Source organism: Trueperella pyogenes, assembly GCF_001070855.1.
GTDB lineage: Bacteria > Actinomycetota > Actinomycetes > Actinomycetales > Actinomycetaceae > Pauljensenia > Pauljensenia pyogenes_A.
Map to the genome: position 1 here is coordinate 1 of NZ_JVLH01000008.1, position 57,671 is coordinate 57,671.

Genomic DNA, 57,671 nt, shown 5'->3' on the forward strand with positions numbered 1-57,671 from the left:
CCCCGCGGCTTTCACCGCTTAAAAGCGCTTAGACTCAGTGCTTGGAGACACTCACAGCGAGCTTCTCCCCTGCCTCAACCGACACGGACAATGCCAGAGTTTCGGAAGCAATCATGTCCTTCCAGGTCTCGACATCGCTCACATGCTCAGCCGGAACCGTCAGCGTCAGGTCGATGCGGTCCGCAATGTGCAGGCCAGCATTCTTACGCTCATCTTGGACGGCGCGAACGACATCGCGAGCGTAGCCCTCGGCCTCGAGCTCAGAGGTCAGCTCCGTATCGAGCACCACGAAGGTGCCCGAGGGCAGAACATCAGCAACCTGTCCTTCAGCGGCGTCCACAGAAGTGGAAACGGAGAACATGTCACCGGTCAACACCAGCGGCTTCCCATCCAACTCAACGGAAGCGAAGCGGCACTCGCCGTCCACGACCTCCCACTCACCGGACTTCTGAGCCTTGAACAGCTGGCTCGTCAGCTTACGAACAGCCGGATCAAAGGCGCGCGGGTTGAGCGAAAGCTCAGTGCGCACGCTCAGGCCCGAAGTTTCGGGAGAAGCGAAAACAACGGACTTGACGTTGACTTCGGAGGCAATAAGATCCGCAAAGGGCTCCAGTTCCTTGTGGTGCTCAGAGACAACCTGCAAGGACGCCAAAGGCTGGCGAACACGCAGCTGGTGGGTCTTACGCAGAGCGTGAGCAGCGGAGACGACGGAACGAACCTCGTCCATGGCCTCGACAAGCGCAGAGTCGGCCACGACCTCGGAAATCACGGGGAAGTCGACCAAGTGCACGGACTCTCCGCCCGTCAGACCGCGCCAGATCTCCTCGGAAAGCAACGGCAGCAAGGGGGCTGCCAGCTCCATGAGGGTCACCAAAGCGGTGTAGAGAGCATCGAATGCTGCACTGTCCTCATCCCAGAAACGCTGGCGCTGAGTACGCACGTACCAGTTGGTCAGAACATCCAGGTAGTCACGGATCGCGTCACAGGCACCGGCAACGTCATAGGCGTCTAGGGCATCGCGAGTATCCTCAGCCAAGGATCGCGTGTGAGCGAGCAGGTAGCGATCCATCTGGGGCAGCGCACCGACAACTGCCTGGTCCGATAGGTCAAGGCGCTTGGCCTCGTAGCCCGCTCCCCCGTTGCAGGCACCGGCGTAGAGCGTGAAGAAGTAGTAGGTGTTCCAAATAGGCAGGAGCACCTGACGAACCGTGTCACGGATCGACTCTTCCTTGACCATGAGGTTTCCACCGCGCACGACCGGGCTGGACATGAGGAACCAACGCATGGCATCGGAACCATACTTGTTGAAGACCTCGGCCACATCCGGGTAGTTACGTAGGGACTTGCTCATCTTCAGGCCGTCGTCACCCAGAACAATGCCGTGGGAGACGCAGGAGCGGAAAGCCGGGCGATCGAAGAGCGCGGTCGCAAGGACGTGCAGCGTATAGAACCAGCCGCGCGTCTGACCGATGTACTCGACAATGAAGTCGCCCGGGTAGTGGTTCTCGAACCACTCCTGGTTCTCGAAGGGGTAGTGAACCTGCGCGAAGGGCATGGATCCCGACTCAAACCAGCAGTCGAAGACATCGGAAATACGGCGCATCGTCGACTTGCCCGTCGGATCATCCGGGTTCGGGCGAGTGAGCGAATCAATGAAGGGACGGTGGAAGTCCGTGACCTTCACGCCGAAATCGGCCTCCAACTCTGCAACCGAGCCATAAACATCGGTGCGCGGATAGGCCGGATCATCCGATACCCACACGGGGATCGGCGCACCCCAGAAGCGGTTACGCGAAATCGACCAGTCACGAGCGCCCTCCAGCCACTTGCCGAAGATACCGTCCTTAATGTGGGCAGGGGTCCACGTGATCTCTTGGTTGAGCTCCACCATGCGATTGCGGATCTCGGTCACGCGCACGAACCATGAGGACACGGCCTTGTACATGAGGGGCTTGCGGCAGCGCCAGCAGTGCGGGTAGGAGTGGACGTAGGACTTTTCGCGAACCAGCACGGCGCGGATTTCGGGCGCGCGGCGCGCGATTGGTCCGCCCTGCTCACGCAGGTCTGCCACGACGTAGCGGTTCGCATCGAAGATCTGCATGCCCTCGTAATCGGGGACCTCCGAGGTGAAAACACCGCCCTCATCAATGGGCAGCACCACGCCGATACCGTATTCCATACAGGTCCACATATCGTCTTCACCGAATGCGGGAGCCTGGTGGACGAGGCCGGTACCATCCGTAGTCGTCACGTAGTCAGCGGCAATGATCGACCAGCCGTTCGGGCCGGGGGCACCGCCCTCTGCACGACGCTCGGGAGTATCAAAGAAGTCGTAGATCGGGTGGTAGTGCAGACCGACCAGTTCCGAGCCCTTATAGGTGGCGACGACCTGCGGGTCTTCGCCCAGTTCCTTGGCATAAGCACTGATCAGGTCAGAGGCGATCAGAACACGCTCGCCGGCAAGGACGCCCTCATGATCTGGCGCAACCTGAACCAGGGCGTAGTCGATCTGCGGACCGACAGCGATGGCCGAGTTCGAAGGAAGAGTCCACGGCGTGGTCGTCCAGATCAGTGCCAATTCGGGACGCTCGGAATCTTCGCGCAGCTTCTTTTCCAAGCGCAGGCCGACAGTCACGGTGTTATCAGTGCGATCCTGATACACATCGTCATCCATCTTGAGCTCGTGGTTGCTCAAGGGAGTGCGGTCATGCCAGCAGTACGGCAACACGCGGTACCCCTGGTAGGCAAGGCCCTTGTCATAAAGCTGCTTGAATGCCCACAAGACCGATTCCGTGTAGGACATATCCAAGGTCTTGTAGTCGTTATCAAAATCGACCCAACGAGCCTGGCGAGTAACGTACTCTTCCCATTCCTTGGTGTAGCGAAGCACGGAAGAACGGCAAGCTGCATTGAAGGCCTCGATACCGATTCCACCGGGTCGCGTGATCTCGGTGACGTCTTCGATTCCCAGCTGACGCTGCGCTTCAAGCTCTGCGGGCAGACCGTGGGTATCCCAACCGAAACGGCGCTCAACGTGGTGTCCGAGCATGGTCTGGTAGCGACCGACAACGTCCTTGATGTAGCCGGTCAGAAGGTGACCGTAGTGCGGGAGGCCGTTTGCAAAAGGCGGGCCGTCGTAGAACACGAATTCGTTCTGACCACCCTTACCGGCGGGACGGCGGGTAATGGATTTACGGAAGGTGTCATCAGCGGCCCAGAAAGCCAGGGTCTGTCCTTCCATCTGAGGGAAGGACGGGCTTGGATCCACTTGCTCATCGCGATGGCGCGGGTAGAAGCCGTGCTTCGTCATGTTTCGTCCTTGTGTCGCAGGTCCACAGGGACGAGGATCAGCGTTGCCGATTCCCGCGGTACCACCCCGCTTGCTACGCGCTGCGTAGCCGCTCATTAACAGCTGTGACGGGCTTACCCGTTCGGTTCTACTGGGACGCTGTGAATTACCGCGCCCGTTCTTCCGAATGCTCCCCGGTGATTCCTACAGATGTAGCCGGATCAACACCTGTTCCAGTCTACGCAAGTCGTGCACACATGGCATGTTCATCTCGCTGTCGGCACAAAAATGAGATCAGCATCGCGATAGAGTTAACGATGTATGCACAGCCACGCAACAAGGAAGGAGGCACATGGACATTTCCCGACCTTCGACGGCCGTTACAGCGGTTGTATGCCTTGCTTTGGTGTGTGCCTACCGCTTTCAAGAGGCATTGACTGCTGCGGGGATCCCAATTTCCCGCATGATTGCAATCTTTTCGGGGATCACCCTTCAGTCTTTACCTTTCTTAGCCATCAGCTCCCTCATTGCCGCTGCGATTGAGGTGTTTCTTTCCCCTCGCCAGCTTGCGCGCCTCTTCCCACGAGGCCGCATTGCCGGTTGCGTCATTGCTTTCGCCTATTCCGCGCTTCTTCCCGTCTGCGATTGTTCAACCGTTCCTCTTGTACGTACCCTGCTGCGCAGAGGCGTTCCTCCGCGCACTGTTTTCATCATTCTTTTTGCGGCGCCATCCATCAACCCGCTTGTCTTGTTTTCAACGTGGTACGCCTTTGGCCCATCACTGAAAGCGGTATCGCTCCGCGTGACGGCAGCCGTCATCTGCACCATGACAATTGCTCTTTTACTCAGCATCCGTATGCCGTCTCTGACGGCGGTTTTGCGTCAGAGCGATTCGGACGACTCCTGTGAGTGTTCACATGGTTGCGGAGCCCACGCGGCGCACGCTACGCGAGGGCGCTTTTCTTCATTTTCTTCCGCGTCTGCCTCAGCCTTCCTGCGCGTCGTGCCCTATATGTTGATCGGAGCCGCGCTCTCCAGCCTCATCCAAGGGCTTCTCCCTGCTGGGTTTATCACGGGACATACTTCCTCATATGTCTCCATTGCCGTCGCAATGTTGATGGCTTTTGTTCTCTCTCAGTGTTCATCATCCGATGCGATCGTGGCGCGGAGCATGACAAGTTTGCTTCCCCCCGGCGCGCTCATGACATTCATGCTCATGGGCCCCATGCTTGATGTGAAGAACGTCTTCATGTTGTCAGCCGTTTTCTCGACGCGCTTTACTCTTCGTATCTGCGCAACCATCACCGCAGTTGTTGCGCTGGCCGGTCTTGTCTTGACCTGGTGGGGCTTGGGAGGTGCATTGTGAGAACACGCGCTTTGATCTTTGTCCTGGCTGCAGTGAGCTTAGGCTTCCTCTTCCTTTCGAGGCGATGGGTCTATTTCTTCCCGCCTCGTTTCCTTCCACTCATCATTTTCTTGTGTGTCGTCTTCGCCGTGTGGGCCGTTGTCGACCTTTTTGCACGTCGGCAGGAAAAACATACTCACCGAACACGCGCGAATGCGGTATATCTTCTCATCCCTGTCATTGCATGGTGCTTGCCTTTTTCTCTGGCCCCCTCGAGTTTCCTTGGGTCAACGAGCTCAGCGAGTGCTATTTCACCGACGCCCATCCCTTCATCTTCAGATGTTTCTTCCGCAGCACAGTTCCACGCCGACCGCGTGATCGACACGAACAATTACTACGAGAGCGTCATCGATATGGTGACCCACCCCGATCAGTGGGATGGCAAAACAATCGAGGTATCTGGCTTCGTTTTACCCAAAGACAAAGCCTCCTCGGAGGCAGGGATGCCGCCATTCGGTCCAGATGACAGCTTCGGCTTATCCCGGATGACCATGTGGTGCTGCGCAGCCGATGCTTACGCCTTGGGTTTTGCCGTGAATAACACAACCTCATTCGCGCCGCAGGCTGATCAATGGGTTCGCATCCAAGGAACCTTGGAAGTTCGTAATTCAAAAGCTCTCTATCTGAAAGCGACGAGCATTACTCCGATTAAACCGCCCGATACCCCCTTCGTCTACGAAAAGAAGTAGGGGTGCCCAGACGCCATGGCGGCGACGAGCACCCCTACCAGGAGTTCCTCATTACTTAGACGAGGAATCAGAATTCTGGGAGCCAGAGTTTTGAGAGGAATTCTCTGCTGCCTTCTTCTTTGCAGTTGAGTCCTCAGACCCCTTCTTCGAGGAGCCATTCTGAGCGCCGGGGCCACCCTGACCACCGGGCATACCTTGTCCGCCCGGGCCGCCCTGACCACCGGGCATACCTTGTCCGCCCGGGCCGCCCTGACCGCCAGGCATCCCCTGCTGACCATTCTGTCCCTGCTGACCGCCAGGCATACCTTGCCCACCGGGGCCGCCCTGACCTTGCTGACCGCCGGGACCACCCTGACCGCCAGGCATACCCTGCTGACCATTCTGACCACCGGGCATACCTTGTCCGCCCGGGCCGCCCTGGCCTTGCTGACCTCCCGGACCGCCTTGGCCCGGCTGTCCGGGCACCGCCTGCGATTGCTGCGTCGGAGCCGGAGAGGCCACCGAACTTGTTGCCCAACCTGCGCCAAAACCTGCAACCAAGAAAGCCGCTGCAGCACCGGCGGCTACTGCCTTCTTCTTCCACGAGGGCTTTGCTGAGGCCTCGCGAGAGACAACCTCATCAGCGGGAAGCCAAGCACCTTCATAGGTTCCATCTTCCTTCTGATAGGCCACGTTCACATAGGTCGTCTTGTCGGCATGAGCATCACGTGCCTGTGCATCCTGGGCCTGAGTCTCGATGACTCGAGTCTCGTCCAGGTGGTCCTTGTTCATATCTTCTGCACTCATGTGCGTTCCTTTCCTCTGGGGCATCCGCCCTGTTGTCTTGGTCTTCAAGGTATGGACCACCTCTATGTCTGTTTTATGTTGCACCTGAGGTTTTCCTGTGAGGAGGGAGAGATTTTTTATGACACAGCTCACAGAAATTAATTTTGTCCACGCCACCGCCCAAAATTCACTCGGCGATAGCGTGTAAGTGCCTCAAAGATGAGGCATCACGGATCAATCCGATGAGTTCATTCCTCTCCCCTTTTAGGACGGATCTCATGTCAACCTCACGTACGGCAGTTCCGTTGACCGAAGCCCAACGTCGGGCGCGGAAATACGCCACTTTCCTTGCACTCATTGCAACCTTGGGCCCCTTCTTCTACGGATTCGAAGGAATGGTCCTTAACGCCGCAATTAAAGCCGTCGGCACCACCTTCCACCTCGGCCCATTCCTGCAGGGCGTTGCCGGCGCAGCCGGTGTTATCGGCGGCCTTATTGGCGCACTTGGAGCGGGACGCATTTCCGACAAGATCGGGCGTAAAACAACCCTGATGTGGGTTGGTCCCTTCCTTCTCTTCGAAGCACTCCTTGGCCCCCTCTCCCCGCTTTTGGGAGGCTTTGGATACCCCTTCCTTCTCCTCACCCGCATTGTCGGCGGCATTGGTTTTGGCGCAGCAACCACCGTTGCACCCGGGTACGTCGCAGAAATTGCACCGGCTGACATCCGAGGCCGCCTGATTGGCTTCCGTCAGCTGGCCATCATCCTCGGTCTTTTCTTCGCCGGCCTCATCAATATGGGGGTCGTACGCCTGACCGGTGGCGCAGCCAAGCCCGCCTTCTGGGGACTGCAGACTTGGCAGGTGCTTTTCGCATGCCTCATCATCCCCGCTCTCCTCTTCGTCATCTTTACGGCACAGATTCCAGAGTCGCCTCGTTACCTGGTTTCGGTCGGAAAGACCGCAGAAGCTGGGGCTGTCCTTGCAAAGGTCAGCGGTGAAGACGATCCCGCAGCACGCGTCAAGGCAATCGCCGCTTCAATGGAAGAGACTGGCGGACGCAAGCTCAGCATTAGCGAAATCTTCTCCTCGAAGTGGCGCGGGCTGGTCCTGGTTGGCATGATGATCGCCGCATTCCAACAGCTCACGGGCATCAACGGCGTCTTCTTCTACTCAAACTCGCTCTTCGCAGCAGTTGGATTCAACGAATCGATGGCACTGCAACAGACCCTGCTCATCACGGGCTTTAAGATCGTCGGTGTTGTCTCCGGCATCCTTCTTGTCGACCATGTGGGACGCAAGCGGATGCTGATCTACGGAGGCACCCTGATCTTCGTATCCCTTGGAGTCGTTGCAACCGTCTTCACCCTGGCACCCGTTGTCGATGGAAAGCCCGACGTTGCAGACAACCCGGTCTTGGCATTCCTCGCCGTCGCAGCACTGTGCACCTTCCTGCTGGGCTTCACTTCCTCGTGGGGACCGATCTTCTCGATCGTCATGGGTGAAATGTTCCCCAATTCGATTCGCGGTGGCGCAATGTCCATGGCCTCGGGAGCAGACTTCTTCGTCAACTTCCTTGTCGTTTTGCTCTTCCCATTCCTGATCTCGTGGTCGCCGGCCGGCACTTACTGGATTTACTGCGCATTTGGTGTCTTGGCAGTCATCTTCACCGCAAAGTATCTGAAGGAGACCACTGGTACCGAACTCGAAGATATGGACAAACTCGCTGCTTCCAAGAAGTGAAAGGACCATCATGTCTGACACATACGAACGCTCCAGCGACATCCCGGATAATGTCCGCAATGTCCTAGTCATTATGACGGACCAGCATCGCACGGATACGATCGGCTGCCTAGGCAACCCTCACGCTCAAACCCCCGTCATTGACGAGATGGGACGCAACGGTTTCGCCTTCACCAACTGCTTTACTCCCACTGCGATCTGCACACCCGCACGCGCCTCACTGCTGACGGGAAAGCGCCCCGGAAAGCACCTGGTGCTGGCCAATCCTGAATGGAACATTGCCTACCAGACGATGATCCCTCTTGGTACTTGGACCTACACTCAGGCACTTCGGGATGCTGGCTACAACGTTGGCATCGTCGGAAAGTATCACTGCGGGGCGAACCTCCCCGACAAGTTCGGTGCCGACGACGACACCTATTGGGGCGCTGAAAACCCCGTTGCCAACGAAAAGTACGTCGCTTGGCTCAACGAACACGGCCTTCCACCAGTTCGCGCCCATGACTTCTGGCGAGGAAAGCTCCCAGGAGGCCGCGACGGACACATCATTGCAGCACGCCTCGAGCAACCAGAAGAAGCGACCTTCGAGCGTTTCTTGGCTGATCGCGCGATTGAGAAGCTTCGCGAATATGCAGCCGATTGGAAGGAAAACGGACAGCCTTTCAGCTTGGACGTCCACTTCTTTGGCCCGCATCTTCCCTACTTCCTCCCCGATGAATGGTTCGATTTGATCGATCCGAACGATGTCACCTTGCCCGAAAACTTCGGTGACTCACTCATCGGTAAGCCGCAGATCCAGCAGAACTACGCGACTTACTGGTCAACATCGTCCTTCGATAACGATCAGTGGAAGAAGCTCATCGCTGTCTACTGGGGATACGTGGCCATGATTGATTTCGAAATTGGTCGAATCATGGATGTGGCGCGCGAACTGGGAATTCTCGATGACACCGCAGTCTTCTTCTGCGCAGACCACGGGGAATTCACCGGCTCCCACCGGCTGAATGACAAGGGACCGATGATGTACGACGACATCTACAACGTCCCCTTCATCGCACATATCCCCGGTGTTTCCGCGGTCGGCCAATCCGATGCCTTCGTGTCTTTGATTGACCTTCCTGCAACTGTCCTCGACATCGCTGGACTTGACCCGGCATTGGTCGAAGACGGACGCTCGATCGTTGATCTCACGAGAGGCGAGGACGTGCCCGGTTGGCGTGAAGACATTGTCTGCGAATTCCACGGGCATCACTTCCCGCTGCAACAGCGAATGCTGCGCACAAAGGAATTCAAACTTGTCATCTCACCGGAGTCCATCAATGAGCTCTACGATTTGAGAGTTGATCCTGCAGAGATGAACAATGTATACACGGTGCCCGTCTACGACGACATTCGCCGTGAACTCGCAACGAACCTATACCTCCAACTCCGCGAGCGCGGAGACCACTCCTTCGCGAAGTGGATGGCGGCCATGACGGATTTTGATATTCCGCTGGTCAACACCGCTCGAAGCGATCTCGACGAGGTCATGGGTAAGTAACACACCATCCGGTGTGGGCCTTCCGGGGCGTGCGGGAGGCCCACACCACACAACATCGAAGGAGAGGACATGGACTACGATCTTCACGCCGCCGTGCCCTCTTTGGAAGACCAGATCACCAGTTATCTTGGTGAAAATCCCCCTTCCTCGCGCTCACAGCTGTGCGAAGCTCTTGACGTTTCGAGAACAACGCTCGGGCGCGCAATCAAAAAACTCATCGATGCTCACGCCGTCATCTCTTTCAAGGGCGATGACCGAACGGGGGCGGGTCGCCCAACGACTCTTTTCACATCGGCGCGCTTGTGCGCATACTCGGTTGGCATTGTGATCAGCCGAGCCTCTTTCGCTGGGGTTTTACTCAATCGAGGCGGCGATGTTCTCATTGCACAATCAGTACCCGCCTCACGTCCCATTAATTATCTTGAAGCACTTGACGCCATGGGAGCGATGCTCCTCGAGCGCGCACAGACGCGCGGCATCATCACTGACTACGTGAGTACCATCGGGATCGGTCTGCCCGTCCCCATGGGGTCAAATATTTCCCACTCACCCCATTCCCCCTACCCCAGCCGCAAAAGCGTTATCGATACCATTTCACGCCGCTGGAAAGGGAATATCCTCATTGATACAACTGCCCGCCTTTCTGCCCTGAGTGAGGCGTTATGGGGAGCGGGACAGGGGTATCCATCAATCCTCTACGTTCGACTTTCCAACGGTATCGGCGCCAGCCTGGTGATTTCCTATCGCCTATCGGGTGGAGACTTTGGCTTCACAGGGGAATTGGGGCATATGCGCGTTCCGAACGTGCACACCCCATGTACATGCGGGAAAGAGGGGTGTCTAGAAACCCTCGCCTCTATTCCCTCGCTCTGCGCCCAGTGCGATGTCTCTTCTTTGAGCGAATTGGCGACCAAAGTGAACAATCGGGATTCCCGAACACTAGAGATCCTCGAACACGCGATGGGTGCAGTCGGTGCCTGTTGTGCAAACGCTGCCCTGCTCATCAACCCTCGAGCGATCATTGTCGCCGGGGAACTTCCCGAGGCGATCCCCCAGGTCTCCGATATGATTGCTCACGGCCTCGAGAGCGAATTAATTCCCGCAATGAAGTGGCACATCGATGTCGTCCGCGCCGAGCTTGGCCCACTTGCTGGGGCCCAGGCCGCGGCCTACGCATCCCAAACCACGGCCTCGTCGATCAAGAAGGAAAGCGAAGGGACCCGATGACGCATTCCCCCGCCCTCACGCTTCCCTTCTCGGTTGTTGCCAAACCAACGGGAGCCGCCTGCAACCTTGACTGCCAGTACTGCTTCTTCCTTTCGAAGGAACTGCTTTACGATCAAAAACGACAGTCAATGAGCGAAGAAACTCTCGAGACGTACGTCAAGAATTTTCTATCAGCCAGCCTCGACGGAGAAGTCACCATGCTCTGGCAGGGAGGTGAGCCGACTTTGCGCGGCCTACCTTTTTTCGAGCACCTCATTGAGCTGTGCGAAAAGTATCGTCGTCCCACCCAAGAGGTCCGCCATGCCATCCAAACCAATGGGACACTCGTTACGCCATCATGGGCCAGTTTTTTCAAGGAACACAATTTCCTTGTCGGTATCTCTATCGATGGCCCGGCTCCTCTTCACGATGCCTATCGCCTGAACCGTGGCGGGCATGGAACGCACTCGATGGTGATTCGCGGGTGGGAACACCTGCGTAACGCCGATGTTGACACCAATATCTTGTGCACAGTCCACGCTGCTAACGAAAACCACGGCCTTGAGGTCTACCGCTATTTCCGAGATGAACTCGGAGCGCAGTACATGCAATTTATCCCCATCGTCGAACGCGTTCCTCGCGAGCACCTGCGCCAAGCCGAACTCGGGTGGAGAAGTGGAAGCTCGGCACTCCTCTACCGCCAAGACGGAGACTGCGTGACCTCACGTTCCACTTCACCGGAAGGGTACGGAAACTTCCTCTGCGCAATTTTTGATGAGTGGGTCTACTCTGACGTGGGCTCCGTCTTCGTACAAGATTTCGATTCCTCGATCTCTGCACTCTTTGGTTCAGCAAGCGTATGTGTCCACGCACCATCATGTGGGGCGAATATGGCGATGGAGTTTAACGGGGATGTCTACGCCTGCGATCACTGGGTTGAGCCCGAGTGGCTTGTCGGCAACATTGCGCAAACTGATTTCCCGACCCTTGCGACTTCGGAAAAGATGCGTGCTTTTGATACGAAGAAGCAAGATCTGGATGATGAATGCTGGAAGTGTCCCTTCCTGCGTTTATGCTGGGGTGGATGTCCAAAAGACCGTTTCATCGCGACCGATTCTGGGCCTTCGCACAATTACCTCTGCCAGGGATACCGGCATTTCTATTCCCATGCTCTCCCCTACTTCAAAGCGATGGCCTTCTTGATCTCGCGCGGCGCAAGCGCTGATCAAATCATGGATCCAAGCATTGCTCATTCACTAGGACTCACACCCCCGATCAAGGAGGATCACGGTGCTCATTGAGGCGGCAATCGTCGGCATCGGCATTGGCATTGTTGTTGGAGCGCTAGGGGCCGGTGGCGGAATTCTCTCTGTTCCCGTCTTGGTGTATCTCTTGGGTCAAAATCCGCATCAAGCTGCGACATTGTCGCTCATCATCGTCGGTGCGACCGCATGCGTTTCATTGGTGACCCGCGCGCCCAGCGGCCACGTTGATTGGAAGCACGGAAGCCTTTTTGCCTTCGCGGGGATTGTTGGCACCTGGGGTGGTTCTGCCCTTAATCCTTTGGTCTCAGCACGCACGCTCATGCTGGAGTTTTGTATTCTTCTGGCATTTGTCGCGGTATTCATGGTGCACAAACAGTTGCGTGCCCGCGCTGACGCTTCCCCTTCGTCGATTGACGAGGCCGCACCCGAGGATTCCCCACGCTCGCTTGCGTCGACGCTTAAGAAGGCAGCCCTCGTGCTTCTTCTCGCTAGCTTGACCGGTTTTCTCACCGGTTTCTTTGGTGTCGGCGGGGGTTTCGCTATCGTTCCTGTGCTTCACCTTGTTCTGCGCTACCCAATGAAAAAAGCATCCGCGACGTCCCTGCTGATCATGCTCATTACGGCAGTGTTCGGCTTGGCTTCGCGTGCACTGGGTGGAACCTTGGATATCAGTGCCGAGGCCGGGGTGATGGTTGCATGCTTCGCTGCGGCCTCGATGTGCGGAGGCGTTATCGGAGCACGCCTTACTCGAAGGGTAAGCTCGACCGCACTAGCCTGGGCATTCATTGTTCTTTTGCTCGCAGTTGCAAGCGTGAGCGCTTACGCCACGCTACGCGCATAACTAACAAATCAAAGAGAGCGACCGCGACCTGCAACGTCTGTTCTAGGCCTCGGGCGCACTTCGAGCCACAAGAGTATTCGTCGCCTGCGCAACCGGGCGAACGATCATCGAATCGATATTGACGTGACGTGGGCGCTCCAGGGTCCACACGATCGCCTCGGCGATGTCCTCGGCAATAAGCGGCTGGGCGACGCCATCGTAGACGCGGTCAGCAGCTTCTTGGGAACCCAGTCGGTTGAGAGAAAACTCTTTAGTCCGCACCATACCTGGGGCAATTTCGATCACACGCACGGGTTCGCCCACCAATTCTTGGCGCAAAGTATTCGCGATGACGCGTTCAGCATGCTTAGCTGCAACGTAGCCACCGCCTCCCGGATAGGTGTCGTGGGCGGCGGTCGAGGTCAGGAAGACAAGGTCGCCTCCCCGCTCGCGCATCGAGGGGAGAAATGCGCGCGTGCAATGCAAAGCCGTGAGGACATTGCACTCAAACATTGCGCTCCACCTTGCAGGATCTGCGTCAGCGACCCGATCAACACCGATAGCTCCACCGGCGTTATTCACCAGCGCATCAACGGGGCCGCCTTTCAAGACGTGCGCAGCCATCTCTTCCACCTGCGCATAGTCACTAAGGTCAGCTGCCCAATACTCGCAACCAATCTCATCGGCAAGGGCCTCTAGTCGCTCGCGGCGTCGAGCTACGGCAACGACCTGCCATCCATGTTCAGCCAGAAGACGGGCGGTTGCTTCCCCGATTCCACTGGAGGCTCCTGTGACAACAACACGGCGAGAGGTACTCATGGGGTAACAGTAATATCCCCGGGGGCGCATCGTCTGCGCGCCGCCCGGGGATACTCTTTAAATCTCAGCCTTCGGGAAGACCGTAGGCCTTGTGAAGCAGCCAAATCGGGTGAACAACATTCGCACCCGTTGCAGTACGGATCTGCCAACGGCAGGTTTCGGTATCGCACGCCGCAAGCTCGACATTGACCTGCTTAACGAAGTCAAACACGGGCTTTCCAACCGCCTGAGCGATCGCGTACTTTTCTTTCTTCATTCCGTAGGTTCCAGCAATGCCACAGCAGGGCTGTTGGGATTCCTTCACCGTTACACCGGGGATCAGGCTCATAAGCTCAACGGCAGGCATACCTAGACCTTGAGACTTGAGCTGGCAGGGTGCGTGGTACGGAATGGTGACATCGATGCGCTGCATATCCATGTCAAGCTCCCCACGATCGTAAAGATCAATAAGGAACTCGCAGATATCCCAGGTACGTGAGGCAACATCGCGGAGCTCGGGGGTATCCATTCCCAAAATATCGTGAGCTTCGTGACGGAGCATGCCACCACAGGAACCTGAGGAAGAAATGATCGGCGCATCGCGGTTTGCCTTGCGCAAGTCGTTCGTCAGGCGCGAGACATACTTTCGCGATTCGTCGTAGAGGCCATTGGACTGAAGAGCCAGACCACAGCAGCCGTGGTGCGGGACCAGAACTTCGTAGCCCAGGTGCTCTAGGACCAAGACGGAGTGGATGGAGGTTTCGACCTCAAAGTATTGGCCGGCGCATCCATGGAAGAAGATGACCTGTCCCTTTGTGCCTGACTCAGGAAGCGGGGTGTGCTTCTTGAACCAGCTTTCGAAAGTGCGTCCATATGCGCGAGGCATGGGAGCGTTGCGGTCAACACCGATGACCTTTTCCATCGCGACACGAATTGGCTTCACGTCCAGTGCCCAGTTTGCAATAGGCGCAAAAGGAGTCATGACGGAGCCGATCAGGCCGGTACGACCAATCAGCTGGTCACGAAGCGGGATCCCCTGCTTCTTCTTCATGTCGGTACGCGCATGGTGGATCATCTCAGTGACCTTCACGCCCTGCGGGCACACCAGCGAGCAGGTACCACATGAGGAGCAGTAGTCAATCGAGTGGTCGACAATGTGCCCATCTTTGCGATAGCGCTCAGATTGCGGTCCAGAGTACTTGGGGCCAGCGAAAAGATCTGTCACGCGCATGACCGGGCATTGCGTTTCGCAAATCGTGCACTTCACGCAGGCATCCAGGGTTGATCGAAGGCCAAATTCGCCTCCGTTAATCCCCAGAACGTCACTTTCTTCGACGCTGGGTGCCATTTCCAGGCTCATTGAAGTTCCTCCACAATCGAATCCGCTGCGCGCAGCGCACTTGCCAGTGCAATTCCGTCACCGGACTTTTCCTTCCAACGGGTTGCACCGCTCAGGTTTCCGCCGGCCGCGTACACATTGGCGTACACGGGGCCCGCGCCAGGAGTGCACACACGCATGTGCTCATCAACATCAAAGCCAACCTTGAAAAGAGGCTGTTCGCTTCCCCAAAAATCACCATTCAGCAAGGTGGTATCGACACCGGTCAGCGGAAGGCCCATTACGGTATCACTGACGTTACCGTAAGAATCAATCTCCAGAGCACCGGACTCAAAACCACCGGCTGCAAGGACCAGAGTCTTCGTTTCAATGGTGCGCGGGTGTCCAGCGGTTGAAATGGTCACGCTGCGCAGTCGGTCGCCATCGGCCTCGTAAGAAACCAACGACGATCCCAGCATGACACGGCAGTTCGCCTTCGCAATCTCAGTGAGCTCCTGATTGAGGCGCATCCCGGGAACCGACGGCGGTTGCAAAATGATCTCAAAGACGGGATGACCGAGCATCTCCTGGATGTCTTTCCAAGCAGTCGGATCATTAAGCCCTAATACGGCAGGAAGACCAACCGTTTCACCGGGGCGAACGATCTGCTTGAGCAGTTCAACCAAGCGAACGCGGTTTTCTTTCAGATCGAGCGCACGGGCAAAGTTGGTTCCCGTTATGTCGCGTTCTTCACCGCGGACGTCCAAATCAACGTACGCAGATCGCGCCGAAATCGGATTACCGTTTGCATCCTTTTGCAAGCGAAGATTCTCTGCTGCCAGTGCCGGGTAGAAGTCCTTGAGTCGGTTGAAACCGACAATCAGAAATTCCTGGCCAACCGGGATTCCAGCCTCCATCGAAGGCTGATACAACGCAGTGGGACGCAGTGCACCGAGTGCAGTTGGGATGCGAACGTTATGATCAAGCGATCCGACAAGGAGTTCAGGGCCAAGAAGTTCACGGATCCATTCGAAGGATTGCGCAACCGAATCCACGCCAAGTCGAGCATAGGGGTGCTCCGGACGTTCATTGGCCAGGTTCTCAATGGCCTCTAAGGGATGCTGAACGAACTCGGGGGCATACCCAAGGGCGTCGATTGTTCCCTGTCCCAGTTGAAGTCCACCAATTCCCTTGGTGACAAGAGTAACCTTCGCTCCGCGCTGTGCCAGTCGGATGCTGGCAGCAAGACCGGCAAGGCCCGCTCCGATAACGACTGCGTCACGCATGAGTATGACCTTCCTTCTCTTCCCCAGCTGTGGGGTTTTCTTCCTCGCCTTCAAGGGCATCCCAGTATTCACATTCACGCGGAACCGCCTCAGGGGTGGTCGGCAAATGTTCGACGTCAAGAGTTCCTTCGTGGATCCAGTTATCCAAGGCTGCCTGACGCGCCTGCTTTCCGAAGAGGATCGGCCACAAACCAATCCAACGGTTCTTCAGGAACAAACGAAGCAATTCGTTCGCGCGAGGGGCATCAATATCGCCGCGTTCATGTGCAATTCCTGCGCTGCGCTGCGAGCAGAAGCCACCTTGGCAGGGTCCCATTCCCAAGCGAATCTGACGACGGACGTCGTCAAGCTGGCCTCCGGGAAGCGCATCCATGGTGCGTTCAAGCATCTCGCGGGTGACAAGCTCGCACTCACAGATAATCTCTTCGCTGGAAGGTGACTTTCCGTGGTGTTCGACTTCGTCGAGGCGGTGGCCGATGTAGTAGTTCGACTTTCCTTCTGCCTCGGGAACAGCTTCTTCCGCTGTACGACAGGGGCGATCCTCGCCCATCTGCTGACACATGATGTCAACGATGCGTTCAGCCATGAGGCGGTAGGTCGTGAGCTTGCCGCCGGCAATAGTCAAGATGCCATCAACGCCGTCGCGGTTCAGGTGGTCGACAACGTGCATTCCACGTGCCATGTGGCGGGTATCCGACTCAGAGACACGACTGTCCTTAATCAGCGGCCGCGCGCCTGCCCATGCGTGAAGAGCACGCGATTGACGGAAGCCTGGAATCAATGCTTCACCGGCATCGAGCATTTGCTGAACCTGGTCGGCAAGAATCGGAAGCTTATCCGGATCTTCAGCCTTAAGGTCCGTCGTACCGATAATGCACACCGGGTGGACCGGAACCAGGATGTCGCCGTCTGCGGGCCAGATACAACGGTTAATAACTGTCTGTGAGAGGCGGTGATTCATTGCGATCATGATTCCCGCACCGGGGACAACCTCAACGCCGTGGCAGTCAGCAAGAGCAGCGATCTGTCCCGCCCAAGGACCACCGCAGTTCAAAACGAAGGAGCAATCGATGCGGATGTCTTCGCCGGTTCGTTCATCACGCGCAAAAACCGCTTCGATGCGATCATCTGAGCGCTGAATTCCGGTTGCTCGCGTGTAGGTAAGGATCTGAGCACCATAGGCAATAGCGGAGCGAGCTGCGCCCCATGTCATACGCCACCCGTCAACGGTTCCATCTTCAACCGCAAAAGCCCTCTTGAGGTGGGGGTCCAGTCGGGGTTCACGGCGCAGGGCCTCGGCGGGAGAAATCTCTTCGGCGGGAACGTGGGCTGCTCGTGCGCGCTCAAGGAAGAGATCTGCGTATTCCTCATCATCGGCGGATGTCGTGACGAAAAGGCCGCCTGTCCTTTCAACGGCATCGGCATTAATACGCGAGACAATTGCGTTCTCTTCGGCGCATTCGGTTGCTGATTCCGGATCGGATGCGATGTAGCGTCCACCGGAGTGGAGCAGGCCGTGGTAGCGACCTGAGGTTCCTTGAGCCATGTCAGCTCGGTCAAGAAGTATCGCGCGGAATCCGCGCATTGCAACATCGCGGACAACGCCGGCGCCGGTTGAGCCGCCGCCAATGACTACGACATCGGTCTCCATCGTCCTCATAGCGTTCGCTGTTCCTTAATTCTGTTTGAGCTTATGTACCACTTAAATCATTACTCTTTTCGAGTCTCTGCACATCCGCCCACACCGTTTTGCACATATGTGCAGATGGGGGTGCTTGCCATGTAATCATTCACAGGAAACTTAGGTATCCCTAAACATTAGGGGGTGCAATCGCACCCCTGGGCAACGTACAGTGTCCCTATGACTGAGACCCTAAGCTACCGTCCTCAAGACGATTTCTACCGCTTCATCAACGGCCAATGGCTTAGCAGCCACAAGATCCCTGCAGATCGCCCGATGGACGGCATCTTCAACCAGCTCCACGATCAATCTGAGCTGTGGGAAAAAGAGATTGCCGAGGACGCGAGCTTAGGCAAGATCCCAGGACACAATGCAGAACTCATTGCCCATCTCTATGGCACCTTTATGGATGAAGAAGCTGCCGAGACCGCAGGCTACTCCCCTATTGCAGGAAAGCTTGAACGCCTGCGCAGCGTGAGCACACACCTCGAACTCGCACGTCTGATGGGGACTTTCCGCTACGAAGGAATCGGCGGCCTCTTCGGGAGCTATGTCGGCACCGATGCCCACAACTCCAGCCAACACCAATTGGATATCTATCAAAGCGGTATTTCACTTCCCGACGAGGCCTACTACCGCGAGGAGCAGCATCGCCCGATCCTCGAGGCCTGGGAGGCCTACATTGCCACCCTCTTCACCCTTGTCGGAATTGATGAGGAGCAGGCAGCTAAACATGCACACGCGGTGAAAGAACTCGAAACACAGATTGCCTCCTTCCATCGCGATGCAGTCTCGAACCGCGACCCACTCTTGGCTGATCACCCCATGACATGGAAGGAACTGTGCAATTCCTATCCGTCATTCCCCTGGGAAGAATGGGCCACGTCCGCGCATCTTCCCACCGATAAGGTCGATACTCTAAACGTCTCCCAGCCAGACTTCCTTGAACATGCAACCGCGCTCTGGGCTCAAACGGATCTTGAAACACTGAAACTATGGATGGAGCATTCGCTCATCGACGAATACGCAATGCTGCTGTCGAGTGAGTTTATTGAGGCGTCTTTCAACTTCCATGGTCGAGCTCTTTCAGGAACCGAGGAACTTCGCCCTCGATGGAAGCGTGGTCTTTCCCTGGTATCTTCCCTCCTTGGCGAGGCGATGGGTGAAATTTGGGTGTCACGCCACTTCCCTCCCGAAAACAAGGCCATCATGGATGAGCTTGTTCATTCTCTTCTTGAGGCCTATCAGCAGGCCCTCTCCACATGTGACTGGATGGGTGAAGAAACGCGAGCAGCAGCTCTGAAGAAACTCTCAACTTTCACGCCGAAGATTGGCTACCCCGACCGTTGGATCGACTACTCGCCGCTGAAAGTGGAGTCTCTTTCCCTTGTAGATACTGTCGAGGCCGCAACTAGGTTCCACGTTCAACGCCGCTGGGATAAGTTGGGTGGCCCCGTCGATCGCAGTGAATGGCATATGACACCTCAAACGGTCAATGCCTACTACGACCCGACGATGAACGAAATTGTTTTCCCCGCGGCTATTCTTCAAGCACCCTTCTTTGATCCCAAGGCCGATGACGCATCGAATTTCGGCGCAATTGGTGCGATTATCGGTCATGAGATCGGCCATGGCTTCGATGACCAAGGTTCACGTTTCGATGCAGAGGGAAATCTGGAGAACTGGTGGACCGAGGAGGATCGCGCCCGTTTCGAAGAACGCACAAAGCGCCTGATCGAACAGTACGATGCTCTGACTCCACGCGATCTTGAGGGCGAGGAGCCGCCACTCCACGTCAATGGAGCATTGACTCTGGGCGAAAATATCGGAGATCTCGCAGGTCTTTCTATTGCTTGGCAGGCCTACGTCTCACGTTTGAAAGAAAAGGGAGAGACACCGCAAACTGCCCCCGCGATAGATGGACTAACGGCAGCTCAACGCTTCTTCACTTCTTGGGCACGCGGATGGAGGACCGCTATCCGTCGCGAATTCGCCAAACAGCTCCTGAGTATTGACCCGCACTCCCCCGCAGAATTCCGTTGCAATCAGGTTGTCGCGAACATGGATTCCTTTGCCGAGGCCTATGACCTGGCTCCCGATGATGCTCTGTGGATCGCCCCCAACGAACGCGTTCGTATTTGGTAGCCCGGACAACTGAGTTTCCATTTCGTCACAACAATGCAACAGATGGCGCGGCAAGGTTCGCACCATCGGCTTAAACATGCAAAAATGAACACGTTTACGCGCAGCATGCGCGTGTGAATCGTCAACACAATTGGAAGGTACGCAATGCCTGGCCTGAACCTGACGCGCGAAGAAGCACAGCAGCGCGCAGCAGTGATCTCAGTTGATCACTACGACGTCGAACTCGACCTCACTCGCGGAGACAAGGACTTCCTTTCTCGTACCACCGTTACCTTCAGTGCTAGTGAGGGTGAGGCGACCTTCGCTGATCTAGTCTCGAATAACATTCATTCGATCGTCCTCAACGGCGAAGCTTTGGACCCGGTGATTCACCAGGACAACCGTATTACCCTTCCTCCGCTTGCGGCCCACAACACCTTGACTGTCGAGGCTGACTGCCAGTACATGCACACCGGTGAAGGCCTTCACCGCTTCGTGGACCCCGCAGATTCACAGGCCTACTGCTACTCGCAGTTCGAGGTTCCCGATGCCCGCCGCGTCTTTACGACTTTCGAGCAGCCCGACCTCAAGGCGTCTTTTACTTTCACGGTCACCGTTCCTGCAGGCTGGAAGGTCTTCTCGAACTCGGCTACCCCCGAGCCTGAGGTTCACGAGGATCGCTGGACGTATCGTTTCGAAAAGACCGAGCGCATCTCCACCTACATCACTGCGATTATCGCTGGCCCCTACCAGGGCGTAACCGATTCCCTAGTCTCCAGCGATGGCCGCACGATTCCCCTCGGCGTATGGTGCCGCGCATCCCTCATCGACTCCTTGGATTCTGATCGCATCCTCGAAATCACCCGCCAGGGATTCTCCTTCTTCGAGGCCGCTTACGGAATTCCTTACCCCTTCAAGACCTACGACCAGATCTTCGTCCCCGAATACAACGCAGGTGCGATGGAGAACGCCGGCTGTGTCACTTTCCGCGACCAGTACATTTTCCGTACCCGCCCCACGACTGCTGACTTGGAAGCTCGTGCCAATACGATCCTCCACGAGCTGGCGCACATGTGGTTTGGCGATCTAGTCACCATGAAGTGGTGGAACGATCTGTGGCTCAATGAGTCTTTCGCTGAATTCATGAGTCACTTGGCTCTGGCTGAAGCAACCGAATACACAGAAGGTTGGACCGGCTTCATGCTCCGCAAGGACTGGGGCATGAACCAGGATCAGCTCCCCACCACCCACCCCATTACCGCTGAGATCCGTGATCTTGCCGACGTCGAGGTGAACTTCGACGGCATTACCTACGCAAAGGGAGCATCAGTTCTTCGCCAGCTGGTCAGCTATGTCGGCCGCGAGCACTTCTTCACAGGCCTGCATGAATACCTGACGAAGCACTCCTACCAGAACGCCACCTTGGCAGATCTTCTTGACGAACTTGAAAAAGCCTCGGGTCGCGACCTCAAGCAGTGGTCACGAGTCTGGTTGGAAGAAGCAGGCATCACTCTGCTTCGCCCCGAAATTGAGGTCGACGATAACGGGACAATCACCAAGCTCGCTGTGCTGCAGGAATCCTTCTCCGAGGGATCTTCTCTTCGTCCTCACCGCCTAATCGTTTCCGGCTACAGCGCAAACGAAGAGGGAGCAATCTCTCGCGTCTTCACTCAGGAACTCGATGTTGATGGCGCCTCGACCGTTGTCGAGGAAGCTCAGGGAATCGCACGCCCCGATCTCATCCTTATTAACGACCAAGATCTGGCGTACGCAAAGGTTCGCTTGGATCCGCAGTCTCTTGACTTCGCAATCCGTAATATCTCCCGCTTCGAGGATTCTTTGACTCGCGGTGTCATCATGGCCTCGGCTTGGGACATGACCCGCGATGGCGAGATGCCCGCACACGACTACCTCACGCTGTTGCTCACCGCTCTGCCTGTTGAGCGCAATGCGACCATGCTGCGTCTCTACCTGCGTCACCTTGACCAAGCACTGGAAACCTACGTCGCACCCTCAAAGCGTGCTGCTCTGCAAGAGCGCGTTGCTTCAGGCTTGCTCATCCTTGCGCGCACCGCGGCCGCTCACTCCGACGAACAGCAGCTTTTTGTACGCGAGCTTGCGCACTGCGCCGTTCTCCCCGAGCACTTCGAGGCCCTTCAGGGACTCTACGATGGGACCCAGACCCTAATGGGCTTGGATCTGGACGTCGACCTGCGCTGGGCTCTCCTCATTGCTCTGGTACGCGGAGGCGTTGCTGGCGAGGCCGAAATCGCAGCCCTTGAGACCGAGGACGACACAATGACAGGTCATCAGAAGGCCGCCGCTGCGCGAGCAGCCCTGCCCGATCAAGGTGTCAAGCAGCAGACGTGGGATGCCGTTCTTCGCGATCTTTCCATTCCCAATGACACCCGTTGGGCGATGGTCTCGGGCTTCTGGGCCCAGGCGCGAACGAACCCGGAAATGTATGTCCCGGTGGTTGCCGACTACTTCGATTCTCTTGAGCAGATCTGGAAGGATCACACCTTCCACATCGCTGAAGATATTGTCACCTTGATGTTCCCCAAGGCTCTTGCGGGATACGTCCAGGGCATCGATCCGATCGCCAAGGGAAACGAGTGGATCTCCAATCACCCGGCGGCATCAGCTGCTTTGGTTCGCCTGCTCCGCGAGCAGATTTCGACCACGGAGCGCATGTTGAACGCTCAGGCTGCAGACCTGAACTGATATTAGCGACATGAACGGAGGGGTTGGTTCACATGGAACCAACCCCTCCGTTTTTATACGAGTTTAGGCTTCAAGCTCATCATCGATCATTCCAGTTCCGGCACCAACGAAGGTCGCTACGCCCATGAGTAAACCGGTTACAGACATGGCAATCAACGGAATGGTCTGATTCCCAAGTGATTGAAGCAAAAGACCAAAACCAATCGGTCCAAGTGCAGCAATGATATAGCCGATAGGTTGAACCAAGGCCGACAGATCCGCAGTTACTGCAGCATCGCGAGAGCGTGCGGGAATGAGCGCTAAAATCAGCGGGAAGGTAAAACCTCCAATTGCTAAGAGCGATACCCAGATCAGCGCGTAGCTCCCGGGGAAGGCTGCAAGTCCAATCCAACCGCTGAAGGCGAGAAGGCCCAAGAATGCAGCGAGCCACGGAATATGCGTTCCAACGCTATCAATCATGAAGGGAATCACTAAGCCGCCAACAACCGCCCACAAATTCACCAGTGCTGCCATGAGAGATGCAAAGGATGCAGAGTACCCTGCGTTGATCAGAAGTTGAGGAAGGAAGGCAAATTGCACGTAGGCGTTAAGTGATTGCAGCCCAAATCCAAGAACCAGAGCAATGGCTGTTCGCGAGCGGTAGATTGGTAATCTCGAGGTAGACGCCCGCTGAGGCTCTTCCTGATTTTGAGGTTCATTGTCTAGGGGCGATTCATGCGCTCCCCGCGCCGCTATACCGTCAGGCCCATCCTTGCCTGCACGCACTGCAATCCTGATCCACACCAGGCCTGCCAAGAAAGCAAAGACAACCCAAGCCGCCAGAGAATACTGCCAATAACTGCCGTCTCTGCCAGCTAGAGGAACAGCAAGAGCTGAGCCAAAGGCGCCGCCGATCAAAAGGAGCGTCCCGTAGGCAGTAACAAGCAGTGTCCCTCTCCCGGCCTCGTGGTACTTAATCCACGCGGGAACCAAGACATTAGCCAGCGCGGGCCCAACCAGAGCAACAACACTGAGGACGCAGAAGAAAGTGAAGTTGCCAGCCCAGGGACGAAGAAGCAAACCAAGCCCGCTGATGAATGTCCCAAGCGTAAGGATCAGGCTCATCCCCCAGCGCTTCGACATGGGGACAGCCATCAGGCCAACACCTGCAAAAACCAAACACGGAAGAGCAGAAAGAACTCCCAGCGCACCCGCACCAGCGTGATAGGCCTGCGAAATATGCCCAAGCAACGGTCCAATTGATGTTGCCCCTGAACGCATGGTCATACTCATGACGACGATACCGAGGAAGGCAAGAGACGTCGAGACTGCGGCTCTGGAAAACGATTTTCGCTGATCACTCATCATCGCTGTGTGTTCTTCATTTCATTTTCTCCAGCATTTACGGAATTTTCCCAAATTGTGACCATACATTGAACTTCATTTTCATAAGGAGATTAGACTTGCAATCACTAGTCTGACCGACTGATGACCGCGCTAGCGGCCACAACGTCAGAACACGGAAAGGATTCACGTGTCTACGCCTACAACGAGCACCCGCTCGTCACTGAAGGAATTGACCTTCCGCGGCATTATTATCGGCGGAATTATCACCCTATTGTTTACCGCGGCAAACGTTTACCTCGGATTGAAAGTCGGATTAACCTTCGCAACCTCGATCCCTGCAGCCGTCATCTCGATGGCAATTCTACGGTTTTTTGCCGATCACACCATCCAAGAAAACAATATTGTCCAAACGATTGCATCTGCTGCAGGAACTCTTTCCGCAGTGATCTTCATCCTCCCCGGCTTGGTTATTGTCGGCTGGTGGAGCGGTTTCCCCTACTGGACGACAATGGCCGTCTGCGCAGTCGGTGGCCTTCTAGGCGTGATGTACTCGATCCCGCTGCGCCGCGCGCTGGTGACCGGATCTGATCTCCCCTACCCCGAAGGCGTCGCAGGAGCCGAAATCCTCAAAGTCGGCGACGCACACGAGAAGTCAGACGATAACACTCTTGGTCTACACGCAATTATCTGGGGCGCGATTTGCTCCGCAGTAATGTCTCTGCTGTCCTACATGAAGGTCGCAGCCTCATCACTTTCCGCAACATTTAAGCTCGGCGCCGGCGCAACCTCGATCGGAACTTCCCTATCGCTCGCCTTGATCGGTGTTGGACACCTTGTTGGATTGACTGTTGGCATCGCGATGCTCATCGGCATGTTCGTCTCCTACTTCATCCTGATTCCTTACTTCAGCGCTGGCCAGCTTGACGGATCGGCATTGTCTGACGTCGTCGGTACAGTCTTTTCCAGCCAAGTGCGTTACATCGGTGCCGGCGTTATGGCTGTTGCCGCAATCTGGACCCTGGTCAAGATCATTTCCCCGATCGTCAAGGGAATCCGCGATGCAATGCGTTCCTCTCACACCCGTCACGAAGGCGGAGAGGTTCCCCAGACCGAACGTGACATCCCGATCACGGTTGTCGCACTGGTCATTGTTCTGTCAATGATCCCCGTGGGCGGTCTGCTCTGGCTCTTTACAAACGGGACGGAAATCGCACACAACACAGCGATGCTCATCGCTGTTTCGGTGATCTTCACCCTTCTTGCAGGCCTTCTGGTTGCAGCGGTCTGTGGCTACATGGCCGGCCTCATCGGTTCGTCCAATAGCCCCGTATCCGGAGTGGGCATTTTGGTCGTCGTCCTCACCGCGCTGGCAATTGTTGCCGTTCACGGTCACGGATCTTCCGCCGCAGAGACAACGGCCCTGATCGCCTACACGCTCTTTACCGCAGCGATTGTCTTCTGTATTGCGACGATCTCGAATGATAACCTGCAGGACCTCAAGACCGGTCAGCTGGTAAACGCCACTCCGTGGAAGCAGCAGGTGGCTCTGGTCATCGGTGTTGTTTTTGGCGCGCTTATCATTCCTCCGGTTCTGAACCTTATGCAGAACGCCTTCGGCTTCCAGGGAGCTCCCAACGCCGGAGCTGACGCGCTTGCTGCTCCTCAGGCCTCGTTGATTTCCTCCCTCGCGAAGGGCGTCATCGGTGGAACTCAGGATTGGAACCTTCTGGGTCTGGGCGCCATCATCGGTGTTGCTGTCATCATCATCGACGAGGTTTTGAACCTCACGACAAAGCGCCGTTTTGCTCTGCCGCCTTTGGCAGTGGGCATGGGCATGTATCTGCCCGCCTCGCTGACCATTCTGATCCCGCTCGGTGGCATCATCGGCTTCTTCTACGATCGTTGGTCTGGCACTCGCAAGGATCCCGAGCGCGCTCGCCGTATGGGTACGCTCTTGGCGACCGGCCTGATCGTCGGCGAGAGCCTCTTTGGCGTGATCTACGCAGGCATTGTTGGCGCCACAGGAAGCGAAGAACCGCTTGCCGTTGTGGGCGATTCCTTCGCAACGCCAGCGACCTTCATTGGTGCGATCTTCTTCATCGGAAGCGTTGCCCTCCTCTACCGCTGGATTCGTGGACTGGTTGCGCGCACGGATAGTGCGCCTTCCCTTCCCGAGGCCGGAGCTGAGGAAGCCATCGACGTGCACTAAGCATCGCTTAGCCTAGAGTTGGAGGGGAGCCGGATCGAATCCGGTTCCCCTCCCGCTCTATCCGAACACGCTACTGCCTGCGATGACTTCTTATCATCACCCGCGTTCCTCCCCCTCATATCCACCCTTTTCGAAGGAGCTTCGGGCACCCCCAGCATCGAATGGCACACTCTTTCTGGCAGCAGCGCACCATTCGTCCTCACAGACACTGAATGCACTCCCACATCAGCATTTTTCTCCTACGAAGCCACAACGCCCTCACGCGATTCTGAAGGTTCTGCCATCTGCCGTCTCCGCATTCACTTTGAGCTGGATCACCATGGATTGTTGATAAAGCGACACCGATGGAAGTGTCGAAGAACTCGAAAAATACGCGATGGAACGAGGGATTGGTTTATTCATCTGGAAACATAAGGGAGACTTCACTCGCCCCGATGGAACGTAGTTCTCACAGGAAGAAGTTGATCAGCTAATGTCCTCGCTGGTTTCACGAGGAATAGCGGGACTCAAGATTGATTTTATGCAATCTGATCGCCTCGAGACTCTTACGCTATACGACCGGATTGCTCGAAGCGCTCTCAAGCATCGGCTCGTGGTGAATTTCCACGGGAGCACCAAACCTGGGGGAGAAAACCGAACATATCCGAACATCGTGACCAGCGAAGCGGTGCTCGGAAGCGAACAATACAAGTACGGTCGCCCACCCACAGTCCGTTTTCACGAGAAAAGATCCCTATTTGACCTCAGGAAGGCGCCCCAGAGTTCCTCCTTCAATGAAGTCTCCGGGCACCAGGATCGAGGCGTTGCGCGCCTCGGAACCGGCTAGGCGTTCCTGCGCGAGCAACGCGGTCTGCCTCGCCAATTCACGCACCGGTTGCGCAACCGTCGTCAGGTTCAAAAGCGGTGAAGAATACGGACCGGTCGCGTCAAAGCCCGTCACCGACATCTGCTCCGGGCAAGCAATCCCTCGCGACGCCAAGTGTTCCAAAATTTTCACCGCAATCAGATCACTTCCCGTAATGACCGCAGTACACCCGGCATCAATCGCCCGGTCAATGCCGTCGAAAAGATCCTCACCGTAGTCGCTGTGAGACGTCACGATATGTGGCTGGACGCCGTCGACAACCAGCTGGGTAATGAAGGTTGCGGTACGGGCATGCAGGGTGGCCGCGAGGGGGTGGCTGGTGGCGGTGACAGCAACTTTCCGGTGTCCATAGGCCACAACTTTTTGCGCCAGCATCGCTTCATACGCGGGATCGATGCGCACGGAATCAAATTCAGGGCGGGTTTCCCCACAGCCGATAGTAATGAGCGGGACGAAGGAAGCCGCATACTGCATGGCCTCGTTCGATACTCGACCAGAAGCAACGATAACCACGCCCACCCCGTGTCCCACGAGGTTGTTAATGGCCTGCATCTGGCCTTCTTCGCTGTCACCTCCGGCGGTAATCAGCAGTTCTAACCCGAGTTCGTCGGTGTGCGCTTGGAGTTCTTCTGCAACTTTCCCATAGAAGCTGTGTCCAACGTTGCGCACCAAAAGGCCGACAGTGGTGGTGCTGGAACTGGCGATCCCAGCAGCACCGAGGTTTCGCACATATCCGAGGCGGGCGGCAGCTTGGCGCACAGCGACGCGCGCTTGGGAACTGACGGCGGGATGCCCAGAAAGTGCGCGGCTGGCAGTCGCCTGCGACACTCCCGCTGCTTGAGCCACATCAATGATGCTGGCTCGTTTCTTTCTGGGCATCCTCGAACATCCGTCTTTCAGTGAGTGGTGGGGTATTCCCCGACGTCAGCGCGGGGTTCCGACCGTCCAAGTATATAGCGGACGGAAGGAAAAAATACCGGCCTCTTGGTCTTGATCGACTTCGACAAGAGCAATCTGTGAGCACTCCATCGAATTGTCGGTTTTCAGAGCGTGAAGAGCATCAGCAAGCGCCCGATCCTCTTCGCTACTCGTCCCCGCAACCGCATAGGACAGGCTGAAATGGGGGCCAAACGGCGGATCCGTGAGCGCCTCCCCCAGCCCCGCGTCAACGATGCTGTCACGCACAGCGTCGATCAGCCTCGTAAATGAGGGGTTCTCTGGGGAAATCACTTCCACTGCCCGTTCCTGGACGGCCGGCGGAGCGAAGGTCAACGTGAAGGGGTCGATCTGCGCCATGCGACGATCCATCTGCGAGCGCAGTTTCTCCCATTGGGCGTCACTGATCTCGTCTCGATACAGATCGAGGCGTTGCACCGTCACGTGGATGCACTCCGGCGGTTGGATACCGATCTGTGGGAGCGCTGACAGGGGTTTTTCCGCCTCACGCACCAAGTCCCACAGGGGGGAATCCTCGGGGGGCGCGAGGTAGAAGTGGAGCGCACCATTTCCTCGGCGCCACCGCGTATCCTCACGATCAAAAAAGCGTCGCATGGTTCCGACCTTTATTTCTCCGAGGAATCCGCGGGAATCACCCACAGGGACTCGCGCGAGATCACACAGGTAACCTTCTCTCCGGCAGCATGAAGTTCATTCATGCCGTGAGAACGGCCTTCGAGGGTGCCCGCCGCGGTGTCCAGGACGTAGGTGTTGATCGAGCCGTCGAAGGCTGCGGAGCGCACTGTGGCTTCCAGAACCACGTCGCTGCCCTCCCCTGCCTGCTCGTTCCCGGGTGCATCCAGGCCGACCGCGGTGTTTTCTGCTCGGACGACCAACTCCACGTGATCGCCAACACCAAGTCCGGGGACTCCCGCGGTGTCCAGATCACCCAACGGGGTGGCCACCAGGTAGCGGTCGCCTCGTACCTCACTGACCGTGCCGGCCACGAAGGATGCAGTTCCCATGAAAGAGGCCACGAAGCGGTTCACCGGGCGATGGTAGATTTCACGCGGCTCCCCGACCTGCTCGATGGTGCCCGCGCTCATCACCACGATCATGTCGGACATGGTGAGAGCCTCGGACTGGTCGTGGGTCACGAAGATCGCGGTAAGTCCCAGACGCTGTTGGAGTGCACGGATTTCGCTGCGCATGCGCAGACGCAGGCGTGCATCCAGGTTCGAGAGGGGTTCGTCGAAGAGGATGATCTTCGGTTCCATGACGAGTGCTCGCGCCAGGGCAACGCGCTGCTGCTGGCCTCCGGACAGCTGATGCGGGTAGCGGTGAGCGTACTGTTCGATCCCCATGAGCGCCAGACCGTCAGCGATCCGCTGCTCACGTTCTGCGGCGGGGAGCTTCTGGTAGTTCAGACCGAATCCCACGTTGTCTTTCACTGTCAGGTGTGGGAAGAGCGCGTAGGACTGGAACACCATCGACATGGGGCGCTTTTCGGGCGGGACAGACACCAGGGACTGGCCGTCCAGGGTGATTTCGCCTTCCGTGACGTCCTCAAATCCGGCGATCATACGCAGGGTCGTGGTCTTCCCACAGCCGGACGGTCCCAGGAAGGTCACGAATTTTCCGGCCTCAATGTCGAGGTTGATGCTGTCAACAGCTCGGTGCTGCCCCTGCTTGGCATCGTAGATTTTGGTGACAGAGCGCAGCTGGAGTGCGCCTGCCTGCGTGTGGTGTTCAGTCGTCATTTCACTACCGTCCTGGTGGAGCGATTCAGTCGGTTAACAAGAAGGTTGGCGATCATCAAGATGATGAGCACGAGGCCGATGAGGAGGGTGCAGTAGGCGAAGGCGTGGCCGAAACGCCCGGCATCAACCTCGTCCAAGATCTGGGAGGTCATCACCTTGGTTTGAGGCGTCGTAATGAAGATGATCGCGGTGATCATGGTCATGGACTTGGTGATGCCGTAGGTGACGGCGGTGACGATGCCGGAACGCACCAGCGGAAGTGTCACTTTCACCAGGGTGGACACCTGGCTGGCTCCCAGGGATCGCGCGGCTTCTTCCACCTGCGGGTTGATCTGTTTGAGCGCGGAAATACAGGCCTGCTGGCCGGTGGGGATGGCGCGCGCAATGTAGACCAGGATAATGGCGATGGCGCCGCTTCCGACGGCCAAGCCACCTGCCAGAGTGGGCAGAATCTGTTTGCCGAACAGCCACGTGGGGTTGGAGTAGGCCAGGGCGAATCCCAGACCGAGGACGGTGCCGGGGATTGCTATACCGAGCATGCCCCAGAAATCCAAGATTTTACCGATCTTCGGGAACTTGCGGACGACCAACCACGCAATAATCAGCGCCATGACGGCTGCGATCGGAGCGGCGACCAGGGTCATCGACAGCGTTGTGACAATTGCGGAGGATCCCAGGCGCTGGACGTACCAGAAGTGTTCCATCGTGAAGGTGTTGTCAACGCCGAGAATCTTGACGAAGCTTCCCACGAAGAGCGTCATGTAGACGACGATGACGAAGACGATCCACCCGTAGACGGGGATGAGCATGGGGATCTTGACGCTGGACGCAGTGACCTCTTTGAGGGAGCCCACGGGCTTACCGGTCACGGTGATCACAGACTTACGGTTCGACCAGTATTTCTGAACGGCGAACACCGTGAGTGCGGGCAGGAGCAGCACCAGGGCAACTCCTGCGGCACTTGCGATGTCACCGCTTCCTGCGACGGCAAAGTAAATCTGACTGGCCAGCACTCGGAAGTCACCGCCCAGTACCAGGGGGTTCGCCAGGTCAGCGATGCCTTCAACGAAAAGCACAAGGAAGGAGGCCAGCATTGCGGGAACCACCATGGGGATGGTGACTTTCACCAGGGTACTTAGCGGCTTCGCTCCGAGGGTGGCGGATGCTTCGAACAGGGAGTTGTCGAAGTTTTCCATCATGCCGCGGATATTAAGGTAGGCCACGGGCGCGAAGGTCAGGGAGAGCACGATGACCAGACCCACCAGGCCGTAGATGTTGTTCTCGATGCCGAAGATTCCGTAGGTGATGATGCCGCGCTTACCGAACAGGGTGATGATGGCGGTGGCCGTCGCAAAGGGCGGGGAAATCGTGGGCAGGAGGGTCACCCAGTGCAGGAGCTTCTTCCCGGGGAAGGTGAGGAACACTTGGGCGAATGCGGTGACGAATCCGATGAAGGTTCCGACAATTCCGACGCACAGTCCCAGCACCAGGGTGTTCACCAGGGTGTCGACGTTGGCGCCGAAGGATCGGGTGATAGCTGCCAGCCCGCGTTCGGACACGCCGATACCGATGAGTTTGGCAGCGGGGATTCCCAGGAGGAGAATCAGTCCGATAACGGTCACCGTGGTGATGAGGGCGACGAGGATGTCGAGCTGCCGACCTTTACGCAGCTGTGGAATGCTCATAGCTTGTCTCCAATGAAAACGGCAGGAGAGACGCACACGGGGTGCGCGAGTTCCTCAGTGGGTTCTCGCGCACCCCGTGGTCTCACTTGGCGGAGCTTGCTCCGGCGATCTCGCTTTCGAAGATGCCGATGTAGTTGGCGCGAGAGTCAGCTGCCTTGCGTACATCCCAGTCCACGTGCTTCACGACGTCCTGCTTGGGGACGTTCGGACCGACCTTGGCGTCGGGCAGGGTGGGTGCTGCGAAGGAGGGGACATCCGCGTAGAGATCCTGAGCCTTGGTGGTCAGCAGCCAGTCCATGTAGGCCTTGGCGCCTTCGGGGTTGCGTGCACCCGCGAGGACGGAGACTGCGCCCACTTCGTAGCCGGTACCTTCCGAGGGGTAGGTGGTGACCAGGTCGGAATATCCGGCCTTGTTGGCCTTTTCGCAGTCGGAGTCGAGGGCGATGGCAACGGCTACCTCACCGCGTCCGGCCTGTTCGGTACCGGTTGCTGCGGACTTGGAGAACTGCATGATGTTGGGAACCAGTTCCTTGAAGTAGGAAACGGTCTTCTCCTGGTCGCCGTTGTTCAGGGTGGCGACAGTGTACATGGCCATGTAGCCAACGCCTGCGGTGGCAGGGTGCGGCATGGCAATGCGTCCCTTGAATTCGGGCTTGAGCAGGTCCTGCCAGGATGTGGGAGCCTGTGCGCCGATGCGTTCGAGTTCCTTCTTGTTGGAGCAGAACGCAATGGAGTCGGTGTAGAAGCCGGACCAGATGCCTTCGGCGTTGTTGTACTGCGAGGGCAGTGCGGAGGCGTTCTTCGAGACGTACTTTTCGACCTTGCCCTTGTCGTTGGCAACGAGGTGGTTTTCGGCCTGGCCGCCGGACCAGACGTCGAATTCACCAGGATTGGTTTCGAGGCGGGCGAGGACTTCGCCGGCACCCAGGCGAACGTAGGTGGCCTTCTGACCGGTTTCCTTGGTGTAGGCGGTGACGATCGCCTGGCAGAAATCTTCCTGCTGGGAGCAGGCAATGTTCAGGGTATCTGCCGAGGCGGAGCCTCCCTGGGTGCTCTGGCCTTCGGGGGCAGAGCAGGCGGCGAGAGAGAGTGCCAGGAGTACCGCGGGGAGAGCAGCGTAGCGTGCGCGCATCATTGAGCCTTCCGTTGCAATAAGTTGTCTATGCACAGTTTGGAGTTGTGGATACGTTTCCACACCGGAAACAGTAGAGCATTTGCGGCAATCTCGTCAACAAATAGGGACTTGTCCCCCAAAGCTTCACCAAATCGTAATCTGCATACGTTTTCATACGGGAAGCAGATTTTCTGATGCCCTTTTCGGAAGAACTCTGGATTCATTCAGGACGCGTATATTCACGAGCGTATTCACACGCACATTGCGGCAATAAAAGAAAACGCCACAATCACTGAGATCCTCAGGATTGTGGCGGAGATTGTGGAGCTAAGGGGATTCGAACCCCTGACCTCTTCCATGCCATGGAAGCGCGCTACCAACTGCGCCATAGCCCCGTAGGTTCCGGCGATCTCTCACTCGGACCTGTTAAGAATAGCGGACGATACCCGCCAAGGCAAAATTAAGAAGCTGTGCGAGGAAACACATCTGCGCTCCTCTATGCCCCAAAGACCTCCGGGCGAGCCCCGACATTGTGCGAAGCCAGACGCCAACGGGCGGCACCCGAGGCACCAGAACCGCCACCACCGGCTAGGACAAGTTCTGACCAGTGAACATTGTCAACGCCGCGAATACAATCAAAGTGACGCGGATCCAAGCCAATCGTGGACATCACGCCGCGAGCGATCGCAGCACCATGGGAAACGGCCACCAAAGTACCCCCTTCGGGAACCTCTGCCGCATGCTCAAGCACGGCCTCGCGAACGCGATCACCCACTACTCCTCCGGGTTCAACACCAGCTCCAGCGCTTTCGCCCGTCTGACGCCACTCAAGCAGCCACTCGGGGTATTGCTCAGCAATTTGGTCGAAATCTAGGCCTTCAAAAACGCCGTAGGAACGCTCGAGAAGGCGCTTATCGACCGCAATTTCCCCCACTTCAACACCTAGGGTCTTCAGCTCCTCAGCCAATGCCTGAGCGGTATTAAAGGCGCGCTCCAAAGGTGAGGAGACAAGGCGAACAGCCGTTGCTGAAACATAATCGGCGTTCAGACCACCAATTCGACCTCCGCCAGCTAGCCGGCGAGCCAGAACCTTACCACCCTCGACGGCTTGCTCACGGCCAACCGAGTTCAATGGAATATCAATAATCCCCTGGAAACGATGCTGGACGTTGTAGTCGGTCTGTCCGTGACGAAGAAAAACAATCCGCCGCGCTCCAGCGATCTGGGAATACCCAGCCACGGCCTCGGCAGAAACAGAAGAAGTATCGATGCTCATTCGCCCATCTCCTCAATAACCTGCGAAGGAGTCATGACGCGACGCACACCTGCACCGGGCGCCACATCAGGAAGTTCAAGGCGAGTAATTGTCTGATCTGACCACAAACGCTCAAGAGCGTAAAACTCACGGTCTTCCTGGCTCATCACGTGAATAACAACATCGCCGTAATCGGCCAGCACCCAGGTACCTTCACTGCGGCCCTCGATGCGCTGAGGAACGATATGGTAATCGCGCCCGATCTCATCCATGATTTCTTCAGCGATTGCGCGCACCTGACGCGACGAAGGGGCAGAAACGAGAAGGAAAGACTCCGCGATCCCCAGACGCTGCGAAACGTCAATCAACACTGGATCTTGCGCGAGTTTATTGGCCGCACCACGCAGGGCACTGCTAATCAGGTCTTTGCTTTGAACGTCCACATTTTTCCTTTCGCCGTTTTCAGTCTGCCATTTTCTGGGCCTTGCGGCTACCGAGGGACACAATGGTCCAGCAACTGAACTACTGCACGAGGGCTACTGATACAGCCTGTATTTGTTGATGTATTGGACAACCCCATCGGGCACCAAATACCACACTGGCTTTCCGCGTTCGACACGCTTGCGACAATCGGTTGAAGAAATTGCCATTGCGGGCACCTCCAGTAGGGACACCGACGAAGCCGGAAGTTTCTTCGCGTCAAGCACGTGTCCCGGACGCGTCACCCCAATGAAGTGCGCAATTTCGAAGAGAAGATCAGCGTCTTTCCACTGGACGATCTGTGTGAGCGCATCCGCACCGGTGATGAAGTAGAAGTCAGCATCTGGGTAGATCTTTCGCAGATCGTGAAGAGTATCGATCGTGTAGGTTGTTCCGCCTCGGTCAATATCGACTCGCGAAACTGAAAATCGAGGGTTCGAGGCCGTCGCAATCACCGTCATCAAATACCGATGTTCCGCAGGAGTCACCTTGCGGCCCGCTTTGAAGGGCTGCATAGCCGTGGGGACGAAAATCACCTGATCGAGCTGGAAGACGTCCATGACTTCAGATGCCGCCACCAAGTGACCGTGGTGGATCGGATCGAAAGTTCCACCCATAATTCCGATCGAGCGACGTAGTTTTCCCGAGGCCGAGTCCAAAGTTGGCATGCTTCCCCTCCCTACTTTCGAACTGCTCCGTCACCTTCAATAACCCACTGGCTGGTTGTCAACTCAGCCAACCCCATGGGGCCGCGGGCATGCAATTTCTGCGTGGAAATACCGATTTCCGCACCCAATCCAAGTTGTCCACCATCAGTGAAGCGCGTCGAAGCGTTAACGGCAATAGCTGCGCTATCAATATTTGAGCGGAAATAGTTCGCAGCACTGATTGATGCCGTACAAATCGCTTCGGTGTGTCCTGAGGAATAGCGACGAATATGTTCAACCGCTTCCTCAATAGAGTCAACGACCTTCACTGCCAAATCCATTGACAGATATTCGGTACGCCAATCAGCTTCTGTCGCCTCGCTGATCAAGCTCTGATCAACGCTGCCCACATGTGCGGCGCATTCGCGCACAGCAGCATCGGCATGAATGCGTACTCCAAGGCGAGTAAGCTCTGCCAAAGCTTGAGGGAGGAAGCTGAGAACCATATTGCGGTGGACAAGAAGGGTTTCAGCGGCATTACAGACACCAACCCTTTGAGTTTTCGCATTGATAATGATTCGAACCGCCGCATCGACGTTTGCTCCCGAATCAACATAGACATGGCAGTTTCCCGTTCCCGTCTCGATAACAGGAACGGTTGATTCTTCCACGACTGCACGGATCAGGCCTTCACCTCCACGCGGAATCAACACATCAATGCCGCCGCGTGCACGCATCATGGCACGTGCCCCGTCCCTACCCCAGGGGTCAACTGTTTGGACAAGATCAGCTGAAAAACCAAGGGAATCAATGGCCTCACGAATAACCGCAACAAGAGTCTCGTTGGTATCCTGCGCTGCACTTCCGCCACGAAGGATCACTGCGTTGCCAGCCTTCAAACACAGGATCGAGGCGTCGACAGTGACATTCGGACGCGCCTCATAAATCATCCCAATGACGCCCATGGGAACTCGAAGCTGAGTAACACGAAGACCATCGTCGGTACGACCGCCACGGATCACGGTACCGACAGGGTCCTCAAGAGCAATGACGTCAAGTACAGCGCTAGAAATCGCGCGAATACGGGATTCATCAAGACGGAGGCGGTCAACCAGACCAGAAGCCATACCGCGTTTTTCGGCGCGCTGGCAATCCTGCGCATTCGCATGAAGGATCTGCTCACAGTGGTCGACAAGTGCGCGAGAAATCGCCAGAAGAATACCGTTTCGTTGCGCGGTAGTCGACGTTGCCAGCGCTCGCTGTGCCCGCTTCGCACGGTCAGTCAACTCAAAAATATCCAGATCATTACTCATGTTCTACTCCCGAACCAGAAGTGCAAGATCATCGCGGTGAACTGCTGGGCGCATGTGCTTATTTGTTTCAGAGTCCTCGTATGAGTCAATAATGCGCGCCAGCGTATCTGAGTCATAGCGCGAAATTCCGCGCGCAATCAGCCCATTATCGTCTGCAATGTCAACGACATCGCCCGCTGAAAAAACACCCAGAACCTCTTTAATACCCGCGGGAAGAAGAGATTTTTTGCCATGGGTGATCGCCCTGCGCGCACCAGCATCAATGAGCAATTGGCCATTCGAGGTGGCAACATGAGCAATCCAAAGCGTGCGAGAAGCTGGGCGATGACGTGTGGGTTCAAACCATGTACCAACTGCTTCACCGTTCAGAGCTTCACTCAAACGATCGGCACTGGTCAAAACAACCCCGATACCGGCATGTTGCGCCATGCTCGCAGCATGTAACTTCGTTGCCATGCCTCCAGTGCCCACCGACGAGCCCGCTCCCCTGACGTCAACGTTGCTGAGTTCATCGGTCGCGTTGACTTCGGAAATTAAACGAGCATCGGGCTGCGAAGGAGGAGCCGTGTAGAGCCCATCGACGTCGGTGAGCAGAATCAAAATATCCGCGCCCACCATTTGTGCGACGTAAGAGGCCAGTCGGTCATTATCACCGAAACGTACTTCACGGGTAGTGACTGCATCATTTTCATTAATGATCGGCACAACACCGTAGGCAAGAAGTTTATCCAGCGCAGACATCGCGTTCGTGTAGTGTTCACGCTGCATCACATCCGCAGCGGTCAGCAGGACCTGTGCAACGTGTAGATGGTGAGCCTGGAAAGCTGAGGACCAGCGAGCCATCAGGTATCCCTGCCCCATCGCCGCAGCGGCCTGCACACTTGCGAGGTCCTTTGGGCGCGAGCTCAGTCCAAGAGGCTCCAAACCGGCAGCAACAGCACCCGAAGAGACAATGAGGATCTCGCATCCTCGCCTTGCCTTCGCTGAAATCAGTCTGGCAACTGAATCGATTCGATTCAGATCCAACCCGCCGTCCTCACGCGTGAGCGATGAGGAGCCGATTTTCACAACGATGCGACGCGCCTGTTGCACCGCACTACCCCTTGGGGACATTTAGCGTTCATCCTCCGGATCGGTCCAGACACCACTGGACCTTTCGGTCCACAGTTCTTCACGAGCCGCTGACTTGGCGTCCATCATGTCGCGATAGCGTTCGCGACGTTCACTTGTTGTACGGCGTTCATTTCGGTCCAGACGCAGGTCAGTTCCACGCTGTCCAAGCAGCTCAGGACCGGTCGTCAAGGTAGGCTCCCAATCGAAAATGACGCCGTCGTGAAGAGTTCCAATAACGACGGTATCGCCAGCGTGAGCTCCCGCCTTCATCAGTTCTTCTTCCACCCCGGCACCGGCAAGGCGATCGGCAAGGTAACCCACGGCCTCGTCGTTCGAGAAGTCAGTCTGGAGCACCCAGCGCTCGGGTTTGCGCCCACGCACCTGGTAAACGGTCTCCCCCGCGTGTTCGACGACGCGGACAGTAATCTCGTCCTTGCTTCCCACCGGACGAGGCCGCAGAACAGCGCGCGCCGCTTCGAGAGCGGGAAGGTGAGCCCGGTGTTCCTCGACAAGACGCGCAAGCGCAAATGAGAATTCCTTCAGGCCTTCGTGGCTTACTGCTGAGACCACAAAAATTGGCCAACCGAAGACCTCAAGCTCAGGCTTGGTAATCTCCGCCAAGTCCTTGCCATCAGGGATATCGATCTTGTTCAGTGCAATCACACGAGGACGCTGCATCAGGGGAACATAGCCCTCAATCTCTCCCAGATCGCCCTCGTATGCAGCTAGTTCTGCTTCAATTGTTCGCAGATCGGAAACCGGATCTCGATCAACCTCAAAAGTTGCAGTATCCAAGACATGCACAATAACTGCGCAACGCTCAATATGGCGCAGAAAGTCTAGACCAAGTCCCTTACCAGCAGAAGCACCGGGAATAAGTCCGGGAACATCGGCAACAGTGAAACGGGCTTCTCCAGCTTGGACAACACCCAAGTTAGGAACGAGGGTTGTGAAGGGGTAGTCGGCAATCTTTGGACGAGCTGCAGACATCGCAGCAATTAACGAAGATTTTCCAGCTGAGGGGTAACCAACAAGCGCAACATCTGCAACGGACTTCAACTCCAGAACGACATTGTGTTCTTCGCCGGGTTCCCCCAGGAGAGCGAAACCGGGAGCCTTACGCTTCTTCGAGGCAAGGGCAGCATTTCCCAGACCACCGCGGCCACCTTCGGCTACGACAAATTGAGCCCCAACCCCCGTAAGGTCAGCAAGAAGCTCACCGCGAGTCGACTTCACAACGGTGCCATCCGGGACCGGAAGAATCGTATCCGCGCCGTTCTTTCCCTGACGGAAGTCGCCCATGCCCTGGGTTCCATTTTCCGCGCGCTGGTGTGGGTTCCGGTGGTAGGTGAGCAGAGTCGTGACCTGGGGATCGACTTCAAGGATGACCGAGCCGCCATTGCCACCGTTTCCACCGTCGGGTCCTCCCAGAGGCTTAAACTTTTCGCGTTTCACCGAGGCAACGCCATGGCCGCCGTTGCCTCCCTGGGCGAAAATCGTAACTCGATCGACAAAGCTTGCCACTGTGGTCTCCAGTCTTGGCCAGTGCGCGCCAGCGCGAATCAGGATAGTGAAAAGGGGCATCCGGCCTTGTGCCGGACGCCCCCAATCAGCGGTCGGTCTCAGGCAGAGACCGGCTCAACGATGTTGACAACCCTACGGTCACGACGGGTTGCGAACTCAACCGCACCCGCGCGCAGCGCGAAGAGGGTGTCGTCCTTGCCACGACCAACGCCCTCACCGGGGTGGAAGTGGGTGCCGCGCTGACGAACGATAATTTCGCCGGCGTTTACCAGCTGGCCGCCGTAGCGCTTGACGCCCAGTCGCTGGGCGTTCGAGTCGCGGCCGTTGCGGGAGGAGCCAAGGCCCTTCTTATGTGCCATCTCGACGTCTACTTTCTATATCGAACGGTTCAGGCGATCTCAGTGATCTTGACAACCGAGAGCTTCTGGCGATGGCCCTGACGCTTACGGTAACCGGTCTTGTTCTTGTACTTAATAATGGAGATCTTCGGGCCCTTAGCAGAGTCAACGACCTCTGCCTTGACCGTGACCTTCTCCAGTGCGCTGGGCTCGACGGTGATTGCATCGCCATCGACCAGCATCAAAGGCTGGAGTTCGATGCTGGCACCAATTTCTTCTGCCAGCTTGTCGACGACGACGACGTCACCGACGGACACCTTTTCCTGCCGGCCGCCGGCCTTGACGATCGCGTAGACCACGTTGAAGCTCATCTCTTCTCGAAACTTGGACGGGCTAGGCTTCCACGTTCGAACAACGTTCCTCATCAAGAAACACTAAGCCCGTTGGCGCTCGTTGCGCCGACGATCAAATTTAGCTGAAAACCCCGCCCGAAGCAAACCGCTAGAGGGATTTTCTTCGTTTTTTGGGTGTGTGCTTGGGCACTGTCACCCTTCAACCGGGGGCGCAGCGGGTTCACTCACGGCAACCCTGCGCCGACGAGAGCGCTTTACAGGAGTTGTTTCTTCGCTCCGCGAAGGAACGTTGATCACAATCTCTTGCGTCGTGTGGGTTGCAGCAACAGGTACCGCCGGCTCCGGAAGATCAATATGGACCCGAGTAGGTTCACTCGCCTCGCTCACCGCGCGACGTCGACGCGAACGCACGGGGCGCGACGGCTTAGTAGTTTTCTCAGGCGCCGAGGCTTCGTCACGAAGCGCTGCAGATTGCAGCCGGGTTTGTACGGGTGCAGCTGCAGGGGTGTCCTGAGACTCGGGAGCAGCTTCTCCCCCGCTGACGGCGGGGCCATCTTCTTGGGGACGCGTTACCCTACGTGAACGACGCGGGCGCTTCACCTCTGCCGAGGCCTCGCGCGCGGCCTTTCGCTTCGGCGACGCATCCTGCTGCTGTGCCGATTCGGACTTTTCATCCGAAACTTGCACTTCATCGTCTTGGTGAGCGGACTGAGCTGATTCCTCACGACTGCTTGCAGCTGCGATTGCAGTCATCGCCTCGCGAGCTCGCTCGTGCTCAGGGCTGTCCTCAACACGCGTACGATTTTGAGACTTCTTCTGGCGCTTCGGGGCTTCCTCAGCCGCGCCCTGAATCTCTACCGGGTGGTGATGGACAATGAATCCGCGGCCCTCACATGCCTCACAGGTGGTAGAGAAGGCCTCAACCAGCCCCTCACCCACACGCTTACGGGTCATCTGAACCAGACCCAGTGACGTGATTTCAGTGACTTGATGGCGCGTACGATCTCGACCCAAGCACTCAACAAGGCGACGAAGAACAAGATCGCGGTTCGATTCCAAAACCATATCGACGAAGTCAATAATGACAATTCCACCGATATCGCGCAGACGAAGCTGGCGGACGATCTCTTCGGCGGCCTCGAGATTATTTCGGGTGACCGTCTCTTCCAAAGTTCCGCCCGCACCGATGAATTTACCGGTGTTCACGTCGATAACGGTCATGGCTTCGGTGCGATCAATGATGAGCGTGCCGCCACTGGGCAACCAGACCTTGCGATCCATTCCCTTGGCAAGCTGCTCATCCACGCGGTAGGCGTGGAAAACATCTTCCGTTCCGACCCACTTGGTCACGCGATCCGAAAGCTCGGGAGAGAGCTCATCAACGTAAGCCTTGACCGTTTCATAGGTTTCGTTACCTTCAATGATGAGCTCTGCAAAGTCTTCATTGAAGATGTCGCGGACAACGCGAACCGCAAGCTCAGGCTCACCACGCAACAACACCGGGGCATTCTTCGTCGTGGAAAGCTTGGACTCAATATCGTCCCACTGCTTACTCAAACGACGAACATCATCGCGAATTTGCTCTTCAGTTGCCCCTTCAGCTGCGGTACGCACAATGACGCCGGCAGAATCTGGGACAACCTGCTTGAGGATCTTCTTCAAACGGATGCGCTCACGCTCAGGAAGCTTTCGCGAAATGCCCATCATGGAGCCACCGGGGATCAGAACAAGGTAGCGTCCAGCCAAAGTGATCTGACTGGTCAGACGCGCGCCCTTGTGGCCGATCGGGTCCTTCGTGACCTGGACCAGGACCGGGTCGCCGGACTTCAGGGCAGATTCGATGCGGCGAGGCTTTCCTTCAAGTCCAACCGCGTCCCAATTCACTTCACCGGCATAAAGAACAGCATTGCGTCCCTTGCCGATATCAACGAAGGCAGCCTCCATCGACGGCAGAACATTTTGAACGCGCCCCATATAGATATTGCCGACTGCTGTCTTCTGAGTACGGCGCGCAACATAGTGCTCGACCAGAAGATCATCTTCGATAATTGCGATCTGATCCAGACCGTCCTGGCCGCGAATCACCATCTTACGGTTCACAGACTCACGTCGAGCCAGGAATTCAGACTCGGTGATGCGGTGGTGACGACGTCCCTCGCGGCGCCCTTCCTTGCGGCGCTGCTTCTTGGCCTCGAGGCGGGTTGAACCTTTGAGCGCCTGAACTTCGTCAGTTCCCTCTTGAGCTTCAGAGGCGCGAACGCGACGACGGCGACGACGGCGAGTCGTCTCTTCACCGCTTTCAGAGTTATCCGTACTGTCAGCAGGCTCACTAGCAGGCGCTGCCTGCTCCTTCTCGGCGACCTCGGGCGTTTCTTCGTCCTGATCCTTACGCCGAGAGCGACGACGCTTTGGCTGCGCGGCTTCGGAGGAGACATCCTCGTCTGAAGCCTTCTTTCGCGAACGCGCGCGCTTCTTCGGCGTTGTTTCTTCGGTCGCCTCCTCTGCCTTTACTTCGCGGGTACGCGAGCGACGACGGGGCTTTTCTTCCGTCTCACTCTGCGAGGTATTTGCGGGGGCAGAAAAAGTCGGTTCCTGGAATGTCGGAGCCTGGAAAAGCAGAGTTGCTGCTGGAGTTTCAGGCATGGCCTCTTCTTTCACAATGTCAGTATGTTGACCGAGCTCGCACTGCTGGGTCTGTATTACACGCAATGAAGCGGAAGTCTTGTCGAAGTTGCAGCTGGCAACCGCAGGCGTTCATCTGTTACAAACAGGCCGCCCTGCGATGGACGGAGAGTGCGCTCCACCCATTTCGTATTCCCCATTCTCTCATAGGGATTGCAGGCATGCCCGGGTACTTCCACGGCGGTTCTTCCAATGTTCACCGCGTCACCATAGAATCACTTTAAATAAAACGACACAGCTGCGGTTTTATTCAGAAAAGCAGCATTAAACACAGTGGGGAACTATATTTGTTGACACAACGTCGTCAAAGTTTTGCCACAGCTGTGACGAACTTATGACACACCCTGAACACAATTCCCTGAGACAGGACTATGACCATGACCTTTGCTCCAGCAGCACTTGATGCGCTGACACTGGGACGATGGCAATTCGGTATCCTGACCGTTTACCACTTCGTCTTGGTTCCTCTCACCATCGGTCTGTCACTCCTGGTCGCAATTATGCAGACCGTGTGGCACAAGACCGGTAAAGAGGAATGGCTCCAGGCAACTCGATTCTTCGGCAAGTTGCTCTTGATCAACTTCGCCCTTGGCGTTGCTACCGGTATCGTGCAGGAATTCCAATTCGGCATGAACTGGTCGGAGTACTCACGTTACGTCGGCGATATCTTTGGCGCTCCGCTCGCAGTCGAGGCCCTTCTGGCCTTCTTCCTCGAATCAACCTTCCTGGGTCTGTGGATCTTTGGATGGGGCCGCCTTTCCAAGGGATGGCACCTTGCCTGTATCTGGCTCGTTTCCTTTGGCACGATGTTCTCGGCACTGTGGATCTTGGGCGCGAACTCTTGGATGCAGCACCCCGTCGGCGCACGCTTCAACCCCGAAACGGGCCGTGCAGAGCTCGACGGAGTAGCCGGCTTCCTCAAGGTCGTCGCCAACCCGGTCCTCGTGTGGGAGTACTCCCACGTCATCACCTCTGCTTGGCTTGTTGCCGGCACCTTCGTTGCAGGCATCGCATTCTGGTGGATGACCCGCGCCAAGCGCCTCGGTGGTGAAGAGGGAGCAAAGGAAGCCTCATCTATGTGGCGTCCTATCGCACGCTTCGGCCTGCTGGTGATCCTCATCGGCGGCCTCGGAACCGCAGCAAGCGGCCACTTCCAGGGCCAAGAACTGGTCAAGATCCAGCCCATGAAGATGGCAGCTGCAGAAGGCGTCTGTGTCGATACTCAAGGCGCAGCATTTACCGTTGCTCAATTTGGCGACTGCCCCTTGGGTGATGACGGCAAGCAGCCGACCAAGTTCATTCAGGTTCCCGGCGTCGCTGCTTTCATGTCTCACAACTCCTTCTCTGCAGACGTTAAGGGTGTTGCAGATGAGCAGCAGCGCATGGTTGAGCTCCTCAACTCCAATGAGGATTTTGTCAAGACCTACGGCGACGCGAAGCAATACGATTTCCGTCCCCCGCAGATGGTGACCTTCTGGACATTCCGCCTGATGATCGGCACTGCAGCATTCTCCGCAGCACTCGCGCTGTGGGGTCTGTGGGCAACCCGTAAGGGACAGACTTCCGCATCGAAGGCCCTGGGGATCTTCGCACTCGTTTCAATCCCCATGCCCTTCCTCGGTGCTTCTTTCGGCTGGATCTTCACCGAAATGGGCCGTCAACCCTGGGTTGTTGTTCCCAACCTCGCAGGCCTTGAAAGCGGCGATCCCGTCGGATCGGTCATGATGATGACATCTGCCGGTATCTCCAGCGCTGTTCCCGCCTGGCAGGTCCTGGTGTCGATGAGCGTCTTCTCCATCCTCTACGCAATCCTCGGTGTCGTGTGGTTCATCCTCATGAAGCGCTACGCCGTCGAGGGACTCCACCCCCGCCCCAAGGACGCTACCGATAAGGAAGCAGTCTCTGGCGCACTCTCATTCGGCTACTGAGGAAAGGAAAAACCATGACTTTGAGTATTTTGTGGTTCATCCTCATCGCTGTCTTGTGGACCATGTACCTGGTCCTCGAGGGCTTCGACTACGGAGTGGGAATGCTCCAGGGCTTCCTCGCACGCGATGATCGCGAGCGCACCCAAGCGCTACGCACAATCGGCCCCCACTGGGACGGTAACGAGGTCTGGCTGCTCACCGCAGGTGGCGCGACCTTCGCAGCATTCCCCGAATGGTACGCAACCATGTTCTCGGGAATGTACCTGGCACTCTTCCTCATTCTGCTGGCGCTCATCGTTCGCGTTTGTGCAGTTGAATGGCGCTCGAAGCTCAAGTCTGAGCAGTGGCGCAGTGTCTGGGATCGCGTTCACGCCGTCTCCGCTCTGCTTGTTCCCCTTCTCTTCGGTGTGGCATTCGCCAACCTGGTTCAGGGAATGAAGATTGAGGTCGTCACTCACGGAACGAACGCGGTCGTTGCACCTGCGGACGTCCCCTCCTCCCTCAATACAGCTGTTCACCAGCTGACCGGTGGTTTCTTCTCACTGCTCACTCCCTACACCCTCTTGGGTGGTCTTGTCCTGGTTGCCCTGTGCCTTGCTCACGGCGCTCAGTTCTTGGCCCTCAAGACCGAAGGTGACCTGCAGGAGCGCGCGAATGGTTTCGCAGCTCCCGCGACAGTGGTTGCCACTGCTCTGGCTGCGGTGTGGGTAATCTGGGGACAGTTCGCCTACTCAACGAACGTCTTGGCATGGATCCCGCTGCTCATCGCAGCGCTGTGCCTCATCGCCTCGACTGTCTTCTCGCAGGCTGTCTTGCGTAACGAAGGTCTGTCCTTCCTCTTCTCTTGCCTCGCAATGGCCGGAGCAGTTGCATGGATCTTCGCAGCAATGGCACCCAACGTCATGAAGTCGAGCATCGATCCCGCTTATTCGCTGACCATCGCACAGGCCTCGTCGACGACGGGAACTCTGACCGTGATGTCGATCGTTGCTCTCTGCTTGGTCCCCGTGGTTCTTGTCTACACCGCGTGGTCCTACTGGAAGTTCCGTTCTCGCGTTTCTTCCTCGGATGTTTCAACGAATACCGGTTTGATCTTGAACAAGATCCGACTGGATCAGAACTTCCTCGCGGGCTGATCGTCCGCAGTACTGGTGGCCTCGGGAAACCGGGGCCACCAGTTTTTTCACCGAGCAGGACCTTCTCCGAGGACAGAAAATAGAAGAATGCGCCCACTGGACCCCCGTCTTCTCAAGTACGCTTCGAGCGCGCGTCGTCATATCATCCTCATTTCACTCTTGGGGATTGTGACGGCAGTCTTGGTGATTGCACAGACCCTTGCTCTTTCTGCTGCCCTCTCCCCCGCTGTCACATCCGGTGCATCACTTGCTCAGGTACGCACGCCGCTTCTTCTCTTGGTCGCTATCGTTATCGTGCGCGCAGCAGTCATCGGAGTTCGCGAGGCCTTGGGACACCGAGCAGCAGACCGGACAATCCGCGAGTTGCGTGGACGCGTCCTGACACACATCTCAAACCTGGGGCCACGCTGGCGCGCCACTCACGGTTCTGAGGCCTCGACCCTCCTTTCCCGAGGCCTGACAGACCTCTCCCCATACTTCGTCGACTACCTTCCCCAGTTGGTCCTCACAGCAACTGTGACTCCCCTGGCCCTGGCGACAATCCTTTTCCTCGATTTCTGGTCAGCCTTCATTGCCGCAATCGTTGTTCCCCTAATCCCAATTTTTATGGCCTTAATTGGGCGTTTCACCCAGAGCGCTTCCGCAGAAAAACTGGAAACAATGCAGAGCCTGGGCGCGCAAATGCTGGATTTGATTGCAGGACTGCCGACCCTTCGCGCTTTGGGCCGTGAAAGTGCTCCTCGAGCGCATTTAGAATCTCTCTCGCGATCCAATACGCGCGCAACAATGTCGACACTGCGCATTGCCTTTCTCTCTGGTGCTGTATTGGAGTTTCTCTCCACGCTCTGCGTTGCCTTGGTGGCCGTCGAAGTCGGCTTCCGAATGGTTTTCGGTCATGTTTCTTTATTCACCGGTCTAGCCGTCATCATGCTTGCACCGGAAGTTTTCGAACCTCTACGTCAGGTCGGAGCTCAGTTCCATGCCTCCGCAAATGGTGTCGCCGCAGCAGAACGAGCCTTCGAGATTTTAGAAACCCCGATTCCTTCAATGGGTGAAGACTCCGAAGACGAAGGCTTTCAGGATGATGACGGTATCGATTGGTCTTCAGCTGCCTTCTCATTGCGCAATCTTTCGATTGAGGCACGCGGCACTTGGGCGCCTGCAGAGTTGAACGCGGATATCCTGCCAGGAACGCTGAGCGTCCTTGCGGGCCCCTCAGGCTCGGGAAAGACCAGCACAATTTACGCACTGATGCGACTGCTTCCGATTCAGAGCGGCCATCTCATGGTCTGCACCCGCGAAGGAGAAGAAATTCCCCTTCAGGACATTCCCAAAGAAACACTGTGGGAAGCCATAACCTGGGTACCACAGCACCCTTCTTTGCTTCCCGGAAGCCTACGCGAGCAGCTTCCACCTGCAACAGATGAAGAACTCGAGGCTGCCGCAGCACTTTGCGGATTCAGCGAAGTTCTGGACACGCTTCCCAAGCGTTGGGATACGCAAATTGGCCAAGATGGGGCCGGTCTTTCCGTTGGCCAACGACAACGTTTTGCCCTAACCCGTGCTTTGCTAGCACGCACTCCCATTGTCATCTTGGATGAACCGACGGCCCACTTGGACGCTGTGAGTGAAGAGATCGTTTTGAAGGCAATGGAGGCTCTGCGCAAGAAAGGTCGAACGGTCATCGCGATTGCGCATCGCCAGGCTCTTATCGATGCAGCAGACCAAGTGATCAAGGTTCATTCACGGGTTAAGGATCAGGCCGAATTGGCAGAAGTTGGAGGAGAGCAATGAAAATGCGAATTCTCACTTCTGAGGAAGCATCCTCCTTGCGATGGGCGTTGTCACTACTCCGAGTTGATAAGTGGCGTTTTATCAGTGCACTCCTTCTGGCAAGCCTAGGAATTGGTTCATCGATCGCTTTGGGTGCAACATCTGCTTGGCTCATCGCGCGAGCGTCACAGATGCCTCCTGTCTTAGTACTTTCTGTCGCTGCAACATCGGTACGTCTTTTTGGCGTCTCGCGTGCCCTTTTGCGTTATGTTCAACGCCTGATTTCCCACCGCGTTGCGCTCGAGGGCATGGACCATCTACGACTGAGCCTTTACGACGCCTTAGCATCTTCAGATCTCGGCAGAGTGATCTCACTTCGCCGCGGTGATCTGCTGGCACGTATGGGATCCGATGTCGACGAGGTCGGCGATTTTATTGTGAAGTCTGTCCTTCCTGCAGGTGTCGCAGCGATTGTAGGGTGCGCGACCGTCGGCGCTCTGGCACTTCTTTCTCCCGGCGCTGCAGTGATCTTGGCGCTTTGCTTAATCCTTTCTGGGATCGTTGCCCCCGTTATCACCGCTCGAGCGCAACGCGCAGCTCAAGTCGAAGGAATCCAGGCACGTGCTGCCCTGAGCAGCTCGCTGGTCACCTTGATCGATGGCTACGATGAGCTGGCAATTAACGGACTCATTGACCGTGCGCGCGGCGAATTCGAACGCAGCGAGGACGACATTGAGTCATCTCGGCGAGGGGCCGCCCGCGCCTCTGCTTGGGCTCAATTCATCGATCGCGCATCTATGGGACTAGCAGTTGTCGGGGCGCTCCTCGTTGGAGTTCCATCCGTTCAGGCTCAGATCCTCAGCGCCGTCGCTCTCGCGGTCATTACCCTCACTCCCCTGTCTTCTTTCGAGGCCTCGGCTCAGATGAACTCCGCGATGGCGCAACTCGTCCGTAGCGCTCAAGCAGCACTGCGGATCCGCGAACTTATCGGCTCGGAGGCACCGACCACCACGGCCTCGAAGATCGCGCAGACTCCGCTTCCCGAAGATGCGACGCACCACCCCAATCTTCAAGCGAGTGACCTAGCGATCGGATGGCCCGATGGCCCTCTCTTAGTTGAAAACCTCAATCTTGATGTAGTCCCCGGTCGCTGCATCGCAATTGTTGGCCCTTCGGGAATTGGAAAAACAACACTCCTGAATACTCTGGCTGGATTGATCCCCGCACGCGGTGGGCAGCTCACTCTCAACGGAGTTCCTCTTCGGGACATTCCCCACGAAGAAAGTGCGAGCGTCATTCAGGTAACCGCTGAAGATGCCCATATCTTCGCAACCAGCATCTACGAAAATCTTCGCGTCGCACGCGCTGATCTTTCGAAGGAAGAGGCTCAGGAATTTCTCAACACCGTTGGCCTCAAGGACTGGTGTGCTTCTCTTCCTCAGGGAATCGATACCGTAATTGGGGCTGGGGCAACGGGAGTATCCGGTGGTGAGCGTCGCAGACTTCTTGCCGCCCGAGCACTCGCCTCACATGCACCCATCATGCTTTTGGATGAAGCCAGTGAGCACCTAGATCCGCACAGCGCAGATGCGCTGATGCGAACCATCCGGGCACACGCAGTCGACAAGGGCTTGGTGCTCGTCACGCACCGTTTGAGCGCTCTTGATATAGCAGATGAGATTATCCTGATGGGGTATCCTCACGATGATCCTCGCCTGCGTCCTGCACGCATCGTTGAACGAGGAACACGTGATGAGCTCATCGCAAGGAGCGAAGCTTTCCGTTGGGCACTCAAGCAGGAGGAAGAATGAGCCCCGAAAGGACCGATTCACGACTTCTTGAAGCTGCTCTTGATGTCACCTCAAGCCTAGATCTTCAACGAGTCCTTGAGAATTTCGTCGAGCGTGCATGTGCATTAACCGGTGCACGCTATGCAGGACTATCGGTTCTTGATACCTGGGGCGATACGACGATGTTCGTGGAATACGGCGATGCTCCGGCCGGTGAGGCTTCAAATCTTCCCGACGAGTTGGTACAACGCATTACCGATGAGGGATATGCGATTCTCAACGACCCCGCCTCTCTCAACAATGCCGAAGGAATTGAGAACTTCCTTGGAGTTTCTGTCACTTTCAAGGGGCAAATCTATGCGCGCCTATACCTGGTTAATCGCCTGGGAGGCTTCGGACTCAGCGCACTTCGCATTGTGCAGACTTTGGCGGCAGCCGCCGGTATTGCCGTTGAAAACGCTCACCTCTATGCAGATGCTCGAAGGCGTGCACGCTGGATTCGAGCATCGCAGCAGCTAACCACCTCGATGCTCGAAGGAGCAGACGAAGAAGAAGGCTTGACCCTGATCGCTCAAACCGTTCGCGACGTCTCGCAGGCGGATACCGCGATTATCGTCTTGCCCTCAGTGAAAGATACCTGGGCTGCGGAAATCACCGATGGCCATCACGCAGATCGTTTGCTAGGAATTGTCTTCCCCCATGAAGGCCGTGCGATGTCGGTACTCAACGAAGGGACCGGCATGATCGTTGATTCCCTCGCGCGCGCCCAAACCATGCGTATCCCCGAATTTTCCGAATTCGGTCCGGCACTCTATGCGCCTCTTCGTGGAAGAGGAAAGCCCGCCGGTGTCCTCATTCTGCTCCGTCTTCCCGGAAAACCAGAATTTGACTATTCCGAGCTGGCTTTAGCGGAATCTCTGGCAGCTCAAGCTGCCCTTGCACTGGAGCTCGCCTCGGCCCGCCACGCTGAAGATGTCGCTTCCCTCCTTGATGAACGTGATCGAATTGGCCGTGACTTGCATGATTTTGCGATCCAGCAGCTCTTTGCAGCAGGCATGCAATTGGACTCGACCAAGCAAAAGATCAGCGAAAAACAGGTCGGCGTCGATGAGGTCATCCACGCTCTTGACCTATCTCTAGCGTCCATTGACGAGGCCGTGCGTCAGATCCGCGCAATCGTCCATAATCTGCGTGAACCCGATTCTGACGTTGGCTTGGTCGAGCGTATCCGTCGAGAGTCTTCCCTCTCGCGTTCATTTTTAGGCTTTGCACCCTCACTGCTCATTTCTGTCGACGGCCAATCGGTCAACGAACAGAAAGAATGCGAAGATCACCGCGTAGAATTACTCAATTCTCGCGTCGATGATTCGCGAAGTGATGATGCGGTTGCAATCGTTCGAGAGGGACTGTCCAACATTGCCCGTCACGCACACGCGACCGCGGGTGCGGTCAATGTCGAACTTCAGGGAAGTGGGAAAACAGGTAGGCTCACGGTTTCCGTTTCCGATGACGGAGTTGGGATCGATCCTTCGCATACACGCAATTCGGGCCTCGCAAACATGGCAGAACGTGCACGCCTCAACGGCGGGACCTTCACCATTGGTACCGGACTTGAAGGAAAAGGAACGAAGATTATCTGGAGTATTCCTCTGGCCTAGCTCAGTTACGCCAAGCGGCAGCGCGCTGTCCGGCTACCCATGCAGCAACCTGCGTGCGACGCTGAAGCCCCATCTTCGACAGCAAGGACGTAATGTGGTTCTTCACGGTCTTTTCTGCGACCCCCAGTTTTGCGCCAATTTCTCGGTTCGACAGGCCATCGCCGATCAATTCCAAGACCTTACGCTCTGAGGGAGTCAGATCTGCGGTCGGATCATCGTGATCTGCACGCCTACGGGTCAGTGTTCGCTCATCAAGAAGAATACGTCCCTGTGCCACTGCCTTGATGACATCTGTAATTTCGGCACCGCGAACAGTCTTGAGCACGTAAGCACGCGCCCCCTTTGCAAGGGACTGCGCCAAGGCCTCGTCATCGTCAAAAGAAGTCAGGACGATCGGGCGAATCTCGGGGTTTGTCTGTCCCAAAGATTCCATGATGTCGATGCCCGTTCCATCGGGAAGCTGAAGGTCCACCAAAATCACATCGGGGCTAACCAATTGGGCACGGCGCAAAGCGTCTTGAACTGTACCGGCCTCTGCAACCACCTCAAGGTCATCGGCACGATCGACAATCTCTGCAATCCCGCGACGAACAATCTCATGATCGTCAACGATCATGACTCGGATTGGGGTTTGCAAAGGGGTATCGTTTTCAGTCACGTTATTCTCCTTGTTCTTCGACGCGCTTCTCACCGCTGAGACGGGCAACTGCATCTGCTGCTGCCGCATTTTCTGCGTGTTTCTTTGAAGTACCAACACCTTGGCCAACTTCGGCATCCCTTGAGGCAACAAAGGCGTGAGCGGTAAAGACCCTCTGGTGGTCTGGGCCTTCGCCCTCAACCTCGTAGGTCACTGCCCCCATGTCGTGGTTGAAGGCAAACTCAGTCAAGGTTGTCTTCCAGTCCTGTTCGGCAGCACGTTCGACTGCGTGTACCAGCAAGAAGCCCAGATGCCGCAAAATAGTTGCACGCGCACCTTCAATACCTACGCTCAGATAGGTTGCGCCAACCAGGGCTTCGAAAGTATCAGACAAGATGGAGTCTTTGTCTCGACCACCGTGCGTGCTTTCCCCACGCCCCAAGTAGATGTACTCCCCCAGCTCAATGTGCCGAGCTGCCTGCGCTAAGGGTTCTTGAGAAACAGTTGCTGCCCGCATCCGCGACAATTCAGATTCGGGGACGTCGCCATGGCGGTGATACAGCTCGTCGGCCACGACAATCGAAAGGACAGAGTCGCCCAGGAACTCAAGGCGTTCATTATGGGCAATTCCGCCGGCTTCATTTGCATACGAACGGTGGATTAGCGCCAGTTCCAATAGATCCTGGCGCACGGGAGTTCCCCATGCTTCAAGCAAGGTATCAGTATTGGGGCGTGGGGGTACAGGAAGCTTTGAACGACGAGCCATCAGTTCTCATCCCGCGCGGTGAGCTGATCAAGAAGACCCGAAAGCCCCGCAAGACGCGGATCAATCACCACATGCTCATGATCTTCGGGTAGATCTTCCCATTTTTCGCCGCATCCTGGGCAAAGCCCCTGACAATCCGGCTTACACAGAGGTCGGTCTTCCATCAGCGTCACGATGCCGTCACGCACAATTCCTTCAATATCGACAGTGTCGCGCGCCGAGATGGTCGGGAAATCTTCGGCTTCCTCATCTTCTTCACTGCGCAAACGCTGCGCAGCCTTCGGCTCGAAGAAAAGTTCATCGACATCGACCGAATGGTGACGCGTGAGTTCATCAAGACAACGCACGCATTCTCCGTCGATATCAACATCGGTATGCGCACGAACCAGAACTCCGTCATCAACCGAAGTAATAGTCACGTCAATAGGTAACTCAGTCCCCGGAGCCACTCGCATAACCGAGGTTCCCAGGTCATCAGGGACCTGCCAAGTTAGGTGATAGTCGCGCGTCGAACCAGGCGAGCGCGAAAGATCACGAAGAGAAATCTCTAAAGGTTCACTCATGTTCTAAAGTCACATTCGTAATATCGCGGCCATTGCGTTCGGCAATGGCACGCCGACCAGCATCGGTACGGCGTTGAAGTTCTTGAAGAAGTGCAGATAGTTCTGCAAGTGACGAGGCAGCGTATTCATCGGCACCGGTACGCATCTGCTTCTCAGCTGCACGCGCCTGCGCAACAATCTCACGCGCACGCTCTTCAGCCATCTGCTTGATGTTCTCTCCGGATACAAGGCGCTCTGCCTGCGCATTGGCGTCGGCAAGGGTGTTCTCCGCATCCGCCTCGGCCTGCTCACGCACACGCCTCGCGTCTTCTTCGGCCTTTTCACGGGTCTTCTGCGCGTGTTCCTCTGCCTCGGCAACCAACTGGTCAGCCTTCTCACGGGCCTCGTCGATGGTCGAACGAGCGCGGGCATTAGCCTCGGCAATGGTCGTCTCTGCTGCCGAGTCGGCGCGCACAAGCACAGCGTCTGCGTCGGCAACAACAGCGTCTGCGGCCTTCAGGTCATCGGGAAGAGCTTCACGAGCTTGATCGAGAAGGTCAAGAACCTCCGCTCGGTTCACCATTACCGAAGCAGAGAGAGGAACTGCGCGCGCAGCCTCAAGGAGGTCTTCAATTCGGTCCAAAGCCGCAATCACAGTCGAGGGACCGTACACGGTCTGATCCTCCCACTGCTGCGAGGAATCCGCGTGCTCGTCATGGTTTTCAGCCATTGTCTCCTCCAATTGAGTTCTGCGCGTACACTGCCTCTCTATTTTCTCCCCACACAGCCAAAACTGGGGCCGGAACATACCGAGAGACGTCCATTCCCCACGCAAAAAGTTCTCGAACAAGGGATGAAGACACATGCCCCAGTGCGGGATCGGTGGGGATCCACAGCGTTTCCACTCCCCCGATCTCTCGATTTGTCACGGCCTGAGCCATCTCCGACTCCAAGTCACCGCTTCCACGCACCCCTTTGATCACCAGATCAACATCGTGTGCGCGACAAAAATCAACCAAAAGCGTGTTCATGGGGAGGACTTCTACCTTCGGCAGGTGAGCCAGCCCCGCACGGGTGCTATCCACACGGCATCGGATATCGCTGGCCGAGGCCTTGGCTGAGTTCACTCCAACTGCAACGATCAGGTGGTCAACCAGACGTGACGCCCGAGTAATAAAGTCCAGATGCCCGACGGTGAGCGGATCAAAACTCCCCGGGATGACGGCTTTCATTCGCTCTCCTTAGCGGTTTGTGGAAGTGGGGGCGCAAGAAACAGAACGCGAGTCTCCCCCCAATCGCGCCGATCCTCGCAGATGAGTCCTTCAGGTAACTCGATATCTGTCGAGCGAGTCGATCGCTCAACGACAACCGAGGCATCTGGGCTTAAATGCGCACACAGTGCTGTCAGGATCTCGGTGATAGTTGCGCTCTCACACTCATAGGGAGGATCAATAAAAACGAGGTCATATTGGCCGCTCAGCCGTCCAGAAACTGCCGCGAGCGCATCCGCACCAATAACTATGCTGCCCGGAGCAACCAAGGCCGCATTCTTTTTCAGAGTTCGTAGCGCACCCTGAGCAGAATCGACCAGGGTTAATTGATCTGCACCGCGTGAAAGGGCCTCAAAACCCAGAGCTCCACTTCCCGCATACAGGTCAAGAACGCGAGCCCCTTCGATAACGTCCATGTGTTCAAGGCGCGAAAACATTGCCTCGCGTACGCGCTCAGACGTTGGGCGTGTCCCTGAAGGCGGGACATGTAGGGTCCGACCTTTCAAAGTGCCGGCAATAATTCGTGTCATGCTTCAAGACTACGTTAGCTGCGTTCCATCCACACCAGCTCTTCGCTGGAAGCGTCATTGAGACTCGCCGCTAATTCCGGATACGAGGCCAAAGAAGGATCTGCTGCGATGAGTTCGCCCGCGCTTTCTCGGGCTTCTTCAATAATCGCACCATCACGGACAACGCTGAGGAAGCGCAGTCTCGAAGCTTTTCCTGACTGGGCCGACCCCAAAACGTCACCTTCTCGGCGCAAGGCGAGATCGGCCTCGGCAAGGACAAAACCATCGGTTGATGACGCGAAGGCTTCCAAACGTTGCGCAGAAGTATCGCTGATGACCGAAGGATGAACAGCCATGCAGATGCTTTGTTTCGAGGAGCGTCCCACGCGGCCACGCAACTGATGGAGCTGCGAGAGCCCAAATTGCTGTGCATCCAAAATGATCATCATGGTCGCTTCGGGGACATCGACGCCAACTTCAATGACAGTTGTCGCAACAAGGATTGGAGCCTGCCCGCTGGAGAAGGCCTCCATCGTGGCGCTTTTTTCTTCGCTGCTATCTCTGCCGGTCACGCTCACCGCTTTCACACCCGATAGCGAAGGAACCCCAGCGAGCATCTCCATAGTTGCTGTCACCGACGCAAGGGGTGCAGTGCTTTCTTCAAGCAACACATCGGGATGATCATCCTCATCGATCCGCGGACAGACGATATAAACGCGCCCGCCACCGTCAATTTCTTCGCGTGCCCGTTGCCACATGCGTTCCATCCACACGGCATTTCCCGCATCAACAACGAAAGTTGTCACTGGCTTTCGCCCTGAGGGCAAGCCCTTCATCACTGTGACATCCAGATCTCCGAAAATCGTCATCGCGACGCTTCGAGGGATTGGAGTAGCGGTCATCACCAGCTGATGGACAAGCAAACCATCATTGCGGCTTTCACGGAGGGAATCTCGCTGCTGGACGCCAAAACGATGCTGCTCGTCGATCACCGCCAAGGCAAGGTCAGCAAAGAGGTTGCGCGCGTAGAGCAAGGCATGCGTCCCAACAACAATGATCGGCATTCCCGAGGCCAATAGACGCTCGATTTCACGTCTGGCTGGGGCCGGCGTCGAGGAAGTGAGGAGGCGCAGATCCACGGGGAAACCTGCGGATTCAAGGGGTTTAAGCAGCGCTCGAATCGAGTCCGCGTGTTGCCGTGCCAAGACTTCGGTAGGAGCAAGGAGTGCACCTTGATGACCAGCGGCAATCACCTGAATCAAGGCAGCACACGCAACCACAGTTTTTCCCGATCCCACATCCCCTTCAAGGAGACGCTGCATGGGATGCGACGAGGCGATGTCAGCCCCGATGGCACTGATGGCACTGCGTTGCGAGGGCGTCAAAGTAAAGGGAAGCCCACCAAGGAAAGCTTGAAGTTCCGGAGGGTTTTCTGGGCAGCTTTGCGCACGCAAAGCATCATTTCCCAGTCGACGTTTTGCCAAGAAAGCTTGCAAAACAAAAGCTTCTCTCCAGCGCATGCTGCGTTTGGCGCGTGCGACGTCCTGATCCGTACTGCCCTGGTGAAGAAGCCGTAGGGCATTTCCCAGCGCTTCAATGTCGAAACGCGATCGGACTTGCAGAGGAACAGGGTCTGGGAGCGTATCCAAGTCCAAAGAATCCAGTACAACGGCAATTGCACGCGCAATCACCCACGAAGCGACGCCACCCCGCGTGGAATAAATGGGAATGGGACGGTTCGAGCGTTTTTCGATATCGGGGGCTGCCTGTTCATCATCAACGCCCTCAAATTCGGGGTGCACCAATTGCAAATTCCCCCGGTACTCCCCGACTTTTCCAGCAAAAAGAAAACTCTCTCCCGGTTGAAGAAGGCGTTCGTGCACGCTGAGCTTATAGGGACTACTGGCAAAGAAAGTCGCAGTCATTTCCGAGGAACCATCGGTCAGACGAACTTCGAATCTCACCCCTGCACGCGAGCGGTTAGGGATCAGGCGAGCACTGACTACTTCGGCCAAAATAGTGACGTCTTCTCCGGGACGCAGGACGTGCATTGGCGTGAGCGCACCCCAATGGTAGTAGCGCCGAGGTGCCTCGTAGAGCAGGTCGCCAATGGTCAACAGGCCCGCTTTTTCGAGCTTCTTTGCCAGCTTCGCAGGAAGGCGAAGACTCAAAGGAGTATCAAGTGGATTCACGCGAGCGCCTGCAGAAGAGAACGGGTTTGAGGAGCGGCATCGATGACTTCAAGATCCACACTGGTGGATTCAGGGGTGAGGCTATCGAGGAGCTGACGCAGAACCGCAATCAAGGTTGCCGCATCTTCATTTCCAGCAAGCAAGACCCAGCGCGTCGGCGCGTAGGATGCGAGATCTTGAAGAGCACGAGAAACGTCCTCAACCTGCCATTCTGCGTCGATCTCCGTCGTGTGCTGAGCAAGGAGCGCACTGTGGGCATTTTCATCGATAAGTGCACGGAGCCGAGTGGCAACGCTACGTCCTCCGGGTTGAGGTACGAAGAGGGGCGCACAGCTCCGACTGATCGCCAGCGCTTCTAACTCATTTGTCGAGGGCGCAATAGAAATATCGAGCTCTTCCTCCCCCATTCGCACATAAGAGGCGCTAATCCTTTGAGCAAGCGCTAGGCACTCCCTATCACTGGGAACAATGAGTTCCACCCGAGTCGACGCACAGCGCGCAGGAAGAACAAGAGCCTCGAGATCTTCAAGCTGAGGATCGAGGAAAACTTGGGCACCGCTGAGGGCAAGATCTTCAACCATTCCCGCAACCCGAGTGCAGACAACGACTGCAGCACGTTCCACCCTGCGAATGGGCTGGCGTTCCAAGAGCCTGATACCTCGGTGTGTCACGCCATCGGCAAGGGTATCGATTCCAATTGTTTCGTCGGGACGAGCATCAGCGACATGGAAGCGGAGTGTCCGACCGCGTTTGGGATGGACAGACAAAGGTGCGGCAGTATCGATGTGGAAGCGCCACTCACCCAATCCGAAAAGATCGGCATGCCCGGCCCAAGAATAACGCGCTCCTAGTGCATCTAGCTGGCGACGCTGAGCATCAACGTCATCAAGGGTTCCTTGAAGAATGACATCGACCGTAAATGCGCGATCAGGCGTCGGCGCGTGTGGACGGACCCGGTTGCTTCCATGCCCCGCCAATTCCGCAAGCATTGCAGCAAGGGATTCGAGCATCCCCAGATCATCGCGGCAGGCAGCATCGAGGGCACTGAACATGAGCGCAACGACCGCTGCACCGGCGTCGATGGCGGTGCTGGAAGATCCCGTGGCCTCGACGAGGCCAAATTGTGCGGCAGCGCAGAACGCCGAGAGTTCTTGGGGAACCTCGGGGAGCGTATCGCCAAGTCCTTCGAGTTCTGAACATGCCTCACGCAGCATGGCATC

The 57,671-nt window shown here is 56.7% G+C and carries 44 protein-coding genes, 1 tRNA gene and 1 pseudogene (1 of these 46 running past the window's edge); 16 read left to right on the forward strand and 30 right to left on the reverse strand.

The window, feature by feature from the left end; genetic code table 11:
- Window positions 1–34: 34 nt before the first annotated feature.
- The gene (gene ileS, locus ADG72_RS02850; RefSeq protein ID WP_048712098.1) at window positions 35–3,310 is read right to left on the reverse strand and encodes an isoleucine--tRNA ligase; all 3,276 of its coding nucleotides are present in this window, start codon (window positions 3,308–3,310) and stop codon (window positions 35–37) included.
- Between the two features lie 331 nt (window positions 3,311–3,641).
- Here ileS and ADG72_RS02855 point away from each other — a divergent pair, with 331 nt between their 5' ends.
- Both ADG72_RS02855 and ADG72_RS02860 read left to right on the forward strand, forming a co-directional pair.
- A complete protein-coding gene (locus ADG72_RS02855) occupies window positions 3,642–4,655 on the forward strand; it encodes a permease (protein WP_048712100.1) in 1,014 nt (337 codons plus the stop codon).
- Window positions 4,652–5,383 (forward strand): TIGR03943 family putative permease subunit, encoded by a 732-nt coding sequence (locus ADG72_RS02860; protein WP_048712101.1) that lies wholly within the window; start codon window positions 4,652–4,654, stop codon window positions 5,381–5,383. Before ADG72_RS02855 ends, ADG72_RS02860 begins: the two co-directional genes overlap by 4 nt.
- A gap of 51 nt (window positions 5,384–5,434) precedes the next feature.
- Here the strand turns inward: ADG72_RS02860 and ADG72_RS02865 are convergent, their stop codons facing one another.
- Window positions 5,435–6,169: a hypothetical protein gene (locus ADG72_RS02865; RefSeq protein ID WP_080978641.1), complete on the reverse strand. Its 735-nt coding sequence runs from the start codon at window positions 6,167–6,169 to the stop codon at window positions 5,435–5,437.
- Window positions 6,170–6,426: 257 nt separating this feature from the next.
- Here ADG72_RS02865 and ADG72_RS02870 point away from each other — a divergent pair, with 257 nt between their 5' ends.
- The 5 genes from ADG72_RS02870 to ADG72_RS02890 all read left to right on the forward strand — a co-directional run bounded on the left by ADG72_RS02870 (window position 6,427) and on the right by ADG72_RS02890 (window position 12,739).
- On the forward strand, window positions 6,427–7,887 hold the full coding sequence (locus ADG72_RS02870; RefSeq protein ID WP_065427146.1) for a sugar porter family MFS transporter: 1,461 nt from the start codon (window positions 6,427–6,429) through the stop codon (window positions 7,885–7,887).
- A 10-nt stretch (window positions 7,888–7,897) separates the two neighbouring features.
- Window positions 7,898–9,427, forward strand: coding sequence for a sulfatase-like hydrolase/transferase (locus ADG72_RS02875; protein WP_009748030.1), 1,530 nt, complete (start codon window positions 7,898–7,900; stop codon window positions 9,425–9,427).
- A 69-nt stretch (window positions 9,428–9,496) separates the two neighbouring features.
- Complete coding sequence (locus tag ADG72_RS02880) at window positions 9,497–10,654, forward strand: ROK family protein (RefSeq protein ID WP_048712106.1); 1,158 nt, start codon at window positions 9,497–9,499, stop codon at window positions 10,652–10,654.
- On the forward strand, window positions 10,651–11,934 hold the full coding sequence (locus tag ADG72_RS02885; RefSeq protein ID WP_048712108.1) for an anaerobic sulfatase maturase: 1,284 nt from the start codon (window positions 10,651–10,653) through the stop codon (window positions 11,932–11,934). Before ADG72_RS02880 ends, ADG72_RS02885 begins: the two co-directional genes overlap by 4 nt.
- Window positions 11,924–12,739 carry a sulfite exporter TauE/SafE family protein gene (locus ADG72_RS02890; RefSeq protein ID WP_048712110.1) on the forward strand — a complete coding sequence of 272 codons (816 nt, stop codon included), beginning with the start codon at window positions 11,924–11,926 and terminating at the stop codon, window positions 12,737–12,739. The genes ADG72_RS02885 and ADG72_RS02890 overlap by 11 nt, the downstream gene beginning before the upstream one ends.
- 42 nt (window positions 12,740–12,781) lie before the next feature.
- On the opposite strand, the gene ADG72_RS02895 is transcribed toward ADG72_RS02890, so the two are convergent.
- The 4 genes from ADG72_RS02895 to glpA all read right to left on the reverse strand — a co-directional run bounded on the left by ADG72_RS02895 (window position 12,782) and on the right by glpA (window position 17,780).
- Window positions 12,782–13,537 carry an SDR family NAD(P)-dependent oxidoreductase gene (locus ADG72_RS02895; protein ID WP_048712112.1) on the reverse strand — a complete coding sequence of 252 codons (756 nt, stop codon included), beginning with the start codon at window positions 13,535–13,537 and terminating at the stop codon, window positions 12,782–12,784.
- Window positions 13,538–13,601: 64 nt separating this feature from the next.
- Window positions 13,602–14,876, reverse strand: a complete 1,275-nt coding sequence (locus ADG72_RS02900) for an anaerobic glycerol-3-phosphate dehydrogenase subunit C (RefSeq protein WP_048712114.1) — start codon at window positions 14,874–14,876, stop codon at window positions 13,602–13,604.
- Window positions 14,873–16,120 (reverse strand): glycerol-3-phosphate dehydrogenase subunit GlpB, encoded by a 1,248-nt coding sequence (gene glpB / locus ADG72_RS02905; protein WP_048712116.1) that lies wholly within the window; start codon window positions 16,118–16,120, stop codon window positions 14,873–14,875. The genes ADG72_RS02900 and glpB overlap by 4 nt, the downstream gene beginning before the upstream one ends.
- Window positions 16,113–17,780, reverse strand: a complete 1,668-nt coding sequence (glpA, locus tag ADG72_RS02910) for an anaerobic glycerol-3-phosphate dehydrogenase subunit GlpA (RefSeq protein WP_048712117.1) — start codon at window positions 17,778–17,780, stop codon at window positions 16,113–16,115. The genes glpB and glpA overlap by 8 nt, the downstream gene beginning before the upstream one ends.
- Window positions 17,781–17,981: 201 nt before the next feature.
- Here glpA and ADG72_RS02915 point away from each other — a divergent pair, with 201 nt between their 5' ends.
- Both ADG72_RS02915 and pepN read left to right on the forward strand, forming a co-directional pair.
- Complete coding sequence (locus ADG72_RS02915; RefSeq protein ID WP_048712261.1) at window positions 17,982–19,946, forward strand: M13 family metallopeptidase; 1,965 nt, start codon at window positions 17,982–17,984, stop codon at window positions 19,944–19,946.
- 144 nt (window positions 19,947–20,090) lie between these two features.
- On the forward strand, window positions 20,091–22,649 hold the full coding sequence (gene pepN / locus ADG72_RS02920) for an aminopeptidase N (RefSeq protein WP_048712119.1): 2,559 nt from the start codon (window positions 20,091–20,093) through the stop codon (window positions 22,647–22,649).
- 63 nt (window positions 22,650–22,712) lie between these two features.
- Here pepN and ADG72_RS02925 read toward each other — a convergent pair whose 3' ends face one another.
- Window positions 22,713–23,993 carry an MFS transporter gene (locus tag ADG72_RS02925; RefSeq protein WP_239667637.1) on the reverse strand — a complete coding sequence of 427 codons (1,281 nt, stop codon included), beginning with the start codon at window positions 23,991–23,993 and terminating at the stop codon, window positions 22,713–22,715.
- A gap of 169 nt (window positions 23,994–24,162) precedes the next feature.
- Between ADG72_RS02925 and ADG72_RS02930 the strand changes: the two genes are divergently transcribed.
- Both ADG72_RS02930 and ADG72_RS08905 read left to right on the forward strand, forming a co-directional pair.
- Window positions 24,163–26,184 (forward strand): OPT family oligopeptide transporter, encoded by a 2,022-nt coding sequence (locus ADG72_RS02930; protein ID WP_048712122.1) that lies wholly within the window; start codon window positions 24,163–24,165, stop codon window positions 26,182–26,184.
- Between the two features lie 466 nt (window positions 26,185–26,650).
- Window positions 26,651–27,010 (forward strand): annotated as a pseudogene (locus ADG72_RS08905) (glycoside hydrolase family 97 catalytic domain-containing protein); the annotation flags it as partial.
- On the opposite strand, the gene ADG72_RS02935 reads toward ADG72_RS08905, so the two are convergent.
- The 15 genes from ADG72_RS02935 to ADG72_RS03005 all read right to left on the reverse strand — a co-directional run bounded on the left by ADG72_RS02935 (window position 26,918) and on the right by ADG72_RS03005 (window position 42,210).
- A complete protein-coding gene (locus ADG72_RS02935; RefSeq protein ID WP_048712123.1) occupies window positions 26,918–27,928 on the reverse strand; it encodes a LacI family DNA-binding transcriptional regulator in 1,011 nt (336 codons plus the stop codon). The pseudogene ADG72_RS08905 and the gene ADG72_RS02935 sit on opposite strands and share 93 nt — an antisense overlap.
- 45 nt (window positions 27,929–27,973) lie before the next feature.
- On the reverse strand, window positions 27,974–28,600 hold the full coding sequence (locus ADG72_RS02940) for a 2'-5' RNA ligase family protein (protein WP_048712125.1): 627 nt from the start codon (window positions 28,598–28,600) through the stop codon (window positions 27,974–27,976).
- A gap of 11 nt (window positions 28,601–28,611) precedes the next feature.
- Entirely contained in the window at window positions 28,612–29,745 is a 1,134-nt protein-coding gene (locus tag ADG72_RS02945) for an ABC transporter ATP-binding protein (RefSeq protein ID WP_048712127.1), read from the reverse strand.
- The gene (locus ADG72_RS02950; protein ID WP_048712128.1) at window positions 29,742–31,430 is read right to left on the reverse strand and encodes an ABC transporter permease; all 1,689 of its coding nucleotides are present in this window, start codon (window positions 31,428–31,430) and stop codon (window positions 29,742–29,744) included. The genes ADG72_RS02945 and ADG72_RS02950 overlap by 4 nt, the downstream gene beginning before the upstream one ends.
- Before the next feature lie 82 nt (window positions 31,431–31,512).
- Complete coding sequence (locus tag ADG72_RS02955; RefSeq protein WP_239667638.1) at window positions 31,513–32,598, reverse strand: ABC transporter substrate-binding protein; 1,086 nt, start codon at window positions 32,596–32,598, stop codon at window positions 31,513–31,515.
- Window positions 32,599–32,866: 268 nt separating this feature from the next.
- Window positions 32,867–32,939: transfer RNA gene (locus tag ADG72_RS02960), tRNA-Ala, on the reverse strand.
- A gap of 101 nt (window positions 32,940–33,040) precedes the next feature.
- Entirely contained in the window at window positions 33,041–33,820 is a 780-nt protein-coding gene (locus ADG72_RS02965; protein WP_048712133.1) for a histidine phosphatase family protein, read from the reverse strand.
- Window positions 33,817–34,242, reverse strand: a complete 426-nt coding sequence (rsfS, locus tag ADG72_RS02970; protein WP_048712135.1) for a ribosome silencing factor — start codon at window positions 34,240–34,242, stop codon at window positions 33,817–33,819. The genes ADG72_RS02965 and rsfS overlap by 4 nt, the downstream gene beginning before the upstream one ends.
- A gap of 93 nt (window positions 34,243–34,335) precedes the next feature.
- A complete protein-coding gene (gene nadD, locus ADG72_RS02975; RefSeq protein ID WP_019127116.1) occupies window positions 34,336–34,947 on the reverse strand; it encodes a nicotinate-nucleotide adenylyltransferase in 612 nt (203 codons plus the stop codon).
- 11 nt (window positions 34,948–34,958) lie between these two features.
- Complete coding sequence (locus ADG72_RS02980; RefSeq protein WP_048712136.1) at window positions 34,959–36,239, reverse strand: glutamate-5-semialdehyde dehydrogenase; 1,281 nt, start codon at window positions 36,237–36,239, stop codon at window positions 34,959–34,961.
- A 3-nt stretch (window positions 36,240–36,242) separates the two neighbouring features.
- Window positions 36,243–37,352 (reverse strand): glutamate 5-kinase, encoded by a 1,110-nt coding sequence (gene proB, locus ADG72_RS02985; RefSeq protein WP_048712137.1) that lies wholly within the window; start codon window positions 37,350–37,352, stop codon window positions 36,243–36,245.
- Window positions 37,353–38,876, reverse strand: a complete 1,524-nt coding sequence (gene obgE / locus ADG72_RS02990; protein WP_048712139.1) for a GTPase ObgE — start codon at window positions 38,874–38,876, stop codon at window positions 37,353–37,355. It abuts the gene before it with no gap.
- 98 nt (window positions 38,877–38,974) lie between these two features.
- A complete protein-coding gene (rpmA, locus tag ADG72_RS02995) occupies window positions 38,975–39,235 on the reverse strand; it encodes a 50S ribosomal protein L27 (RefSeq protein ID WP_009748005.1) in 261 nt (86 codons plus the stop codon).
- Window positions 39,236–39,264: 29 nt separating this feature from the next.
- Window positions 39,265–39,585 carry a 50S ribosomal protein L21 gene (rplU, locus tag ADG72_RS03000; protein WP_034251010.1) on the reverse strand — a complete coding sequence of 107 codons (321 nt, stop codon included), beginning with the start codon at window positions 39,583–39,585 and terminating at the stop codon, window positions 39,265–39,267.
- A 174-nt stretch (window positions 39,586–39,759) separates the two neighbouring features.
- Window positions 39,760–42,210: an Rne/Rng family ribonuclease gene (locus ADG72_RS03005; protein WP_065427147.1), complete on the reverse strand. Its 2,451-nt coding sequence runs from the start codon at window positions 42,208–42,210 to the stop codon at window positions 39,760–39,762.
- Window positions 42,211–42,626: 416 nt separating this feature from the next.
- On the opposite strand from ADG72_RS03005, the gene ADG72_RS03010 reads away from it, so the two are divergent.
- The 5 genes from ADG72_RS03010 (at window position 42,627) to ADG72_RS03030 (ending at window position 50,534) form a co-directional block, all read left to right on the forward strand.
- Complete coding sequence (locus ADG72_RS03010) at window positions 42,627–44,177, forward strand: cytochrome ubiquinol oxidase subunit I (RefSeq protein ID WP_019127122.1); 1,551 nt, start codon at window positions 42,627–42,629, stop codon at window positions 44,175–44,177.
- A gap of 14 nt (window positions 44,178–44,191) precedes the next feature.
- Window positions 44,192–45,313: a cytochrome d ubiquinol oxidase subunit II gene (gene cydB, locus ADG72_RS03015; protein WP_009748001.1), complete on the forward strand. Its 1,122-nt coding sequence runs from the start codon at window positions 44,192–44,194 to the stop codon at window positions 45,311–45,313.
- An 87-nt stretch (window positions 45,314–45,400) separates the two neighbouring features.
- Window positions 45,401–47,107 (forward strand): thiol reductant ABC exporter subunit CydD, encoded by a 1,707-nt coding sequence (cydD, locus tag ADG72_RS03020; RefSeq protein ID WP_048712143.1) that lies wholly within the window; start codon window positions 45,401–45,403, stop codon window positions 47,105–47,107.
- Window positions 47,104–48,897: a thiol reductant ABC exporter subunit CydC gene (cydC, locus tag ADG72_RS03025; protein WP_048712144.1), complete on the forward strand. Its 1,794-nt coding sequence runs from the start codon at window positions 47,104–47,106 to the stop codon at window positions 48,895–48,897. Before cydD ends, cydC begins: the two co-directional genes overlap by 4 nt.
- Window positions 48,894–50,534, forward strand: coding sequence for a GAF domain-containing sensor histidine kinase (locus tag ADG72_RS03030; RefSeq protein ID WP_048712146.1), 1,641 nt, complete (start codon window positions 48,894–48,896; stop codon window positions 50,532–50,534). The genes cydC and ADG72_RS03030 overlap by 4 nt, the downstream gene beginning before the upstream one ends.
- Window position 50,535: 1 nt before the next feature.
- Here the strand turns inward: ADG72_RS03030 and ADG72_RS03035 are convergent, their stop codons facing one another.
- The 8 genes in view from ADG72_RS03035 to ADG72_RS03070 are tightly spaced (at most 43 nt apart) and all read right to left on the reverse strand, a layout consistent with a single transcriptional unit that may run on beyond the window.
- Complete coding sequence (locus ADG72_RS03035) at window positions 50,536–51,150, reverse strand: response regulator (RefSeq protein ID WP_048712264.1); 615 nt, start codon at window positions 51,148–51,150, stop codon at window positions 50,536–50,538.
- A 43-nt stretch (window positions 51,151–51,193) separates the two neighbouring features.
- Window positions 51,194–51,937: a ribonuclease III gene (rnc, locus tag ADG72_RS03040; protein ID WP_048712147.1), complete on the reverse strand. Its 744-nt coding sequence runs from the start codon at window positions 51,935–51,937 to the stop codon at window positions 51,194–51,196.
- Window positions 51,937–52,500, reverse strand: coding sequence for a YceD family protein (locus ADG72_RS03045; RefSeq protein WP_048712149.1), 564 nt, complete (start codon window positions 52,498–52,500; stop codon window positions 51,937–51,939). The genes rnc and ADG72_RS03045 overlap by 1 nt, the downstream gene beginning before the upstream one ends.
- Window positions 52,493–53,209 (reverse strand): hypothetical protein, encoded by a 717-nt coding sequence (locus tag ADG72_RS03050; RefSeq protein WP_048712150.1) that lies wholly within the window; start codon window positions 53,207–53,209, stop codon window positions 52,493–52,495. The genes ADG72_RS03045 and ADG72_RS03050 overlap by 8 nt, the downstream gene beginning before the upstream one ends.
- Window positions 53,202–53,711 (reverse strand): pantetheine-phosphate adenylyltransferase, encoded by a 510-nt coding sequence (coaD, locus tag ADG72_RS03055; RefSeq protein ID WP_048712151.1) that lies wholly within the window; start codon window positions 53,709–53,711, stop codon window positions 53,202–53,204. The genes ADG72_RS03050 and coaD overlap by 8 nt, the downstream gene beginning before the upstream one ends.
- Window positions 53,708–54,280: a 16S rRNA (guanine(966)-N(2))-methyltransferase RsmD gene (gene rsmD / locus ADG72_RS03060; protein ID WP_048712153.1), complete on the reverse strand. Its 573-nt coding sequence runs from the start codon at window positions 54,278–54,280 to the stop codon at window positions 53,708–53,710. The genes coaD and rsmD overlap by 4 nt, the downstream gene beginning before the upstream one ends.
- A gap of 14 nt (window positions 54,281–54,294) precedes the next feature.
- Window positions 54,295–56,451, reverse strand: a complete 2,157-nt coding sequence (locus tag ADG72_RS03065; RefSeq protein ID WP_048712154.1) for an ATP-dependent DNA helicase RecG — start codon at window positions 56,449–56,451, stop codon at window positions 54,295–54,297.
- A protein-coding gene (locus tag ADG72_RS03070) for a hypothetical protein (RefSeq protein ID WP_048712156.1) crosses the window boundary here: on the reverse strand, window positions 56,448–57,671 show its 3' portion. Its footprint extends 384 nt past the window's final position; 1,224 of the gene's 1,608 nt are visible here — the last part of the coding sequence; its start codon lies beyond the right edge, outside the window — the gene reads right to left on this strand; it ends in the stop codon at window positions 56,448–56,450. The genes ADG72_RS03065 and ADG72_RS03070 overlap by 4 nt, the downstream gene beginning before the upstream one ends.

Coding starts and splice junctions, on each gene's coding strand:
- ileS (WP_048712098.1), bottom strand. CDS start 3,310: ATGACGAAGCACGGCTTCTACCCGCGCCATCGCGATGAGCAAGTGGAT.
- ADG72_RS02855 (WP_048712100.1), top strand. CDS start 3,642: ATGGACATTTCCCGACCTTCGACGGCCGTTACAGCGGTTGTATGCCTT.
- ADG72_RS02865 (WP_080978641.1), bottom strand. CDS start 6,169: ATGAGTGCAGAAGATATGAACAAGGACCACCTGGACGAGACTCGAGTC.
- ADG72_RS02870 (WP_065427146.1), top strand. CDS start 6,427: ATGTCAACCTCACGTACGGCAGTTCCGTTGACCGAAGCCCAACGTCGG.
- ADG72_RS02875 (WP_009748030.1), top strand. CDS start 7,898: ATGTCTGACACATACGAACGCTCCAGCGACATCCCGGATAATGTCCGC.
- ADG72_RS02880 (WP_048712106.1), top strand. CDS start 9,497: ATGGACTACGATCTTCACGCCGCCGTGCCCTCTTTGGAAGACCAGATC.
- ADG72_RS02885 (WP_048712108.1), top strand. CDS start 10,651: ATGACGCATTCCCCCGCCCTCACGCTTCCCTTCTCGGTTGTTGCCAAA.
- ADG72_RS02895 (WP_048712112.1), bottom strand. CDS start 13,537: ATGAGTACCTCTCGCCGTGTTGTTGTCACAGGAGCCTCCAGTGGAATC.
- ADG72_RS02900 (WP_048712114.1), bottom strand. CDS start 14,876: ATGAGCCTGGAAATGGCACCCAGCGTCGAAGAAAGTGACGTTCTGGGG.
- glpB (WP_048712116.1), bottom strand. CDS start 16,120: ATGCGTGACGCAGTCGTTATCGGAGCGGGCCTTGCCGGTCTTGCTGCC.
- glpA (WP_048712117.1), bottom strand. CDS start 17,780: ATGAGGACGATGGAGACCGATGTCGTAGTCATTGGCGGCGGCTCAACC.
- ADG72_RS02915 (WP_048712261.1), top strand. CDS start 17,982: ATGACTGAGACCCTAAGCTACCGTCCTCAAGACGATTTCTACCGCTTC.
- pepN (WP_048712119.1), top strand. CDS start 20,091: ATGCCTGGCCTGAACCTGACGCGCGAAGAAGCACAGCAGCGCGCAGCA.
- ADG72_RS02925 (WP_239667637.1), bottom strand. CDS start 23,993: ATGAGTGATCAGCGAAAATCGTTTTCCAGAGCCGCAGTCTCGACGTCT.
- ADG72_RS02935 (WP_048712123.1), bottom strand. CDS start 27,928: ATGCCCAGAAAGAAACGAGCCAGCATCATTGATGTGGCTCAAGCAGCG.
- ADG72_RS02940 (WP_048712125.1), bottom strand. CDS start 28,600: ATGCGACGCTTTTTTGATCGTGAGGATACGCGGTGGCGCCGAGGAAAT.
- ADG72_RS02945 (WP_048712127.1), bottom strand. CDS start 29,745: ATGACGACTGAACACCACACGCAGGCAGGCGCACTCCAGCTGCGCTCT.
- ADG72_RS02950 (WP_048712128.1), bottom strand. CDS start 31,430: ATGAGCATTCCACAGCTGCGTAAAGGTCGGCAGCTCGACATCCTCGTC.
- ADG72_RS02965 (WP_048712133.1), bottom strand. CDS start 33,820: ATGAGCATCGATACTTCTTCTGTTTCTGCCGAGGCCGTGGCTGGGTAT.
- nadD (WP_019127116.1), bottom strand. CDS start 34,947: ATGCCAACTTTGGACTCGGCCTCGGGAAAACTACGTCGCTCGATCGGA.
- ADG72_RS02980 (WP_048712136.1), bottom strand. CDS start 36,239: ATGAGTAATGATCTGGATATTTTTGAGTTGACTGACCGTGCGAAGCGG.
- proB (WP_048712137.1), bottom strand. CDS start 37,352: ATGTCCCCAAGGGGTAGTGCGGTGCAACAGGCGCGTCGCATCGTTGTG.
- rpmA (WP_009748005.1), bottom strand. CDS start 39,235: ATGGCACATAAGAAGGGCCTTGGCTCCTCCCGCAACGGCCGCGACTCG.
- rplU (WP_034251010.1), bottom strand. CDS start 39,585: ATGAGCTTCAACGTGGTCTACGCGATCGTCAAGGCCGGCGGCCGGCAG.
- ADG72_RS03005 (WP_065427147.1), bottom strand. CDS start 42,210: ATGCCTGAAACTCCAGCAGCAACTCTGCTTTTCCAGGCTCCGACATTC.
- ADG72_RS03010 (WP_019127122.1), top strand. CDS start 42,627: ATGACCTTTGCTCCAGCAGCACTTGATGCGCTGACACTGGGACGATGG.
- cydB (WP_009748001.1), top strand. CDS start 44,192: ATGACTTTGAGTATTTTGTGGTTCATCCTCATCGCTGTCTTGTGGACC.
- cydD (WP_048712143.1), top strand. CDS start 45,401: ATGCGCCCACTGGACCCCCGTCTTCTCAAGTACGCTTCGAGCGCGCGT.
- cydC (WP_048712144.1), top strand. CDS start 47,104: ATGAAAATGCGAATTCTCACTTCTGAGGAAGCATCCTCCTTGCGATGG.
- ADG72_RS03030 (WP_048712146.1), top strand. CDS start 48,894: ATGAGCCCCGAAAGGACCGATTCACGACTTCTTGAAGCTGCTCTTGAT.
- ADG72_RS03035 (WP_048712264.1), bottom strand. CDS start 51,150: ATGATCGTTGACGATCATGAGATTGTTCGTCGCGGGATTGCAGAGATT.
- rnc (WP_048712147.1), bottom strand. CDS start 51,937: ATGGCTCGTCGTTCAAAGCTTCCTGTACCCCCACGCCCCAATACTGAT.
- ADG72_RS03045 (WP_048712149.1), bottom strand. CDS start 52,500: ATGAGTGAACCTTTAGAGATTTCTCTTCGTGATCTTTCGCGCTCGCCT.
- ADG72_RS03050 (WP_048712150.1), bottom strand. CDS start 53,209: ATGGCTGAAAACCATGACGAGCACGCGGATTCCTCGCAGCAGTGGGAG.
- coaD (WP_048712151.1), bottom strand. CDS start 53,711: ATGAAAGCCGTCATCCCGGGGAGTTTTGATCCGCTCACCGTCGGGCAT.
- rsmD (WP_048712153.1), bottom strand. CDS start 54,280: ATGACACGAATTATTGCCGGCACTTTGAAAGGTCGGACCCTACATGTC.